General features: G+C 43.7%; 78 protein-coding genes (1 of these 78 only partly in view). 6 read left to right on the plus strand and 72 right to left on the minus strand.

What is annotated here, in order from left to right; genetic code table 11:
* Positions 1-470 precede the first annotated feature (470 nt).
* The 33 genes from CHH60_RS17540 to CHH60_RS17700 form a co-directional block, all read right to left on the minus strand.
* Positions 471-803, minus strand: a complete 333-nt coding sequence (locus tag CHH60_RS17540) for an HIT domain-containing protein (protein ID WP_095360366.1) — start codon at positions 801-803, stop codon at positions 471-473.
* Between the two features lie 17 nt (positions 804-820).
* On the minus strand, positions 821-1,276 hold the full coding sequence (locus CHH60_RS17545; protein ID WP_095360367.1) for an NUDIX hydrolase: 456 nt from the start codon (positions 1,274-1,276) through the stop codon (positions 821-823).
* 49 nt (positions 1,277-1,325) lie between these two features.
* Positions 1,326-1,916: an HD domain-containing protein gene (locus tag CHH60_RS17550; RefSeq protein ID WP_176476104.1), complete on the minus strand. Its 591-nt coding sequence runs from the start codon at positions 1,914-1,916 to the stop codon at positions 1,326-1,328.
* A gap of 31 nt (positions 1,917-1,947) precedes the next feature.
* Positions 1,948-2,802 (minus strand): GNAT family N-acetyltransferase, encoded by an 855-nt coding sequence (locus tag CHH60_RS17555; protein ID WP_095360369.1) that lies wholly within the window; start codon positions 2,800-2,802, stop codon positions 1,948-1,950.
* The gene (locus CHH60_RS17560) at positions 2,799-3,599 is read right to left on the minus strand and encodes an inositol monophosphatase family protein (protein WP_095360370.1); all 801 of its coding nucleotides are present in this window, start codon (positions 3,597-3,599) and stop codon (positions 2,799-2,801) included. Before CHH60_RS17560 ends, CHH60_RS17555 begins: the two co-directional genes overlap by 4 nt.
* A 52-nt stretch (positions 3,600-3,651) precedes the next feature.
* Positions 3,652-4,674 carry a phosphotransferase enzyme family protein gene (locus CHH60_RS17565; protein WP_176476105.1) on the minus strand — a complete coding sequence of 341 codons (1,023 nt, stop codon included), beginning with the start codon at positions 4,672-4,674 and terminating at the stop codon, positions 3,652-3,654.
* Positions 4,658-5,002, minus strand: coding sequence for a GNAT family N-acetyltransferase (locus CHH60_RS17570; RefSeq protein WP_255247978.1), 345 nt, complete (start codon positions 5,000-5,002; stop codon positions 4,658-4,660). The genes CHH60_RS17565 and CHH60_RS17570 overlap by 17 nt, the downstream gene beginning before the upstream one ends.
* A gap of 128 nt (positions 5,003-5,130) precedes the next feature.
* On the minus strand, positions 5,131-5,562 hold the full coding sequence (locus CHH60_RS17575; RefSeq protein WP_095360372.1) for a cytidine deaminase: 432 nt from the start codon (positions 5,560-5,562) through the stop codon (positions 5,131-5,133).
* A 79-nt stretch (positions 5,563-5,641) separates the two neighbouring features.
* Positions 5,642-6,403, minus strand: coding sequence for an aminoglycoside adenylyltransferase domain-containing protein (locus CHH60_RS17580; RefSeq protein ID WP_095360373.1), 762 nt, complete (start codon positions 6,401-6,403; stop codon positions 5,642-5,644).
* Between the two features lie 26 nt (positions 6,404-6,429).
* Positions 6,430-7,323 carry a PhzF family phenazine biosynthesis isomerase gene (locus CHH60_RS17585; RefSeq protein WP_095360374.1) on the minus strand — a complete coding sequence of 298 codons (894 nt, stop codon included), beginning with the start codon at positions 7,321-7,323 and terminating at the stop codon, positions 6,430-6,432.
* A gap of 2 nt (positions 7,324-7,325) precedes the next feature.
* Entirely contained in the window at positions 7,326-7,982 is a 657-nt protein-coding gene (locus CHH60_RS17590) for a Type 1 glutamine amidotransferase-like domain-containing protein (RefSeq protein WP_255247979.1), read from the minus strand.
* Positions 7,983-8,106: 124 nt separating this feature from the next.
* The gene (locus tag CHH60_RS17595; RefSeq protein WP_095360375.1) at positions 8,107-8,481 is read right to left on the minus strand and encodes a hypothetical protein; all 375 of its coding nucleotides are present in this window, start codon (positions 8,479-8,481) and stop codon (positions 8,107-8,109) included.
* Positions 8,478-8,990: a nucleoside deaminase gene (locus CHH60_RS17600; protein ID WP_095360376.1), complete on the minus strand. Its 513-nt coding sequence runs from the start codon at positions 8,988-8,990 to the stop codon at positions 8,478-8,480. The genes CHH60_RS17595 and CHH60_RS17600 overlap by 4 nt, the downstream gene beginning before the upstream one ends.
* 45 nt (positions 8,991-9,035) lie before the next feature.
* Positions 9,036-9,602 (minus strand): histidine phosphatase family protein, encoded by a 567-nt coding sequence (locus CHH60_RS17605; protein ID WP_095360377.1) that lies wholly within the window; start codon positions 9,600-9,602, stop codon positions 9,036-9,038.
* 8 nt (positions 9,603-9,610) lie between these two features.
* Positions 9,611-10,102, minus strand: coding sequence for an NUDIX hydrolase (locus CHH60_RS17610; RefSeq protein WP_095360378.1), 492 nt, complete (start codon positions 10,100-10,102; stop codon positions 9,611-9,613).
* Positions 10,099-10,284 carry a hypothetical protein gene (locus CHH60_RS17615; protein WP_095360379.1) on the minus strand — a complete coding sequence of 62 codons (186 nt, stop codon included), beginning with the start codon at positions 10,282-10,284 and terminating at the stop codon, positions 10,099-10,101. The genes CHH60_RS17610 and CHH60_RS17615 overlap by 4 nt, the downstream gene beginning before the upstream one ends.
* Positions 10,281-11,183 carry a hypothetical protein gene (locus CHH60_RS17620; RefSeq protein WP_255247980.1) on the minus strand — a complete coding sequence of 301 codons (903 nt, stop codon included), beginning with the start codon at positions 11,181-11,183 and terminating at the stop codon, positions 10,281-10,283. Before CHH60_RS17620 ends, CHH60_RS17615 begins: the two co-directional genes overlap by 4 nt.
* Before the next feature lie 2 nt (positions 11,184-11,185).
* Complete coding sequence (locus CHH60_RS17625) at positions 11,186-11,851, minus strand: HAD family hydrolase (protein ID WP_095360381.1); 666 nt, start codon at positions 11,849-11,851, stop codon at positions 11,186-11,188.
* Positions 11,852-12,028: 177 nt separating this feature from the next.
* Positions 12,029-12,532 carry a GNAT family N-acetyltransferase gene (locus CHH60_RS17630; RefSeq protein WP_095360382.1) on the minus strand — a complete coding sequence of 168 codons (504 nt, stop codon included), beginning with the start codon at positions 12,530-12,532 and terminating at the stop codon, positions 12,029-12,031.
* 59 nt (positions 12,533-12,591) lie between these two features.
* Positions 12,592-12,807 carry an immunity protein Imm33 domain-containing protein gene (locus CHH60_RS17635; protein WP_255247994.1) on the minus strand — a complete coding sequence of 72 codons (216 nt, stop codon included), beginning with the start codon at positions 12,805-12,807 and terminating at the stop codon, positions 12,592-12,594.
* Positions 12,797-13,195 carry a hypothetical protein gene (locus CHH60_RS17640; protein WP_095360383.1) on the minus strand — a complete coding sequence of 133 codons (399 nt, stop codon included), beginning with the start codon at positions 13,193-13,195 and terminating at the stop codon, positions 12,797-12,799. The genes CHH60_RS17635 and CHH60_RS17640 overlap by 11 nt, the downstream gene beginning before the upstream one ends.
* Positions 13,196-13,210: 15 nt before the next feature.
* The gene (locus CHH60_RS17645; RefSeq protein WP_095360384.1) at positions 13,211-13,621 is read right to left on the minus strand and encodes a hypothetical protein; all 411 of its coding nucleotides are present in this window, start codon (positions 13,619-13,621) and stop codon (positions 13,211-13,213) included.
* Positions 13,618-14,064 carry a LytTR family DNA-binding domain-containing protein gene (locus CHH60_RS17650; RefSeq protein ID WP_176476106.1) on the minus strand — a complete coding sequence of 149 codons (447 nt, stop codon included), beginning with the start codon at positions 14,062-14,064 and terminating at the stop codon, positions 13,618-13,620. The genes CHH60_RS17645 and CHH60_RS17650 overlap by 4 nt, the downstream gene beginning before the upstream one ends.
* 215 nt (positions 14,065-14,279) lie before the next feature.
* The gene (locus tag CHH60_RS17655) at positions 14,280-14,624 is read right to left on the minus strand and encodes a hypothetical protein (RefSeq protein WP_095360386.1); all 345 of its coding nucleotides are present in this window, start codon (positions 14,622-14,624) and stop codon (positions 14,280-14,282) included.
* A 12-nt stretch (positions 14,625-14,636) separates the two neighbouring features.
* Complete coding sequence (locus tag CHH60_RS17660) at positions 14,637-15,146, minus strand: hypothetical protein (protein ID WP_095360387.1); 510 nt, start codon at positions 15,144-15,146, stop codon at positions 14,637-14,639.
* A gap of 53 nt (positions 15,147-15,199) precedes the next feature.
* Positions 15,200-15,682, minus strand: a complete 483-nt coding sequence (locus tag CHH60_RS17665) for a GNAT family N-acetyltransferase (protein ID WP_095360388.1) — start codon at positions 15,680-15,682, stop codon at positions 15,200-15,202.
* A gap of 52 nt (positions 15,683-15,734) precedes the next feature.
* Positions 15,735-16,034 (minus strand): hypothetical protein, encoded by a 300-nt coding sequence (locus tag CHH60_RS17670; protein WP_095360389.1) that lies wholly within the window; start codon positions 16,032-16,034, stop codon positions 15,735-15,737.
* A gap of 11 nt (positions 16,035-16,045) precedes the next feature.
* A complete protein-coding gene (locus CHH60_RS17675; protein ID WP_095360390.1) occupies positions 16,046-16,687 on the minus strand; it encodes a hypothetical protein in 642 nt (213 codons plus the stop codon).
* 31 nt (positions 16,688-16,718) lie between these two features.
* Positions 16,719-17,180, minus strand: a complete 462-nt coding sequence (locus tag CHH60_RS17680) for an NUDIX domain-containing protein (RefSeq protein ID WP_095360391.1) — start codon at positions 17,178-17,180, stop codon at positions 16,719-16,721.
* Positions 17,181-17,230: 50 nt separating this feature from the next.
* The gene (locus tag CHH60_RS17685; RefSeq protein WP_095360392.1) at positions 17,231-17,926 is read right to left on the minus strand and encodes a hypothetical protein; all 696 of its coding nucleotides are present in this window, start codon (positions 17,924-17,926) and stop codon (positions 17,231-17,233) included.
* A gap of 12 nt (positions 17,927-17,938) precedes the next feature.
* Positions 17,939-18,427 carry a cysteine hydrolase family protein gene (locus CHH60_RS17690; protein ID WP_095360393.1) on the minus strand — a complete coding sequence of 163 codons (489 nt, stop codon included), beginning with the start codon at positions 18,425-18,427 and terminating at the stop codon, positions 17,939-17,941.
* Between the two features lie 120 nt (positions 18,428-18,547).
* Positions 18,548-19,030, minus strand: coding sequence for a DinB family protein (locus CHH60_RS17695; RefSeq protein ID WP_095360394.1), 483 nt, complete (start codon positions 19,028-19,030; stop codon positions 18,548-18,550).
* Between the two features lie 17 nt (positions 19,031-19,047).
* On the minus strand, positions 19,048-19,755 hold the full coding sequence (locus CHH60_RS17700) for an AAA family ATPase (protein ID WP_095360395.1): 708 nt from the start codon (positions 19,753-19,755) through the stop codon (positions 19,048-19,050).
* Between the two features lie 371 nt (positions 19,756-20,126).
* On the opposite strand from CHH60_RS17700, the gene CHH60_RS17705 reads away from it, so the two are divergent.
* From CHH60_RS17705 to CHH60_RS17715, 3 genes are read left to right on the plus strand one after another with little or no spacing between them, the layout of a single operon-like run.
* Positions 20,127-21,011 carry a PRD domain-containing protein gene (locus CHH60_RS17705; RefSeq protein ID WP_255247981.1) on the plus strand — a complete coding sequence of 295 codons (885 nt, stop codon included), beginning with the start codon at positions 20,127-20,129 and terminating at the stop codon, positions 21,009-21,011.
* On the plus strand, positions 21,008-21,514 hold the full coding sequence (locus tag CHH60_RS17710; RefSeq protein ID WP_095360396.1) for a PTS sugar transporter subunit IIA: 507 nt from the start codon (positions 21,008-21,010) through the stop codon (positions 21,512-21,514). The genes CHH60_RS17705 and CHH60_RS17710 overlap by 4 nt, the downstream gene beginning before the upstream one ends.
* A 29-nt stretch (positions 21,515-21,543) precedes the next feature.
* Positions 21,544-23,001 (plus strand): PTS transporter subunit EIIC, encoded by a 1,458-nt coding sequence (locus CHH60_RS17715; protein ID WP_095360397.1) that lies wholly within the window; start codon positions 21,544-21,546, stop codon positions 22,999-23,001.
* 151 nt (positions 23,002-23,152) lie between these two features.
* On the opposite strand, the gene CHH60_RS17720 is transcribed toward CHH60_RS17715, so the two are convergent.
* The 7 genes from CHH60_RS17720 to CHH60_RS17750 all read right to left on the minus strand — a co-directional run bounded on the left by CHH60_RS17720 (position 23,153) and on the right by CHH60_RS17750 (position 29,634).
* Complete coding sequence (locus CHH60_RS17720; protein ID WP_095360398.1) at positions 23,153-24,169, minus strand: bifunctional glycosyltransferase family 2/GtrA family protein; 1,017 nt, start codon at positions 24,167-24,169, stop codon at positions 23,153-23,155.
* A gap of 2 nt (positions 24,170-24,171) precedes the next feature.
* Positions 24,172-25,164 carry a phosphodiester glycosidase family protein gene (locus tag CHH60_RS17725; protein WP_255247982.1) on the minus strand — a complete coding sequence of 331 codons (993 nt, stop codon included), beginning with the start codon at positions 25,162-25,164 and terminating at the stop codon, positions 24,172-24,174.
* A gap of 231 nt (positions 25,165-25,395) precedes the next feature.
* A complete protein-coding gene (locus CHH60_RS17730; RefSeq protein ID WP_095360530.1) occupies positions 25,396-26,352 on the minus strand; it encodes a radical SAM protein in 957 nt (318 codons plus the stop codon).
* Positions 26,353-26,584: 232 nt separating this feature from the next.
* Complete coding sequence (locus CHH60_RS17735) at positions 26,585-27,154, minus strand: GNAT family N-acetyltransferase (protein WP_095360400.1); 570 nt, start codon at positions 27,152-27,154, stop codon at positions 26,585-26,587.
* Positions 27,155-27,232: 78 nt separating this feature from the next.
* Complete coding sequence (locus tag CHH60_RS17740) at positions 27,233-27,889, minus strand: pyridoxine/pyridoxamine 5'-phosphate oxidase (RefSeq protein WP_095360401.1); 657 nt, start codon at positions 27,887-27,889, stop codon at positions 27,233-27,235.
* 448 nt (positions 27,890-28,337) lie between these two features.
* Complete coding sequence (locus CHH60_RS17745) at positions 28,338-28,952, minus strand: histidine phosphatase family protein (protein WP_095360402.1); 615 nt, start codon at positions 28,950-28,952, stop codon at positions 28,338-28,340.
* 145 nt (positions 28,953-29,097) lie between these two features.
* Entirely contained in the window at positions 29,098-29,634 is a 537-nt protein-coding gene (locus tag CHH60_RS17750) for a DUF2569 domain-containing protein (RefSeq protein WP_176476108.1), read from the minus strand.
* Positions 29,635-29,961: 327 nt separating this feature from the next.
* Between CHH60_RS17750 and CHH60_RS17755 the strand changes: the two genes are divergently transcribed.
* Positions 29,962-30,903 carry a hypothetical protein gene (locus CHH60_RS17755; RefSeq protein ID WP_095360404.1) on the plus strand — a complete coding sequence of 314 codons (942 nt, stop codon included), beginning with the start codon at positions 29,962-29,964 and terminating at the stop codon, positions 30,901-30,903.
* Here the strand turns inward: CHH60_RS17755 and CHH60_RS17760 are convergent.
* The 8 genes from CHH60_RS17760 to CHH60_RS17795 all read right to left on the minus strand — a co-directional run bounded on the left by CHH60_RS17760 (position 30,900) and on the right by CHH60_RS17795 (position 37,553).
* Positions 30,900-31,217, minus strand: coding sequence for an RNA polymerase alpha subunit C-terminal domain-containing protein (locus CHH60_RS17760; RefSeq protein ID WP_095360405.1), 318 nt, complete (start codon positions 31,215-31,217; stop codon positions 30,900-30,902). The two genes, CHH60_RS17755 and CHH60_RS17760, sit on opposite strands and share 4 nt — an antisense overlap.
* Positions 31,218-31,272: 55 nt before the next feature.
* Positions 31,273-32,316 (minus strand): alpha/beta fold hydrolase, encoded by a 1,044-nt coding sequence (locus CHH60_RS17765; RefSeq protein ID WP_095360406.1) that lies wholly within the window; start codon positions 32,314-32,316, stop codon positions 31,273-31,275.
* A 55-nt stretch (positions 32,317-32,371) separates the two neighbouring features.
* Positions 32,372-32,884: a DUF4275 family protein gene (locus tag CHH60_RS17770; protein WP_255247983.1), complete on the minus strand. Its 513-nt coding sequence runs from the start codon at positions 32,882-32,884 to the stop codon at positions 32,372-32,374.
* 60 nt (positions 32,885-32,944) lie between these two features.
* Positions 32,945-33,484: an NUDIX hydrolase gene (locus tag CHH60_RS17775; RefSeq protein WP_255247984.1), complete on the minus strand. Its 540-nt coding sequence runs from the start codon at positions 33,482-33,484 to the stop codon at positions 32,945-32,947.
* Positions 33,485-33,638: 154 nt separating this feature from the next.
* Positions 33,639-34,316: an ABC transporter ATP-binding protein gene (locus CHH60_RS17780; RefSeq protein ID WP_095360409.1), complete on the minus strand. Its 678-nt coding sequence runs from the start codon at positions 34,314-34,316 to the stop codon at positions 33,639-33,641.
* Complete coding sequence (locus tag CHH60_RS17785) at positions 34,313-35,437, minus strand: ABC transporter permease (protein WP_095360410.1); 1,125 nt, start codon at positions 35,435-35,437, stop codon at positions 34,313-34,315. Before CHH60_RS17785 ends, CHH60_RS17780 begins: the two co-directional genes overlap by 4 nt.
* 65 nt (positions 35,438-35,502) lie before the next feature.
* Complete coding sequence (locus CHH60_RS17790; protein WP_095360411.1) at positions 35,503-36,879, minus strand: sensor histidine kinase; 1,377 nt, start codon at positions 36,877-36,879, stop codon at positions 35,503-35,505.
* Positions 36,876-37,553, minus strand: a complete 678-nt coding sequence (locus CHH60_RS17795; RefSeq protein WP_095360412.1) for a response regulator transcription factor — start codon at positions 37,551-37,553, stop codon at positions 36,876-36,878. Before CHH60_RS17795 ends, CHH60_RS17790 begins: the two co-directional genes overlap by 4 nt.
* 342 nt (positions 37,554-37,895) lie before the next feature.
* Here CHH60_RS17795 and CHH60_RS17800 point away from each other — a divergent pair, with 342 nt between their 5' ends.
* Complete coding sequence (locus tag CHH60_RS17800; protein ID WP_095360413.1) at positions 37,896-38,864, plus strand: cation diffusion facilitator family transporter; 969 nt, start codon at positions 37,896-37,898, stop codon at positions 38,862-38,864.
* Between the two features lie 132 nt (positions 38,865-38,996).
* Here the strand turns inward: CHH60_RS17800 and CHH60_RS17805 are convergent, their stop codons facing one another.
* The 24 genes from CHH60_RS17805 to CHH60_RS17925 all read right to left on the minus strand — a co-directional run bounded on the left by CHH60_RS17805 (position 38,997) and on the right by CHH60_RS17925 (position 54,645).
* On the minus strand, positions 38,997-39,284 hold the full coding sequence (locus CHH60_RS17805) for an SHOCT domain-containing protein (RefSeq protein ID WP_095360414.1): 288 nt from the start codon (positions 39,282-39,284) through the stop codon (positions 38,997-38,999).
* Positions 39,285-39,419: 135 nt separating this feature from the next.
* Positions 39,420-39,932 (minus strand): hypothetical protein, encoded by a 513-nt coding sequence (locus CHH60_RS17810; protein ID WP_369680189.1) that lies wholly within the window; start codon positions 39,930-39,932, stop codon positions 39,420-39,422.
* Between the two features lie 42 nt (positions 39,933-39,974).
* Positions 39,975-40,475: a DUF6985 domain-containing protein gene (locus CHH60_RS17815; protein WP_095360415.1), complete on the minus strand. Its 501-nt coding sequence runs from the start codon at positions 40,473-40,475 to the stop codon at positions 39,975-39,977.
* Positions 40,476-40,490: 15 nt separating this feature from the next.
* On the minus strand, positions 40,491-41,531 hold the full coding sequence (locus CHH60_RS17820) for a hypothetical protein (RefSeq protein ID WP_095360416.1): 1,041 nt from the start codon (positions 41,529-41,531) through the stop codon (positions 40,491-40,493).
* Positions 41,532-41,737: 206 nt separating this feature from the next.
* Complete coding sequence (locus CHH60_RS17825; RefSeq protein WP_255247991.1) at positions 41,738-42,442, minus strand: MBL fold metallo-hydrolase; 705 nt, start codon at positions 42,440-42,442, stop codon at positions 41,738-41,740.
* Positions 42,443-42,736: 294 nt separating this feature from the next.
* Positions 42,737-43,108 (minus strand): hypothetical protein, encoded by a 372-nt coding sequence (locus CHH60_RS17830; protein WP_255247985.1) that lies wholly within the window; start codon positions 43,106-43,108, stop codon positions 42,737-42,739.
* Positions 43,109-43,179: 71 nt separating this feature from the next.
* Positions 43,180-43,497, minus strand: a complete 318-nt coding sequence (locus CHH60_RS17835; RefSeq protein WP_217989995.1) for a hypothetical protein — start codon at positions 43,495-43,497, stop codon at positions 43,180-43,182.
* 4 nt (positions 43,498-43,501) lie between these two features.
* Entirely contained in the window at positions 43,502-43,969 is a 468-nt protein-coding gene (locus tag CHH60_RS17840) for an NUDIX domain-containing protein (protein ID WP_369680193.1), read from the minus strand.
* Positions 43,970-44,044: 75 nt separating this feature from the next.
* A complete protein-coding gene (locus tag CHH60_RS17845; RefSeq protein ID WP_095360419.1) occupies positions 44,045-44,908 on the minus strand; it encodes a DUF4085 family protein in 864 nt (287 codons plus the stop codon).
* A gap of 17 nt (positions 44,909-44,925) precedes the next feature.
* Positions 44,926-45,471, minus strand: a complete 546-nt coding sequence (locus CHH60_RS17850; RefSeq protein WP_095360420.1) for an HAD-IIIA family hydrolase — start codon at positions 45,469-45,471, stop codon at positions 44,926-44,928.
* A 357-nt stretch (positions 45,472-45,828) separates the two neighbouring features.
* Positions 45,829-46,377, minus strand: a complete 549-nt coding sequence (locus tag CHH60_RS17860; protein WP_095360422.1) for a GNAT family N-acetyltransferase — start codon at positions 46,375-46,377, stop codon at positions 45,829-45,831.
* 15 nt (positions 46,378-46,392) lie between these two features.
* Positions 46,393-47,013 carry a bis(5'-nucleosyl)-tetraphosphatase (symmetrical) YqeK gene (yqeK, locus tag CHH60_RS17865; RefSeq protein ID WP_095360423.1) on the minus strand — a complete coding sequence of 207 codons (621 nt, stop codon included), beginning with the start codon at positions 47,011-47,013 and terminating at the stop codon, positions 46,393-46,395.
* A 69-nt stretch (positions 47,014-47,082) separates the two neighbouring features.
* Positions 47,083-47,616 (minus strand): GNAT family N-acetyltransferase, encoded by a 534-nt coding sequence (locus CHH60_RS17870; RefSeq protein ID WP_095360424.1) that lies wholly within the window; start codon positions 47,614-47,616, stop codon positions 47,083-47,085.
* A gap of 283 nt (positions 47,617-47,899) precedes the next feature.
* Positions 47,900-48,385 (minus strand): GNAT family N-acetyltransferase, encoded by a 486-nt coding sequence (locus CHH60_RS17875; RefSeq protein WP_255247986.1) that lies wholly within the window; start codon positions 48,383-48,385, stop codon positions 47,900-47,902.
* A gap of 147 nt (positions 48,386-48,532) precedes the next feature.
* A complete protein-coding gene (locus CHH60_RS17880) occupies positions 48,533-48,967 on the minus strand; it encodes a GNAT family N-acetyltransferase (protein WP_255247987.1) in 435 nt (144 codons plus the stop codon).
* A 98-nt stretch (positions 48,968-49,065) separates the two neighbouring features.
* Entirely contained in the window at positions 49,066-49,806 is a 741-nt protein-coding gene (locus CHH60_RS17885; protein WP_095360425.1) for a class I SAM-dependent methyltransferase, read from the minus strand.
* Positions 49,803-50,177, minus strand: a complete 375-nt coding sequence (locus CHH60_RS17890; protein ID WP_095360426.1) for a hypothetical protein — start codon at positions 50,175-50,177, stop codon at positions 49,803-49,805. Before CHH60_RS17890 ends, CHH60_RS17885 begins: the two co-directional genes overlap by 4 nt.
* Before the next feature lie 67 nt (positions 50,178-50,244).
* The gene (locus CHH60_RS17895; RefSeq protein ID WP_095360427.1) at positions 50,245-51,243 is read right to left on the minus strand and encodes a serine hydrolase domain-containing protein; all 999 of its coding nucleotides are present in this window, start codon (positions 51,241-51,243) and stop codon (positions 50,245-50,247) included.
* 42 nt (positions 51,244-51,285) lie between these two features.
* The gene (locus tag CHH60_RS17900) at positions 51,286-51,828 is read right to left on the minus strand and encodes an AAA family ATPase (RefSeq protein ID WP_095360428.1); all 543 of its coding nucleotides are present in this window, start codon (positions 51,826-51,828) and stop codon (positions 51,286-51,288) included.
* A gap of 34 nt (positions 51,829-51,862) precedes the next feature.
* On the minus strand, positions 51,863-52,285 hold the full coding sequence (locus CHH60_RS17905) for an NUDIX hydrolase (protein ID WP_095360429.1): 423 nt from the start codon (positions 52,283-52,285) through the stop codon (positions 51,863-51,865).
* A gap of 88 nt (positions 52,286-52,373) precedes the next feature.
* Positions 52,374-52,901, minus strand: coding sequence for a hypothetical protein (locus tag CHH60_RS17910; RefSeq protein WP_095360430.1), 528 nt, complete (start codon positions 52,899-52,901; stop codon positions 52,374-52,376).
* Between the two features lie 188 nt (positions 52,902-53,089).
* On the minus strand, positions 53,090-53,671 hold the full coding sequence (locus CHH60_RS17915; RefSeq protein WP_441339402.1) for a class I SAM-dependent methyltransferase: 582 nt from the start codon (positions 53,669-53,671) through the stop codon (positions 53,090-53,092).
* Between the two features lie 98 nt (positions 53,672-53,769).
* Complete coding sequence (locus CHH60_RS17920) at positions 53,770-54,285, minus strand: hypothetical protein (RefSeq protein ID WP_095360431.1); 516 nt, start codon at positions 54,283-54,285, stop codon at positions 53,770-53,772.
* 57 nt (positions 54,286-54,342) lie between these two features.
* Positions 54,343-54,645, minus strand: coding sequence for a winged helix-turn-helix transcriptional regulator (locus CHH60_RS17925; protein ID WP_176476118.1), 303 nt, complete (start codon positions 54,643-54,645; stop codon positions 54,343-54,345).
* A 341-nt stretch (positions 54,646-54,986) separates the two neighbouring features.
* Between CHH60_RS17925 and CHH60_RS17930 the strand changes: the two genes are divergently transcribed.
* Positions 54,987-55,047, plus strand: partial view of an NAD(P)H oxidoreductase gene (locus CHH60_RS17930; RefSeq protein WP_095360433.1) — the 5' end (the start) only. 521 nt of this gene lie beyond the right edge of the window; 61 of the gene's 582 nt are visible here — the first part of the coding sequence; it begins with the start codon at positions 54,987-54,989; its stop codon lies beyond the right edge, outside the window.

The following is a 55,047-nucleotide window of genomic DNA, read 5'->3' on the forward strand; positions in this document are numbered from 1 at the left end:
ATCCAGTTTTCATACAGCCAATTGGCATGTACCAAAAACCTTCACGTCCATCCTGCAAGCAGGATGATTACTCACTCGTTGTTCAGTTTTCAAAGATCAAACTTCCTTACCGACTGTTTCAAGGCCGGAATTAGAATATATCACATTTCATTGTGACTTGTAAAGTTTTTTTTTCAAAATACTTTTTTGAATTTCCTGCGCCTCTTGCGGCCGGAAAAATAATATATCATGTTTAAGGATTGTTTGTAAAGTGTTTTTTTGAATCTTTTCGAATATCTACATCTGGAGATCGAATATAGTTCGTTGTCTACTACTCAATTTATCTTTGTAAGTCCCTTCCCACTCTGCTTTATGAAAAAACAACCGACTATTCAAGCCGGTCGTCAATATCAATTATTCTATTATAAGGCTCACTACAAACTACAATTCAAGAAAGTATAACCACACCCTACGCCCGTTGCTCACACGAGTTAAGTCACTCGTTCACCACTGATGACATGCCAATGTAGATGCTTTGAATCCTGATAACTACCGAGGTTGGTCACAATTTTGGAAGCACCCGTACGCTCCACCATATCGGCAGCGATCTTTTTAATGACCCGCATAATTCCAAGTATCAGCTCATCGTCATTCGTTTCTTCCTCTGAGATGAAGGATGGAATGTGGACCTTGGGAATAGCCACGATATGATGTTCATAAGAAGGCCGGGTATGGTGAAAGGCTAGCACGTTATCCGTCTCCATGACAATTTCCACTTCCGTCCTACCACTCAGAACTTCCTCACAATAAAAGTCTTGTGTCAAATGGAATGATCCCTTCTTTAGTTGGATTTGATATACCCTGCCTTTTTTAGTACATACTCTGTAAAGGGATTAATCTCCGGGACCGGTTGGGCCAGATCGAAGTATCGAAGTTCCAACCCTTCATCGTCCATAACCACTGGATTACCCTTGATTCCTGTAGCTTCATAAACAGCCGTCACATTGTATACTTCGTCTCCATGGGGATACTTATAATACATATCCTGACCCGAGAAAACGGTAATAAGCTTGTACGTCTCTGCCCTTAATCCCGCTTCCTCATACAATTCCCGTGCTGCCGCCTCTTCTAGCGACTCACCCGGTTCAAGCGAACCACCGAGCGTCCCCCAGTCGAGACTGTCTGTACGTCTTTGCAGCAACAGATGGCCCTCTTCGTTGAACACCAATACACAAGAACCTGCCATAATCAGCGGCCGAGAGCCAACGAGTTTTCGAAGTTCCATAATGTAGCCCATGAGTGTTCCCTCTTTTCCCTCAATGAATGTGCCCAGTCCATCCGTGTTGCTATGATTTGGTCAGGATTCCCTGTTCTATGGAGTTTTGAATTAACTGCTGCACGTACGTCCACAATGTATCCGAAGCGTCTGCCATTTCACGATTTCTATTGATGACTTGATCACTTGTAACGTTGTATTTTAGCCACGTATCTCCTTCATTCTGATAATTGTGAATCAGAGGCTGTAATCGATCGAGAGCCGAGGCAAACTGTGCCTCATTCGTTTCCTTTGCCTCAAACTCTAGCCAGAGATTATGCATTTCTTCAGCCTGTTCCTTGGGCAGCATGCCAAATAACCGATGAGCCGCCTTGATCTCACGATCGAATTTATCCGTGTACCCAGCTGTATCGTAAGCAAAGGTGTCTCCTGCATCGATTTCAACCAGATCATGAATAAGAAGCATATTAATGACTTTCAGGATGTCCACATCCTTGTTCGCGTGACTCTGTAAAACCAATGCCATCATGGCCAGATGCCATGAATGCTCCGCATCATTTTCACGTCTATCGCCATGGATAATTCTTGTTCTCCGTTCAATTGTTTTCAGTTTATCAATCTCAATTAGAAATTGAATCTGATCCTGTAGTGATTCACTCATCATATTTCCTCCTTTAAATGCGATCCCAACCCTATGTTAAAAGATCATACCAGTAAACTTTATAATTAAAATCCAGGGACAAGCCTATACTCTTTGCTAAGCGGATTGAACCTGTATTGCTTGGAGAACAATCCCAATATGGATGGACGCCTCTGCTTTTGCATTCCTCTGCGTACGCGCGCACTACCAATGCTCCATAATTCCTTCTCCTATAGACTTCGATCGTTTCAATATCAATTGCATGCATCTCATCAGCTACAAATGCCGAAAGGCAAACACTCGCTATGTCACCGTTATGCACTGTAATATAGCCAAAGCCATATTTCAAAAAGTCATCTAATGTAGTCCAAAAGTGAGATATTTTATCTTTCAAAAAAGATGATTGGTTAAGCGTCTTCTCTTCAAGCAATGCTTCCTCTATGCTGAGGACCCTAACGTTTTCATACTGAGAAGTATAAGGACTAGGACATGCTGGTTGACTTATAGTATTTATCCATCCTTTGACTGAACTAGGTATGAATACATGCTGAATATCACCGGCGATCCCCCTGCTCCCAGACATGTGATGAATGACTTCCTCCCATTCTCCATCTGACACACCAATTTCAACAGATTGCATATGTAAATTTAACAACACAGGTTCAATATTTTTCTTCATCCATCCATGCAGCTCGTTACGAAAGGGTATGCTCTTGGCATCACCGATCAGCTGAAATCCGCTCTGTCCTTGTATCCAAATGAGAGCTGCCGTAATATTTGTGGCATCATCTACGTAGATCCGGCCTGGATTCAACCCTGACACCACAGCTCGAACCTCAATATTACGACATGAGTCTGTCAGATGCTTCACCTTATCGAATTCAAGTTGATTAAGCTCACTAATCATACGCCCAATCCCTCCCGAACCACACTCAGAAAATAGTCGCGATGCTCCGGATGACAGGCAATGAGGTAAGGCTCTGAACTCATACCTTCGAATAAATTCCCATCAAAATCCATAACCATGGCTCCCGCTTCTTTTACCATCAGGATTCCTGAGTAAAGATCGTCACCCTCTGAATTGTAGAGCACAATACCATCGATATCTCCCTTGGCTAGCAAACACCACTGCAGGGTCGGAGCCCATAATCTCATCACTCTCTTAAAACGTATATCCAGATGTTGTCGCAGCCGGACGGCATTCTCTTCATGCTGCACTTGATGACCCTGTATCCAACCAATCGTTCCCTTTAGAAGATTATCTTTCTTGTTAACTGTCAGCGGATTCAAATTACAACTTGCCCCATTCCCCCGTGATGCCACAAATAAACGGTCTACCATCGGTTCATAAATAACCCCGAGAACAGGTTCTGAACGGTACATCAAAGTAATGGAAACGGAAAATACGGGAAATCCTATGGCGTAATTGTTAGTTCCATCTAACGGATCGATCATCCATAACCATTCGCTCTTTTGACCGTTATGTCCCCGTTCTTCACTATGAATCTCATGCGCGGGAAACGTATGGCTGATTGCATCACATATGATTCGCTCTGTTTCATGATCCACATCAGTTACAACATCGCCGAACTTGTCCTTTTCCACTGCACAGGTAATCTGGTCAAAATGAACTCTGGCGATCTGTCCCGCTTCACGAATGACCCTCTCTGCGATTTCTTGAGCTAAACGAATGGTCTGCTCCATAAAGGTTCCTCCGTTGGTTTAATTGATCAGTCTTTCTGGATTCCGGACAAAGTCACTTCGAATGATCTGTATTTGTCTCCATTACATACTTATGAAGCAATTGTTGAATCTGTACATCATGCTCTGCCAGCCAGCTTATATTTCTTTCAAACTGATCGATCATAAACGTAAAAGGAGATTCAATCGCTACTCCCGCATAATGCTGACCAATATAGAAATGCAACACAGCAACAAAATAGATTTGAGTTAGCAGCCGTAAATAACCAAATTCAAAAGAGGCGTGCTTGCGAACGTTTCCATATCCTTGAAGGAAGGCCTCAATCAAATCCAAGGAACCGCTAGACTCCTGAATAATATGATTCAGGCTAATCGTAAGTTCCATGAAAGCAGCATCCATCCCCATAAAATCAAAATCTAATACCCCTGTAATTTCACCCGATTCACCCAGTAGATTATAAATCAATACATCATGATGAACGAGCTGCTGCGGCAGCACTTCTAGATCAAGATGGGAATTGTCGATCTCAGTAATCATTGCTTGATAAAACGTGCATCGCTCTGCTGTTAATTCAAAAGGCAAATTTGCAAAAAAGGAATTCACCGAATCACGATTAGCTAGCGGGTGAATGTTATACATTTTATGAAAGGATATGCCCGTATACGCAGCCTTCTTCATCGGAAACTCACTCATTCGAAACGAAAATTCCCCGACCAACCTGCCGAACTTCTCGGCTTTGTCCATGTCAGACAACTGTGGAAGCTTCCCTTCCAAAAAAGTAGTCATTGCCGCAAGCGAACCATCTCTCATGACCACATAAGCCTTACCATTACAAGTATGAAGGAAGATCGGTACTTCGAATGAAGCCTTTGCTTTATGTAGAAATGCTGTTACTTGAGATTCAAGCTCCAACCCATCAATCGTTTTGATGTGGCGATTATAAATCCGTATAATAAACCTCTGTTTATTGATTTCAATAACTTTGGTTGTATTAGTCAAACCGAACGGAACGGCCTCCAAGGTGTAGTCCGCGTTTTTGAAGTAGTGGCTTATGATTTCATCAAAATTGCAGTTCATAGATTCTTGTCTCTTCATCATCCAGCAAATATCCTTTGCCAGTGTAGGTCCAATCATTTTTCTCATAATAACCTTGTAGATCCGTACACAAATAGAGTTTGTCGTATCCCTTCAACTTCACCTCATTTACAGCGTGCTTCTGTAATTGGCCGCCCAGGTTCTTGCCCCGGTATTCCGGAACGACATGAAGACATGCAAACCAGGGAAAGAGATCCTGTCGGCTGTTCAGGTCGCTTCTTAGCAGAGCATATCCTCCGATAATGCGATCTCCATCTAACATTACATAAAACCTTGGAACATCACTGTTCGTATCCACTGAACGCTCCATGCAATCCCGGTAAAAATGATAACTTGTTTCCGTACCCCACTGCTTCCAAAAGTATTAAACAGCTGCCTCATGTCTGGCTTTTGCCGGATATCCAAAATCTCAAACATCTTCGCACCTTCCTTCTTTCCTTATGACCTTGAATATTTCTGTGGCAGAAGCTGACCAATTGTTGTTTTGGTGTATCCTTCTTCTCCCTGCAAAATGACCTGCGTGCTCTGCCCATAATCACCGATCAATTCTCGGCAGATACCACATGGGGAAACCACGTCCAATTGTGAATCAGCATTTTCCGCGGGATTATCCGGATTGATTTCCGGATGCCGTACAGCAACAATAGTCGTAAATTCGTGTTCCCCTTCCGAAATGGCTTTGCCAATCGCAATGGCTTCCGCACACACCGAGACACGACCAATGTAGGCTTCCAAATGTACAGCGGTATATATCTTTCCAGATTGAGTACGCACTGCGGCTCCAATGTGATGTTTGCCTTCGCAGTATAGATGCTTGATGATGTTCTTGGCTTCCTGGATTAATTCCAAATCTTCTGTCGTGATTGTCATGATGTCTCTCCTTTAAAAAATCTATTGATACTTGAAATGTTCAAATCAGTAATTGCAATTCGTAGAATTATTGAATCGTTTATTTCTTATAGCTGTGGATCTCTCTCAACATATAATCTGCATATTCCAACAGCAACGACTCACTGAGGTTCAGGCTCTCCAGCTCTCCCTTATATTTTGCAAGGCATTGCGAGATAACGTTCTTGTACTTCGTAGGCAGCCCATCCAAAGCCCACTCTCCTGCTTCTCGCTTGGAATAGATCACTGAATCTCTCACATATAACAAAACACGCGACAGGTTCAATACATAGTAGACAGGGTTATCCACGATTTCTTCCGAAGCTGCACCGGCGTCTGACGTAATGGAGGCGAGCATATACTCACGTTTCACAGGATGGAAGAGTTCCTTAATAGGTGTGCCATGCAAAACAATTCCCCTGTCATAGATGACCGCCATGTGTGCGACAAGATCCGGATCATCGTACCCTCCGCAGAGATAGTGCTCATCTGTTCGATATCTTTCCCGGTGATATGCGGAGTAATGGAATTCAAACGGAGTTGGATATGCCAGGTTCGCGATTGTGGATTCCAGTACAATACTGAGCTTAAAGCCTTTCGTGATGCGCATCTCGTCTTCGATATCCATTAGCTCCCGTGCAATTCTTCGATATAGATCAGCAGATCGTTTATCCCGGCAGACCACCAAGATATCGATATCGCTCTGGTTCGGATGGAAGCACCCCATGGCCATGGAACCGTGCAAATAGATGCCAACGAGCGAATCCGATAATTCTTCTTTTAAAATACGAGTAACGTCTTGCAAAACAATTCGTTCATCCAAAGAAAAACACCCTTTCAGTTACGTTGTTACATATCCAATTCAATGTTCATTTCACGCACAAAAACAGCTGTCCCTTTAATTCTGACATCCATGCCGTCCCCTTCCCGGGTCACGCTCACTTCAACTTTTCCATCTCTTCCGATCTCATGCCCCTGCTCCACGACGAACTTGACCTGATCTGCTCCACGTTTCACATAGGTTAAGTAGTAGGCACCCATCACCCCGGAGGCCGTTCCAGTTACAGGATCTTCCGTAGTACCTGAGTAAGGGGAAGAAAAATGTCTGGCATGCATCATCGACTCGGAATCACGAGTTTCGAAGCTAAACGGATGCAAGGAAGCCTTGGGGTTTTCAAGCAAAATCTCAGGAAACTCAGCAGATTCCGATTTCATTTTAGAAAAAGAGTTCAGTTTACGAATGGGGATCAACAACGTCCAGGTTCCTGTGCTCCCATACACGATAGGCATGGATAGATCCAGATCATCCGAGGTTAGATTTATACTGTTTGCAAGCTTACCAATATCACCTCTGAACGGCACAAACTGCGGTTGATCCTGCTTCATCTCCATGTTGATTGTGTCGCCATCCTGCTCAAACCGTATTGGTAATAGGCCTACATTGGTCTCGATCGTGATTGACTTCTGGTCCCCTAGCAGTCCACGTTTCTTCAAACCATACAGCGATGCCATCGTCGCATGACCGCACAGATTAATTTCATGGCCCGGCGTAAAATAACGCAATCTCACATCGGCTGTCCTGGAGTTAAGCACAAACACCGTTTCATTAAAACCAACCTTATACGCAATCTGCTGCATGTCCATCTCACTTAGATCATCAGCATCAAAGACGACTCCTGCCGGATTACCTTTGCCCGGAACTGCTGAAAATGCATCATAATGGTAGACCTTAACTTCAGCCATGTTTAACCCCCCCTTCTCCTAGGATCAATAAGACGCACATCCCCATATAGCTCTATGACTTTTCCATCAATTACGATCCCGTCGCCGTCTTGGCAGGCATAGACTTTCGCACCGACTGTATCTGCATAACCTCTGAGCGAAACGAGACTGTCTTCCTCTCCGTCCCAATGGGGTGCAAAATCGAAATCAACGAGTCCAAGAGCACGTTTGTCCTGAAGACCCACATGATTCTCGTCTGCATCCTTGCCATATCCAGCTATTTCAATGGTTGGTGTGGTCAGAATACTGCCTGCGCTGACTCCGATCAGCATACCGCCTTCCTGCACATAGGAACGCAATAAGTCCTGTACGTTTCTTCTCTGTAATAAATGTAGAAAATAAAATGTATTTCCTCCGGATAAATGAATCGCATCAGCTGCCAAAATCTGCTCAAACATGCTAGGATCATATTCCAGGTCCAGATCATAATAATGAATGTTCTCTATACCCCGTTGATTATAGTAACGTACGGTATGCTCAAAATATTTCCGCTCCGGGTCGGAACAAGAAGGAATATAACCAATCGAAGGCTTGTCGTGACCAAGCAATTCCAATATCCTTTGATTCAATTCTTCATTTGGTTGAAAGGGTAGATCACTTAATAAAACCAACTTCGTCATGCTCTTCCTCCTTTGCATATAAAGTTGAGATCCCGTTCTGCAACTGATATTAGGCAAACCTTACTTCCTATCAATTCCACGTCAATTTATGCTCCTCATGACTACAGTTGCAATACCAACACAGCTATTGTAACTGACCGTTAACATACCTTCTATGGTAGAGAGAGGCATCCTGGGCCCACAGCAGCAATTCGATCCTACTAATAAAGAATTCATCCTGAACCTTAATAAAGGGGAACATTGTTCCGTTAAAGGAACCTGCTGCCGCAAAACTTCTTTGTTCAGCATGAATAATGCTCATCACCTGTTCTTCAGTCATACTTAGATACTCCGCTGTTTCCTGAATCGTCACTAACACCTTATCCTTAGCAACTTCCTCCTGTGCTACTTGAGTTGGCTCGTTTACGCTCTCTTGATTCGATAGGAAGAAGCAGCCAATTATAAATGAAATGCCTAAGATGACACTAGCAAGCAGAATCGAGACTGGAATGGATTTCATTGCTTAGCTGTCTCCCACTCTGTATTAAGTAATCCTCTACTAATATTCCATTCGGCGAGCATCGCCCTCTGTCTATTTTCCAGGTCAAGATATGGCGCGGCAACACAGGAAAGTGTGTCAAACATATGGATGAAATGGGGACCCTCCTTGAAACGCCGAAGACCCCCATACTCTTCATCGTCCGCTGCCCATACAATTCTTTTGATTCCCGACATTAATATGGTGCAAGAACACATGGGACAAGGTTCACAAGTCGTGTACAGTGTCAGGTTGTTTTTCGTGAATTTCTTCCGGTCTAAATCCAGCAAATGCTTCCCCGCTCGGCGAATGGCGTCCACCTCAGCATGTGCGGTAGGATCGCATTCGGAGAAAACTCGGTTCCTCCCTTTACTCAGGACATCCCCATCCTCATCCACGATTACTGCGCCGATCGGATATGTCCCTTCAATAAACGCCTGATCTGCCTCTTCCAGCGCCAAAACTAAATACTCATAATCGGATAACCTCATCTGGAATTCCTCCTTAAATTGGTTGTCTTATGAATTTGTTTACCGTTAAAAGTTCTTGATCGTGTACTTTCCCGCCTCACCAAGAAAATCTCTTCTTGATAGTCCTTTTTCTCCAAGCAAAATCCTGTAGTTGGTTATCGTGCCATCATGTGAAATGATATAGATGTTGCTATCCTGTTCCCTGCACCATTGGAGAAGCCCCTTAGCAAGTACTTCAAATTGATGTCCATCCATCCGGTTAACACCTTCATCCCAACACTCTAATCCAAAATCCAGTACGCTTAACCCGGGGAACTGAGTATCAAGCTCCTCCTTGGAATAGATCTGATCACAGATGAAGGGAGCGTACTCCGGATCCTGAGGAAACATTCTTGGACCAACAAACGGACATATCGTAAGATGTTCTGCTGTGGTTAGAAGAAGTGCTGTTTCAATGGTACGTCTCGTTGGACTCACCAAGATAACGTCATGAGGATCAAGCTTCAACTGTTTACACAGCGTTGTCACCTGACTCTCTCCCAGTTCGGTGAGACCAGGGTGAAGCTCATTTAACCGATTCGGGTAATCTATCAAATGTTCACCATGACCATGACGAATAAATGTAATGTCCATATATCCCTCTATTTCTGAATGAAATGTTGGATGCTCTTCACATCATGCAGAGTATGCAGTTCCTTTTTCAAAAATACCGGGTAGACCTCCATGTGCTCAAGCTCATCCAAGGAAAACCAACGGAACGTTAACTTTCCGTTATCCTCCAGCCCCTTAACTTCTATTTCACTATACAGCTTATGAGCTTCCGGTAAGGCGATGACGTAATAGAATCCAATCTCGTGGAACTTCTGGCCTTCGTAATCGAAAAAATCTTCACTAACAAACGCAAGCCTCTGCACTTCAACGTGGATACCCAATTCCTCCATCATTTCTCTCACGATAGTCGCTTCTGTCGCCTCATTCATTTCGACCCGTCCCCCGGGCAGGTTCCAGAAATCGTCCTGTTCCGTCTTATGCAGCAGAACTCGTCCCACATCCATCACAATGCCTGCCACCCGGAAGTTAAATTTACTGTTATTTCGCTCATAAGATATGTTATTGTTATTGGGATTTGTCATCTTGCTGACCACCCATCGGAGAATCCATCCACGAATCCGTTAATGAACGAAGGAATAATGAGGATAATCAATGCTATGAAACTGACGATCCCCCATCTGAGTACTGATTTGCGTTTGCCCCTCACACCTAAAATCATTAACAAGATGGTTATGGAGATTAGTGCTACCTCAGCAATTGTCATGAAACCAAACCTCCATTCAGAATGTTCTCCAGTTCGTTCGGACAAGCAGACAGGTCATACTCCGAATTATCCAGCCAATATTTGTCCATCTTCAGTATCTGAAAAATCTCGGTTTCGAGTTCCTTTCTTGCCTGAAGCACCTTCACGGTGCCTGGAACCCCATGATATCCTCTCGAAGCTCCCCACCCCTGGTTCGTGTAATAATGAATAAATCCTTCAGACCATTCCTTGGGTCTTTCCTTAACTGCTTTATCAAAGGTATGCGCAATATCCTTCTGATCAATATAGATTAATAGCGGATTCAGTGCTTGAACCATACGTTCCAGCTCCAGCACATAGTTAACATTATCTTCTCGGGATTGATTGCATTTCACAAGACCCATCGTTAATGGGTTCTGGATAAAACAACATTCAAAGATAATGACGGTATCCTCATTAGCCGCTAACACGCTTTCGGTGAAGCTTCGCCATTTAGAAGTGATCAGATCTTTATTTTGTTCAAAAGGCAATTCGTAAATATCGCGGCTGAAAATCTCCTGCACCGTATGGTCAGGAAATGCCTCTCCCAGTTCCTCTTTTATTTTGCGATAAGGAATCAGATAACCATTACGATAAGCTATGGCTCTGCTCTCTAATATATCTCTGCATGCTTGATGAGCATCCAATAAATCTCCAAACTCATCCACAGTGAAAAAGGCTACACCTTCATAATCAGCTGGGTGATTCAGATCCCCTTCCTGGAAGAGTTGTATCCGCAATCCGCGCTGAATGAGGATGTTTGATATCATCTGGGCAATCGTGGACTTTCCTGAACCGGGTAACCCTTCAACCAGAATTAATTGTCTCGCCATAATTACATCACCATAGACTTTCGGTATCGTGACCCTATTCTTGGTCATCCTCACAACAATTTCAGAACTTCTGTCAGATCTCTGCACATAAACTCCGGATGGATATGCCGGGGCTTGGTTTTGCCTTTGCGGTTTAACCAGACAGCCTGGATGCCAGCGTTTTGGGCTCCCTGTACATCACTTGTCAACGAATCGCCGATATGAATGACGTCATGCCGGGACAGATCATATCTGGCTAATGCTTCATTAAACATCTCTGGTCTTGGTTTGTAAGAACGGACATCTTCACTGGTAATTACACCTGCCGCCTCAATGCCATGCTTCTCCATTGCAGCTTTTACATCCTCTGTATCGATATTCGAGAGGATATACACGGGGATGTCTACTGATTGCAAAAAGGGAATGGAGTCCTCAAATATCCCGGGATCACGCCAGTGAGCCAATTGCTCCTGATTAAGCAGCTCCGCGATACCATCTGCTTGAAAATGAAGGAGTGTTGCTGTCAGGGACTGTACATTGAGTACTCGTTGGGTCTTAAACTGACTGCCGTGGCTGGCATAGAACATTTCGGTAAATGCCTTCCACCAATAATCACCTATTTCGGCTGTTGTACATTCAACACGCGCCGCAGCTTGTACTCGTTCGTAAATCACTGGAAGTATATCGTCGTCTTCATGTACAACCGTCCCATAGAAATCAAGAAAAATGGCCTCCATCTGTTTCCTCCCCAATGTGTCAAAGGTTCCAAACCGTCCGGATCAAACTTCCTATGTATGTTACAATTTCTCTTTGATACATCATAACCCATAATGTGGAATTTGCGAACGATTCAAATTTGCTATCTTTCATTCTTTCTATTGAATAAAAAAACACGCCGCTCTGCATGACTTGCCTCATGCAAAGGGCGTGGTATGGTGATAAAACTTGCTATCTACTTTCATCACCGGAAAAGCAGCCGGTAATTCCTCGCGTGTAATCGAAACGAATCCATTTTTCTCGTAAAATCGATGTGCTGCCACAAACTGATGTGTCGTTCCAAGGTAAATATCATGCACAGCCTTCTCCTTGGCCCACTGAAATGCCTGATACAGCAGACGACTCGAAACTTGAAGTTCCTTGCCTCTGTAATTTTTGGCTACAAACATCTTCCTGAGCGCAGCTTGCTCCTCTCCAATATCCAGCAGAGCGATCGTACCCACCACTTCTTCATCGGCAAGTGCGATCCAGAAGTTCCCGCTTCCTTTCTGATAAAAGGTTTCGATCTCAAGCAAATCCGGCTGATCCTCTCCGGTGATGGAAATCTGGTATTCCTGCTGCTGTATCTGCAAAATCAAATGGACCACCTTGGATTGATACTTGGCAGAGTACTCTTGTATCTCAATAGTAGGGTTATTCATGTTGTATTCTCCTTGGACGATGTCTTTGACTTCATTGATCTTCTGTGGTTATTCATGATCTAGTAACTGTTCGTCAAACCACACATCCTCAAGTCTTCTGCAATTAAAAATCGCCAACCTGGCGCGAGTCCCAGGTACTTCTTGATTTTGGGATCCCATTCATCCACGTGTGCTGTATGTAATGGTACGAAAAAGTCATCTGCATCCGAATATTCCCCCGCCCAGATGTACCATCCGGTTGTATCTCCGACAGGGACCTTCCCTCTATAACCCATAATATTGCTTGTACCGGGCGATCCATTCCTCTCTGGAAAAGTCCACAAAGTCATATGGCTCACACTGTCTGAGATATTGTAACTGCTCTTCTGCTAGCTGTCCTCCCAATTGCTCCAGATACGTTATCGTGTCCTCGAACCCGGCACCACACAGCAGTTGTACATCCACATAACTTCCCGTATCCTGATTCTTTCTTTTGGCCTGCCAGATGAGCTGAGTGTCCTCTACATGACCGATTGCAAACAACAAGACACATAAGATTCTGAGATAATCATTGTCCATCACATTTGGATTGTCGATTTCTAGTTGCAGCAGTGTACGAATGCGCTCCCTGTCCCGGGAGCCCGGCTCCAAGCCGAACTCCTGAAGAGCCTTTTCTTCATTCATATGCTTTCCCCTTGTCTACTTCAAGATCTTGTTTAATTCTTCCGCTTTTTTCCTGCTATCCATTCTAGCATAAAAATAAAAGGCAATGGTGTGCAGCACAATCGACAGAAGCCACATTCCAGGGAACCACGGAGCAATAAAGTGGAACATCTCCTCTGAGAACAACCATACACCCGCCGTTCCTCCGAGGATGTTAATGGTGGACGAGATCACAATATTCCAGATCGGTTTCAACGTAAAGTAGTTCCACAGCGCATCGTACATGACTCCAAATACCACGGCAGCGATGAACGCAATTCCGGCGAGGTTCCATAGATACCCCATCTGGATCGTCTGATCTTTGAAGAACAAGGTTATCAGCAGCGTGACCCATAGCGAAGTTAATGTAAATACCTGAAAAAACGAGTTTTTGAGATTTGCGATCATAATAATTTCCCCCTGAAATTTTTGATATAGTACCGACTGACGTAGTAGCTGGATCCATCCTTAAGCTCAACCTGGATTCTGGCATGATCTGTGGCGGCGAACGTCTGGATGTGTTTAACATTGATCATCGTTGAGTTGTTAATCTTCAGAAATTGGGACGAATACATGTCTTCTTCCACATATTTAAGACGTTTGCCAAGCAGATAGCTTTCACCCGAAATCACACGTACATTACACATTCGGTCCTCGGACTCAATGGCAAGAATTGAGCTTGGCTGGATCTGGACATTGCGGTTATTCTTCGGATTGATGACGACCATCTGTTTTTCCAAGTGGCTAATCGCATTATCAATCTCCTCCCAACGCTGTTGTTCGGCAGGGTTGGTCACTACCTTGGCTAGCCTTCGTTCCATGGATGCATCTGTTTCAAATGTCACTTTCACGTGTTGCCCTCCTCTCATCACTCATATTACAGGCAAAACAAAAACCGGCATACCAAATTGCGTTTTGTTGCAAGAAGTTGCAGGTTTGTTGCACAATAGCTGACTAATGTATGTAAATTGAATAAATAGCTCTTCTCATTTGCCACTAAACAACGTTGTTATATGAATTAATATCGATTGTATATGTACCCTAAAGAATGCTGTATGGGGAATGCTCAGTATTCCCCATTGTATTCCACATAACTTGTTGGCTTGAATCGAGACACGTGATACGGCATATATACACTTTGGGAATGTGGTGATAAGCGTTCAACATAATCAATTGCAGCTTCTATCATCTCATCCGATGCAAAAACCGACTCATTCAGAAATCCACTTAATAACGCCGCATCTCCTTTATACTTCAGCATAAGGTAGCCATAACCCGGATCTGCGATTACCATATTAACTATTTCCTCTTCGGCAGGTTCTCTTGATCCATCATAAAACCTAACGATCATGTCCAGATCTCTATGAAACACATCCACATTGCACGAAAATTTCAGATATTCGAATTTCAATTCCCAGTCTCCTTACCCCTCATCCTCGATTTCAAAATACATCTCCTGATGTTGCAGAATCTCCATATTTATACTCGCGATCACTTCCTCAGCTTGAGCGCGATATTGAATAAACAGATCCTCAATTAATTGATACAGGTTGGGGTCTTGCTCCAGATCTGTTGGCGTAACCTCACGCCAGTGATCTCCGATTCTATTTTTATCTATGATTACATGCTCGATGTTGTCCAGCAGAGCTACCATCTCAGTCTGATTAAAAAAACGTATTCCATTTCGGATGCCGCTCCAGCTCTTCATCTCCATGATATTGTAAGCCGAGAACCAGTAAAACTCCGCCAGACTTTTCGTATGGTTATGGTAGGAGTAAAACAGGAATAGTGCTTGTTGGCCTTCATTTAACTGACGGTATAACTCTGTTTTGGCTGCAACATCTTTACCTCGAACTGAAATGAGCATCGGCTGGACACAGAACCAGCTAAGCTGCGATGAACCCAAGTCTGCGTGTTTGATTTTGGCTCGCATACCATTCTCCTCTCTTTTCCTCCATGGATTCAAATACTTTCTCATTGCTCTGGTTAATCCATTCTTTTATGAAAAACGAACTGGAGACCATGTGCTCCAATCCTGCGAATGCCCGTGTCACGAAAACCTACCTTCAAATACAGACTCTGTGCTGCAACATTCTGTTCATTTACAGCGAGGATGACTTCCTTCGTCCCTGGCTCAATCTGCTGAAGCAATGGACCAATTGCCTGCATGGCAGCCCGGGCATACCCTCTCCCCTGATGTTCCAACGTAATGGATAATGCTCTTATTAAGATTGCATTCGAATATTTCTTTCCTTCGGCGTATTCTGATTTTTTATGTAAAATAAAGAAGCCTACCGGTGTCTCCTCTTTTAAAATCACAATGGGAACCTTATCCGGGTTGGAGATGGCCTCCTCGATCACTTCTGCAGGTAATACAGTAAACGAGAACTGCTCTCCGGTCAGTGAAAAATTGGCCAATGCTGCATCATATCTCTCGTGATATTCGGTAAGGCGAATTAATTGGTGCATATGCAGTCACCTCAATTTTTATATAGAGCAACACTTTCCTGATGTATCTACTCTACTCTGACATCAATACTCTTATGATACTTGTCGCGTTGTCGAATTTCATTTGATTATTTTTCTGATGGAAGTCCCATCCTTGGTTTATCGCATATTGAACGAGTTTGGAAATCAGCTTGGGCTCATAGAACAAAATATCCCATGTCTCTCTCCAAAGGACCACAAACTCTACGAAGGTAGATTTAAATGCATTCGAATATATACGGATAATTATATCGTAGGCTTGCTCATCCACAACGTAGAGAAATAAAACCTCATTGACCGTTATTTTACGGACTTCTTTCTTATATACCTTCAATAAACCACTTCCTAGCTTGAGGTTTTGGTGTGTAAATCTTCAAACACGTTCCATTCCGTATACATTTGTTGTAGTCTTACAGCGGTTGTATGAATGAAATGTTCTAGAACGTTCAAGGATAAAATGCTCAAATCTTCCGCGGGCTCATGCGCAGGATTATTCAAGAAGTCCACTTTCACTTTCCTGTACTGAACCACCTCTTGTTCCAGCAAACCGCCCAAATCATAGGCCTTTCCCGCATTCAGTTTATTTAGCAGCTCATGAGACCCGGAACGATTCCGCAAAATCATAAATTCCAGCTTCGTTACCTCCTGCGTATAGCGTTTTCTGCCGTCAGGATGTTCTTCATATGCAGGGTAGATATCAAAGGTCCACACACGGTCCGTATAAATATGGGCGATGTATCCGCACAAATACTGCCAGAATGCTGGATCTAGTTCCGCCTGCTGCCTATGGGACTCCCAAAATGCCCGAAGCTCTCCATCTGTTGCGAATCTGCCTTCTTCTATCATAAGATGTGTTTTGGCTTTCTCATTGCGCACATCACTTCTTACGTGAATTGAATCAGGAGCGAGACTTCCCAGCAAGAATTCCGGGGATGGATTAGAACTGATTTCGGATGCAACCGCAAAATGTACCATGGGCCAAGGCATGAGTATCACTCCATTTTGTTATTAGTTTTCCTTAACGCAGAATCCCCTGCTTCTCTTGAATCAAATCTATAATAGCCGGCTTCTGCACCTTATTAATCGTATCGATCTCGATTTCATCCAAACTTGTAAACGTTAATTGCAACGATTCGTTATTCTCGTCTTCAAAACATAGTGTTCGCCCATCCTCAGCTAGTTTTCCGTCTAAATTAACTCTGACGTTAAACAGAAACATGACAAATACAACCTCATTGCCATCCGGATAGGTATACTTCATTCTCTCACCCGTGTAGATGTAAGCCAGTTCATACGATACCACATCCAGACCAGTCTCTTCCTTCACTTCTCTAATCATGGTTTCTTCGATACGCTCTCCGGGCTCCATACCGCCACCTGGCAATCCCCAGTCTCCATAATCGGATCTTTGCTGCAGCAGAATTCTCCCACGATCATCTCTGATAATGGCCCCGCCTGTAACCACAATTCGACTTGTCATCTCCGTTGCTCCTTCTCTCGTCAAATGAAAAAGAGATGAACCCTCTAATCCTATATTCCAAAATGCACAATACACTTTCCATGTTCAGCAGCATGTACTGCCATACTGGTAAGCTTTTTTAATTCAGTTATCAAGTCAGATTTGTTATACACTAATTTCTCGTAGTAACCTTTTCTATCCCCATCATCAACACAGAAATTCCCTCTGAGTTTGATTGAATCAGGTGCTGAACCAAATAGATCTATCCATGCATTCAAGATCTGATAAAGCCTCTGCAATGCTTGTTGATCTTCAATCACTGTAATGCCGTAATTGTTCAGTCCCATTGCCTTCTCACCGGTGGATGGATTCGTGGTCTCTAACCATTGGAGTGAATCATGTATATATGAAATGAAGTTGTCGTCCAGGTGCGCCTGGTTGTCTCGCGTGAGTCCGTTTTTATGTATTTTTCCGTTTCTATCCCATGAATAAGAAGTATAAACATCCTCATTTACATCCGATTTATTCTCAATAACAAAGTTATGAATCATCGGCATATATGTATCTCCCAACCTCTTCAATTTCATCTCTTGGCTTCCTATCCACCCATCATAACCCATGTTTTGGAAAATGCGAAGATCCATATGTCTGTAAACTTCTAACCCTTTCCCAGATGTAATATGAAATATCGATCCAATCAAAAGCCCCATCCTGTCTGACGGATCAGCCAGATATAGCAAAAATGGATACGACCTCGTCGCATCCATGGATATTCTCATTTATTTGATTAGATAGTCTACTACAGGATATGAAATTACATTCCGATCTCTGTAGGTAGAAGTCACTGCTTCCTGATGTGTGCTGAGAATCCCATTTTGCAGCATAACGGGTCTGAATCCTCGCTCCATCGCTCCGTTATAGGTAAATAGGACACATTCCTCTGCGGCAAAACCGGAAATGATCACGAACTCAATGCCATGACTCTTCAATATTGGTTCCAGCTCTGTCTGCCAGAATGCATTCGAGCTTTCTTTGGTAACGATGAGGTCCTTCTCATTGACATTCACCTCGGAAATAATCCGATATTCCTCCGGAGAAGATTCTTCCATACCTTCGACGTCTTGCACATGGACCACCACATGATCACTTGAACGAAGCACATCTGCAACGTGGTTGATATATTCACAAGCGTGGTCTATACCTTTTTGTTCGACTCGACCTCGTACAATACTCTCTTGCATATCCACAATCAGAAAACCTATTTTCATCCGAACACTCCTTGAAATTTTGATTTACTGCCTTATTGGTGCATCTAAATGAAGAATACTCCCAATATACGTATTCGATTATTACAGGCGGGACTCCTCTAAATCTCCTGCAGCTTATGGTTATGCTGAGGCTATGACTTTCTTTTTCAGCATCATGATCTGCCCAATATGATACGCATTGTGAATGCACACATTAGATATGACGTTCCACCACGGAGCATTGAAATAAGAAGGGATGGTCAGTGCCAGTTTTGCATCATCACTTTCTTGTACGGCCTGAATCCATTGAAGAAAAGTAGATCCGACTCTTTCAATACTCTTCTGCCATTCCTCTTCGCTAACGCGTGAAGGGTCCACATAGAACGTTTCATCATTATCTATATCATGATCCATTCTTACTTCACCTTGGATAAAACGATCCAACCATCGCTCATTCCAGAATATCAGATGATGCACCAGCCTCCAGATGGATTGACCTTCATCATTCGTCCATGCAGCATGAGCAGCGGTTACATCACGTAACATTTCATCCAGCGGGATAAACCAGCTCTTATCATGATGACAGGCAGCCAGTTGGTCCAGCAATATCAATTTAAAACTCATGATTAACTCCTCCTCTATTAATCCTTGAACAGCTCATCCAGCATGCGATGGCGATTCTCCAAAAAGCTTCGCGTGATCTGATAATGCTCCGTATCTTCATAAGCCATCTTCTGAATGCAGCTATCATCAAAATTCAATATGTCAGCATCGGGATAACCCAGCAAAATGGGGGAATGGGTTGCAATAATGAATTGGGATGTCCCGGAAAGGTCATGAAGAATGCGCAGCAAGGATAGCTGTCTGGCAGGAGACAACGCGGCTTCGGGCTCATCAAGCAGGTAGATGCCTTTCGAGCTGAAGCGGTTCACAAACAGATTAAGAAAGGACTCTCCATGAGATTGCTCATGCAGTGAACGCCCGCCATAGTATTCAAGAGAGCCTACCTCATCAACATGGGATGCAAATTGATAGAAGGATTCCGATCGCATAAAGAAACCATTCGAAATTTTGGGCAGCCAGGCCAGCCGCAGATAATCCCCTAACGATGATTCCGAAGCATGCATCTCAAAGACGTTATTCCTCCCGCCTCCGGCTGTATTGAATCCACATTGATGAGCGATTCCCTCCAGCAGGGTGGACTTGCCCGATCCATTTTCGCCGACAAAAAAAGTAATGTTATTTCTGAATTCCAACCGTTTCAAGGATTCTATGGCTGGTATATCAAACGGATACTTATTGCGATTCTCGACCTTATCCATCATGAGCTCCACACTTCTAAGATACATATGCATCCTCCTATTCTTGTAAGATTTGACTCCATCTACCTGGACATGATCAATAACGGATTAGGCTCATTGCACCTTAAAAGGTGATCATGGCTCCTTTTTTATCCAATACGGCAGGGTCCTTTTTGTTTACACATTCCCTATATTAAACGACGAACAAATGGATGACAAAAATTATGGTTGACGGTGGCAGATCAGGTTCTATATTATGTACGAAGAACGTTCTGCAAAAATTATAAAATGAATTGGCGTGTTACCACCCCAGAGGGCATGAGCCAAGAAGCGAACTTGAGACTATATTCGCTCCTTGGCTCTTTTTGCGTTCCGGAGGTCTGAAAGCGTTAACTTTAGAAACGAGGAGGCGGTGAACCGTGAGTAAAGAAATGATGCTGCAGGTAGAGCGGGTCGTCGGCAGCAATATTGTTCTGGCCCGGTCGCACCAGAATACCAAGGAGTATGTACTGATCGGTAAAGGGTTGGGATTTGCATTCAAGGCGGAAAGCACCGTCCAGGCCGATGATCCGCGGATTGAGAAAAGGTTCCGGCTGGAAGACCGGGAGGAATGGGGGCAGGCGCAGGAGCTGATGAAGGACTTGGACCCCAATGTCATCGACATCTCTGACCGGATTATCCGTCTCATCGCTGATCAGTTTCCCGGCAAGCTGAATGACAAGATCTACCTTGCTCTTCCGAGTCATATTCAGTTCACCTTATATCGTATCCGCAACGGGATGGAGATTCTGAATCCTTTCCTTACGGAGACAAAGCTCAGTTTTCCGAAAGAATTCGAACTCGCCTCGGAAGCAGCGGCCATGATCGGAGAGGCCTTTGGCGTAGAGGTACCGGAGGATGAAGCCGGGTTCCTGACATACCATGTGTACTCCTCCGTAAATCACGTCCCTGTCGGACAGCTGGTTAAGGTATCCAATGTGATCAGCAAGCTTCAGTCCATTATTGGAGAGGAAGGTGGCGTTCGATTTGACCAGGGCAGCCTTAGCCAGGCAAGACTCATGATACACCTGCGCTTCTCCATGGAACGCCTGTATCAGCAGCCGATGACGGCACCCACCTTCGCACAATATGTGAAAAATGAATATCCGACCGAATACCAGCTGGCCAGAAAACTGAGCGCTGTAATGGCCGAGGATTTGGGGACAGAGGTACCTGAAGAAGAAACGGCTTTTCTCGCCATGCATTTATATCGGCTTTTTCAAAGCCATTCCAAAACCAACAACAGAAAGGACAACACACAATGATCTGGAAATGGAAAAACAACAAATCTGCCAAAATATCTGAAACGATATCCGTCGCCTCCCCGCTCACCGGAACCTGTGTCCGTTTGGAAGAAGTGCCTGACGAAGCGTTCGCGCAAGGACTTATGGGACCGGGAGTTGCAGTGATTCCCCAGGAGGGCAGGCTGGTCGCCCCTATCGACGGAACTGTGGTACACCTGATCAAATCGCACCATGCCGTAATGATTGAGCACGCTTCCGGGCTGCAGCTCCTACTGCATATCGGTATGAATACTGTCAGCCTGAAAGGACAGGGCTTCACTCCCCGAGTGCAGACCGGGGATCAGGTCGCTGTCGGTCAGACCTTGATTGAATTTGACCTGAATGCGATCGCTTCGGCCGATTATCCGGTCATCACCCCTGTCATCGTTGCGAATGCGACTGAACAGCCGTGGGAGTCGCACCCGGAGTATGGCGGCGTAGAAGCAGGCATGGGAACTATCATGAAGATCAGCTTGTCCAAATAACCTAATTCAAAAAAGAAAGGAAGAACAATATGCTCAAAGCACTGCAAAAGCTGGGAAGATCCCTGATGCTTCCTGTAGCAACCCTGCCTGCGGCAGGAATTCTTCAAGGCCTCGGTCTTCTTGATTATGAAAAGGACATTCCGCTCGGTCCCGTGATCGGGGGATTTCTTAATCAGTATGTAGTTCCATTCCTGAATGAGGGAGCGGGGGCGATCTTCGGCAACCTTGCGCTCATCTTCGCCATTGGGGTGGCAATCGGACTGGCGGGGGATGCGGTCGCCGCGCTTTCCGCCCTGATCGCTTATATGGTGCTGACGCGGATTCTGGGAGCCGTTCCAGGTGTATTCGGCTATATTCCTGACGATGTTAAGCTGGATATGGGCGTATTGGGCGGGATATTTGCCGGACTGCTTGCAGCCTATATGTATAAAAAATACCATAATATCAAGCTTCCTGACTGGCTCGGCTTCTTCTCCGGCAAACGCTTTGTGCCGATGGTCACCGCCGGCTCCATGCTGGTGTTGGCCATCCTGTTCGGCATGATCTGGAGCCCGATTCAGAATGCCATCGGCGCTTTCGGCGCCTGGATTGTAGACTTTGGCGGCGTTGGCTCCATGGTGTTCATGATCGCCAACCGCCTGCTTATCCCGCTTGGTCTGCATCATGTCCTCAACTCCATTGCCTGGTTCCAGATCGGAGATTATACCAATGCAGCCGGGGAAGTCGTGCACGGCGACCTGACCCGCTTCTTCAACGGAGACCCTACGGCAGGCATGTTCATGTCTGGCTTCTTCCCGATTATGATGTTCGCTCTTCCGGCGGCGGCGCTTGCCTTGATTCATACAGCCCGGCCTGAAAAGCGTAAAATGGTCGCTTCAATCTTTATCGGCGCAGCGGTGGCTTCGTTCTTAACGGGTATTACCGAGCCGCTCGAGTTCTCCTTCATGTTTGCGGCGCCTCTGCTGTACGTTGTACATGCTATTCTTACCGGTGCAGCAGCCCTGATCATGTACCTGCTGGATGTTAAGCTTGGCTTCGCCTTCTCAGCAGGTCTGATTGATTACCTCGTGAACATGAAGCTGTCGACCAATCCGCTGCTCATGATCCCGGTCGGTCTCGCATTTGCGGTCGTCTATTATTTCCTTTTCCGGTTCATGATTGTCAAGTTTAACCTGAAAACGCCGGGACGCGAGGATGACGCTAATGATGCCGATGCCCCCACTAATGCTTCCGCCGTGGCAGCGGCGTCTGCCGACACCAAGGCTGGCAAAGTGCTCGCGGAGATCGGTGGCGCAGACAATATCGAGAGCATCGACGCCTGCATCACTCGCCTCCGGCTAGTTGTTAGGGATGACAAAGCGGTCAACGACCAGGCGCTCAAACAGCTTGGCGCTTCCGGCGTCATGAGGCTCGGTGGCGGAGCTGTGCAGGTCATCTTCGGCACCCAGTCCGAAATCCTGAAGGATGAGATTAAAAGGCTGATGTAACGCTCGTTCTCCTTTGAGTTTAAAAGGTCGAGAACAAGGGTATGTTCCCCTGTTCTCGACCTTTTTTTGTTAACCAAGAAGCACTAGGATATTCTTTTGAAACGGTTTTGATTGAAAAAAGAGAGCAAGCTATACGCTCACTCTCTCTGTGTCAATAGACAAATTTGCGCTGTGCCCAATAACTGAACAAAAAGATGGAGACCTCTGTCAATAGCTTGGCCGCGATCAGCGGGATAATCAGTTTTTCGTTATAGAAGTATAGCAGTCCGTAATTTAATAGCAGTACCAGGATGACTAAAGAGAAGTATTTGGGCAAAGACTGACGTACCTTCGATGTTCTTCCCCCGGCTGAAAATACATACTTCCGGTTGATCGTGTAGTTAAAAATCGAACTGCATAACCTTGCCGTGACAACTGACAGAAATAGATTATGCGTGAAATACTGGATGACAAACAGTAGTCCAAAATCGATCAGCGCGGACAGTACCGATGATGTACTGAACATGAGAATCGGCATATAAATGCGGAACGAGTCTACCAGCGGGCGAAAATGAGAAGATTTGTTATGATCCAGATATACGGTATCAATAAACTCCTCGGTGATTTCGTATCCCTCTTTGCGTGCGGTTAATAACATGTTCATCTCATACTCAAAACGATCCCCCGGGATCTGGCATAACCAGTCCAGCATCGAATAGGGAAAACCACGCAGACCAGTCTGTGTATCATATACTTTGGCCCCCGTCGTGAGAGAGAAGACCGCTCGTGTGACGGTATTACCAAAACGACTGCGTGCAGGAATCGTGCCGCTGAAGCGGCGGCTTCCGAGTACAATGCCTGGTGTGGTTTGCTCCAGCAGCACATCGAAGATACGCCGGATATCATGCGGCAGATGCTGACCATCACTGTCGGCACATACGACGCCACCTTGTGGTCCGAATTCCTTGATGTACTGGAAGCCTGTCTTCAGTGCTCGTCCCTTGCCGAGATTCTCTGGATGAGTCAGCACGGTGCATCCATACGCCTCGGCTGTCTCGAAAATCCCTCGGAATTCCTGGCCGCTGCCATCATCCACAATCACAATAGGCCCCAGTTGGAACGTCTGTAATTGCAAAATTAGATTTAATAAACGTACGTCCGGTTCGTAGGATGGAATTAATATGGTCATAATCATTGTCCCTCCTTGAGGTAAAGGATGTCACTTACGCCGCGTTCCTGATTTCTACCCAGCGGATTATTCACGACTCTGCCCATGAAATACATCGTGGATGAACCACCGCCGTCCAGGTTATAGGCCTCGGTTGCTCCTAGGCCCTTCATTACATCCGCGAGCTCTGCCAGCGTCATCCCCCGGCTGTCATCCTGCCGTCCGTCCACGACAACAAATACATAATGATTCGGGGCAATCATGCCGATGGCCGTTCTCGGATTCGCATCCTGAATGGAACGATTACCGAAGTTGTTATCGATTTTCACACTGCTAAAATCACTTACGATCTCCCCGTCCTGAATCAGAATGGGTCCAAACGACAGCGTATTGGTTGCACCTTCGGCCAGCAGCTCCGAAGAGGAAACTTCCGTTTCGTTATATGTCTCCATCGTCCCGTCAGCGAACAGTGCCATCGCATCACGAACCGGATCATCCCGATATACCGTACTGTTGCGAATAATTACGCCATCACTACGAAAACCGTAGTAATCACCATTAATGGCAAATATCGCGTTGTTCGCTGCAGCAATCTCTGAGGTGTTTTCCGTAATATTCGTGCCGAAGCTGTTATCCGCCAAAGCCGAGCGCAGACTGCTTGCGTCCGTCATCTGTACATCTGCGACGTAATACGTAATCTGGTCCGCACCCGAGCCGGTCTGCACCTTCTCGATGCTCACCTGCATATCGTCACTGGAATAGTTCCAGTCATCTGAGGTTGCATTGGCCTCTGCTGCTGCGTTTGACGCATCATTTGTACTGCTGCTAGTGGCCGACGCGTTATCATCCGCCACAACCACTTCCACATGCCGGATCAGGTAACGGTCAGCCAGACTGTAGACAATTCCGCCGATTCCAAGGATAACGACAAGCGTGGCAATCAACCATTTACGCCTTTTATTCGGGATTGCTTTTCTATGTGGATCTTTTGGATTGGGTTTATCATACATTCTCATCATTGAAGCCACCTCTTCATCATCTAAGTTCTTAAAGCCATGATAGGCGGGATAGCTTAAATGAATCTGAAACCTGTCGAAGGCAAAAAAAGGTTACCTGTTCCTCTCGGGAATCAGGTAACCTTCTAACCATTTCATGATAAATCGGTTGTACACGATAAGAACTCGTAATGGCATAAATGGACAATGTGTTAAAAATTAATTTCAATCATGGAGACTCGATATGGTTCACTACTCTCCTGCAAATAGTGCATCGTACGCAGGACATGGCCGCTTCTCCAGAAAATCCGCTAATGCGCGCGGCTGCTTGTCGTAAATTTCGTTCAATGGTGTTCCATGGTAGATGTTGCCAATGACGACCGGATGGCACAGCTCACAGATAAGAATGTCTCCGTTACCATGTAAATGCAGCTGTTTCGTCCCATCCACACAATTGGAAAAATACACCCCTGGCTGTTCGTGTAGCCCCAACAAATCAGCAAAGCGATCCATGCAGGTAAAATAGAGGGTTGTGTCTTCCTTCTTGTGTTCAATCAGCTCATTTACGGATCGAATAAGCGATTCCTTGGAAACGATATTGCTCCAATCGCTATGCGGCATCACAATACTGTTCTGAATCTCGTGAATGCGTACACCCAGATCATAGACCTTTTTGCTAATAGCCAACATATTCGATTGTGTTCCCTCAAACAGCAGGGTTTCCAGTACCGTCTCCAGTCCTGCTTCCGTACACAAACGGATATTGCGTTCCAGTCTCTCGTACATGCGTGGGTGAACACGATAGTATGCGGAATAAGCATCTGCATCAGTGTAGTTGAACGAAATATGAATATTGGACAACCCTGCATCACGCAACGCATGAATTCGCTCTTCCGTCAGTAAACTGGCATTTGTATTCAATTGCGTATCAATTCCATGAGCGGCACAATACGTTACAATATCCAGACAATCCTGAAACTTGAGGGTCACTTCTCCCCCGGACAAGCGCACGCGTTTCAACCTTGGTAGCTCACCGATGATCCGAATAACTTCCTGTGCATCAATACATTGTCCATCGTCCCGATTATAGGCACAGCAATAGTCACACTTGAAATTGCAATTGGAAGTCACCCCGACTTCCAGTCCCTCCAGCTCGTATACACCTGGTGTTTCCAGCTCGAGTGATTTGTATCTGTTTTTTGCGGTCACTTCCATATACCTCCTGGTTCCCTCATCGCATGTGATTACAACCTGGAGATTATAGCGGAAGCTTACAGGGTTCGGATATGACATTATGTACGCTGAGTACGATGAAAAATAAAATAAAACCCATCTCTCCGATCAGCGGGAATGGGTACGATTGTTCTAGCATTTAGATTATATAATTTAAAATTTGATGCCTTGCCCTTGGGAAGCTGCCTCTCTCAAACACACTCATGTACTATATCGAATGGAAATCTTCTTTTAGAATGGCGTACATCTTCAAGTCCCGAAGCACATTTTTTACCTTCATATAATTTCGCAAAACACCCTCGAACTGCATGCCTACCTTCTCCATCACCTTAGCCGAACCTGTATTATCCACCATAAACCTGGCTTGAATTCGCTCCAATCCTACTTCCTCGAATCCAAATTGGATGATCTTGCTTACGATTTCTGTCATAATGCCCTGATTCCAATACTGGTCGGACAACACATAGCCCAATTCTACTCTCATACTATTGCTGTCACAGCCCAAATAATTGCAGCTGCCAATCAGCCTTTTGGTCTGTTTATCCTCAATCCCCCAGGGCCCGAGCTTGTCCGCCTCATAACGGTTCATGACAAAATCGATAAAACCTTTGGTATCCTCCTTACTCTGATGAGCTTCCCACGTGGTGAATTCGGCAACGGCAGGAACCGAGCAATAGCTGTACATATCGTCCAGATCATCGTAGGTGAGAGGGCGAAGCAAGGTTCGTTCGGTTTCCAATACGGGAAATGGGTCAAAATAACTTTCAATCGTATTCATACATGTCCCTCCCTAGAATATTAGAATAAAGAAACATACTAAACTCGTTTATAAAATGTACGTTCTTTTAATGTAAAATCATGGCCATAATCTGTGCTGCTTCCACTTCCCGTCTTGCAGCTCATACCGAATTCGTGTATGCTTCCGCCCCGTATCCCCCTGCCAAAACTCCACTTCTCGAGCATTCACAGCATATAACCGCCAATGGGGCGTAACAACATCCGGGTCACGTTGAATCCGTTCCTTCTGAGCTTCAATGGAGCTATCCAATACTTCCTCGCTCTCCAATTCCTGACTCTGGCACCCTGTCATGGCAACCGCTCTGGCTCCAGCCGAGCGCTTCCGGAAGTCATCTGCTCCTGCTTCATTTCCCATATCCGCGGCTGTACCCCTTATACGAATCTGTCTCCCGAGCGCAGGCCAAAAAAATGTCAGTGCCACGTGCGGGTTATCCTCCAACTGCCTTCCTTTCCGACTCTCGGAACTGGATGCAAAGTAAAACGCCTCATCAATGACATTTTTCAAAATCAATACGCGTGCATCCGGATAACCATCTTGATCCACCGTTGAGATTGTCATGGCATGAGGTTCCTTCACATTGGCCTTGATTGCCCCTTGCAACCAGTCCAAAAATAATTCCCCAGGACGATCTGGCAAATGATGGATGTCCCAAGGAGGGAAAGGCCCAGACAATGCATGCAAGCTCCGCAACAACTCATTCGATTCACCGCTCATACGATCACTCCCGCCTTCCAATTCATTCCATTGTAGCGCGATTGTAACGTACTGGAAATAGAGAGTTTTAGAATAATACAATAAAATATCGTCATAACTAAGAGGGCAGATGTGCTCAACTTATAAATACGTTCTGTTAATACTTTAGCTTAATTGACCTTCCGGTTAACTAGATAATATCTATTTCTTACTCTTAATATTCACCCTAATAAATGCAGCAATCGCCATAATCCCAGCTGATACAGATGACCTAATTTTCAATTGTGCAATATCCGAAAAATCTGTTGGCGGATTAAACAGCATGCTACATAAATAATATAAATACACGACTATAGAGATAACCAAGACTACATTTGCAATTCTTTTTTTCAACAAAATTGATCCCTTTCTACTATGACTTCAACTATCATTTATCTCCACCTATGAATTCTCCTCCTCTGAGCCAAACTCAATCCAAGTGGCTCACCATATTCATGCTGCTCAATCTCCAACCGTTCACACTCTTCTCAATCGTGTGCATACTGGTATGATCAATAGGATGAAAGCTGGATTTATTGCTCCACTCCCGCTTATCGAGCAGATAATAGAGGATATTAATCACTCCGCCGTGCGTAATCAACAGAACATTGGACTTTATCTTTTTCTCCTCCATGTCTCTGCAGAGTGTATCGAAAGATGCACAGATTCTGTTATAAAAATTCCGTGGACTTTCTCCTCCTGGAAAAGGAGAATCCATCTCAAGAGCATTGAAATAAACTCCGGGGTAATTCTTTTCAGCCTCCTCATGAAGCATTCCCGCCAAATATCCATTATTCATCTCTCGCCAATCTTTCACAAAGCTGCCCGAAATATTTAATTTCTGCTCAATCTCCCTTGCCGTCTGTACTGCACGAGGAAGATCACTACTTATAATCGTATGGATATCATACTGCTCAGCATGATGTTGTAGATAATCGCCGAGTTTTTCGGATTGAATGATCCCTTGTTCCGTAAGCCCTCGCTGGCTCCATCCACCTCGATACCCTTCATCATCCGCGCCATGTCTTACTAGAAAGATTTTCAAGGCTATTCCTCCTTAACCTGTGGATGTATTTTTCGAATTGAAATTCATACTTAAGGTAATTCTCCTTTATGTCTATCAAATTTGCTAAACAAACCCCGACCTCAGATGGTTTTTATCCAAGATCGGGGCCTTTGGTTCTTACAATTTAATTTACAAAAGTATTACGAACTCGGACTGATTTGATAAAATATGGAATCCAGATTGCGCAAGTGAGAACTGACTTCGCAATTTCTCTCATCGAGCTTCCATCCTCAAGATCTCTCGCCATCGGAATCTGAAGTAACAACAGATAATCCATGATGCCCACGACCAAACTGACACTATAGAAGATAATCATAAGACGTGGCAAAATAGCCTTTTTACTATAAAATGCAAAGACCGTATACAAACTAAACAATAGAAATAACACGTTATATACCAGTTCAAAAATGAGTACAGGTCCCCATAACGGATGATAATAATCTGATTGTTTGGAAGTTAGCAGCTCCCATGTTTCTGTCGTAAATATGGGCACGATTTGTTGAATCAATTGCACTGCGAGCAGAACAATCGTAAGAAGGAGACCAATTTGGATGAGGATCAGCCATCCTCCTAATCCCGACACGCCCAGTGGTCGATAGTCTCTCTTCTGCTCTTCAATAGGTGGTTCCACGGATAACACGTCCTTATACTGTTTTGTCATTCTGAGATGAATCATTTCTCATCATTTTCAAACCTACAATTGCCCCTACCTTTCCTTACTTCTCGTACGTTCTATGTACTAACTCCTTCATTACAAATACGTTCCTCACCTTCCTCGATTATAAAAATTTACACAGCTTCCTTATTATACTACAAGCTAAAATAAACTAATATAGCATATCAACCATCCATTAATTCCACAATGTAGAGGCAAAAGAAGACCTCTTCGCTATACTTATGCCATGTTCAGCCCTTCATTTGTACGTCATAATTTACTTCATCAAGTGCAGATGAGACTCTGCATAACGGAATGAAGGAGGACAAGGATATGTCCAAACAAAACATAAAACTAATGCCTTTTGCTGACCTCTCAGCATATATGGGTGGTTTCAAGATCGTTTCCACGCAGTGGGGTGCAGATGGGAAGGTGTACATTCTGTTAATAAATCAAGTGCCGGAGAGAGAACGGAACATGTTCGTTAAGACCCGTTTAAATCAAACCTACACCTACAAAGTTCTAATAGTATCTGAGAAACATGTTGTAGAAGATGTCGTGATCTGGGGACAAACCTACAATTATCATTATGTACAGCCGCTGCATGATCATCTTTTGCTTGTCGGTGCGCGCTGTACCTACTACGGTAATGATCAGTATGACCTGAATGCCAGAGTGTGTGATATGAATGGAAAGCCAATTCGGGATTTTCTGTTAGGGGACGGGATTCAGAGTGTCCAGGTGACAGGGAATGGAACGATCTGGACCAGTTACTTTGATGAAGGTATATTCGGCAATTACGGAGGGAGCGATCCGATTGGTTCCTGCGGTCTGCTGGCCTGGGATGAGCAAGGTAACAAACTCTATGAAAACCGCGAAGCTGATATCGCCGATTGCTATGCACTTAATGTCGTGAATGAGGATGAGGTATGGTTTTATTATTATACTGATTTCGAACTTGGTTGTGTCTCAGGGAGTACCGTGGATTCCAAGGTCACGTTTGTGAAACCGAACATATCCGGCTCTTCCGGATTCAGTACGGATGGTTATCACTTTTTGTTCGATGCTGGATACGGTAAACACGGGACGTTTGTTCTCAAAAAAATGGATAAGCCAGGACGACTGACGAAGGGGCAAAAGATTGAATTGGTTAACGAAGCCAATACACCATTGAAACAGGCACGGCAGGATTTTCGTGAGCAGCGACTGCTCCTTAGCGAAGGGAATTTACTGTACCAGCTGACAATCGAAGAGCTGATTTCTAGTCTGGATTAATGGTCATGGAGCGGAGAGGGTAATCTCGCAAAGGACAAACCCTCTTCCTCCAGTGCTTGTCTAAGTTTCGGGATCGCAGACGGCCCTATGCCATGAAGCTTCAGGATCTCTTTCTCGGTATACTTCGAAAGTTCAGCCAACGTTGTAATCCCTTCATTTTCTAAGGCACGTCTGGCAGGTGCAGACAATAAGGCCAGAAATCCTTCTTTCGGTTTACGTTTAGATTCGCAGATCGGACAAGTTGGGCAGTCACTTTTTTTGTAATACGAATGTCCATGTTCACATGTTCTTCGTGTTCCTTTGTCGTTTGTCATATGAGATCTCTCCTTCTGACTTTAGTAGATTACCAGTAAGTATATTCAACACCGACTAATCCAAAATAGACTTATACAACTCCATCAACCATGCAGCGAACTGCTCCTTTTCCTCAAACTGAGGATAGTGCGCCGAATGTTCAAACACTTTGAACTCTTTGACTGGAGCCTCCAGCTCATCGAAATACTTCCGTGCCGCATTCACGGATGTCATATAATCGTATTTTCCCATGACAAAGTAAGTCGGAATCTCCAGCTCTTTTACAAGGTCGGGTAAGTGATCGCCTGATTCCTCTTTCAAAAGCAGTTCCTGGGTAGCCTGAATGCCCATGAAGTATCGAATGACATCCAGTGCATTGTATTCAGGACCGAACAGGAAGCCGAGTATATAATCCCTATTTTCATCGATATGTCTGGCTGCACCGCCGTATTTGCGCACCATGTTCCTAGGCGTATACTTCTCCCCTCGCTCAATTGAACCTCGTAGACGTTCCAGACTTGCCACGTCCTCTGCATGACCAGACTGCTTCGCCTGAGCAAGGGTATAATTCAGACTGTCCAGCTCACTCTGCACGTGATCAGCAACTTGCCCAATACCGATGTAAGCATGGAATTTGTCTGATGCCTTGGCGGCAGCTTTCGTTCCTATGTATGTACCAAATGAATGACCGACCAAACTAACCTTATCCTGTCCAAGCTCAGCGGTCACATAATCGGTTAATGCCAATAAATCCTCTACAAGCACATCCGTCGTCAACCCCGAATAATCCTCCAAAAAGTGATAAGACTTTCCGCTCCCGCGTTGATCATAATGGACAATGGTAAAATGCTGTTCGAGCGCCTCCTGATACTTTCTGACATAAGGGATTTCGGAGCATCCCGGACCACCGTGTACAAAGATAAGTATAGGATTGTCCCGATCCATTCCCCGAATCATAACCTCGTGGCCTGTGCCGTTAATCTCAACCTGCCCCAACGTGCTAATACTGTTCTCTCCCCTGATTCCTGGTGTCCATGTTGGAAATATAAGCGAAAGTATGACCATAAGCAAAATGAGAATCAGAAAGCGTTTGGATATTTTAACGAGCTTCTTACGCATGGGGATATCTCCTTTTGCACAATGATTCGTTGAAATGGAATTCTGCTGAGTACTGTTACTTTAATGGACTAATTTTATAAAAATAAGGCCCACACATGTCTTCGTGCGTATGTACGTAGGTCCAGGTAAACTCCTGGTCAAAGATATAGATATCTTGTTCAGAATCAAAGTCCGCTGCAACGACTGCCTTCGCATTCTCATAGACCTGGATCAACGGCGTATGTTGATACATGATATATAAATCATTTTTGAGCTCGGCATCAAACGCATCTCGTGCTGAATCGCCCGTTAAACACGCTTGTTTCTGATAACTAAACATATGCCATTTATATTCGCTGTAGTAGATCGCTTCTTTTGCCTCGTCATCCAGATTGCCGGCAAATACCTCATCCCACTGCCGAGTAATGCTCTCCGATTCCTCACACAGTTCCGTCACCTGAACGCCCTTATTCTCCAGATTTTGTTCAAACATATATCTACGATATACAAGCTCGATCCGCGAGTACGCCACATTCAGTTCACTTTCAGGTAAAACGTCTAACATCTTGTTAATTTGTTCTCGAATCACGTTGACCTCCGTTTGAAATGAAATTAGGTGTGTCTTCGACCTGAGCCACATCCCTGTTTCTTACCGTCTAGCTTCTTCTCGCAATACATAAGCCAATTGGTACATCTCCGCAATATCATGTCTATTCTGCTCTTGGAATCTTCGAATAGCTTCAGTAATCTCTACAAGCTCTACGGCAATAACCTGCTCTCCATCCACCGGATTCAGCGGATCACCTACAAGTTCAACATCTCCATATCCAATCACTCTCACAAAATGAGGATGCGGAATATGTGGTCTATACGGTTCAGAGGCACCAGATGTGCAATAGAACTGACCGAATATCCGATACAACTGCAGCTCCGCACCCAGCTCTTCCATCACTTCGCGCTTCAATGCATCCGGATATCTCTCTCCAAGTTCCAAGGTTCCTCCTGGCAACTCCCATTTGCCATTATCGAGTTGAAACACAACGCACTTCTTCCCGACGAACGGGATAATGCTCACGTTGCTCACCAGCGATTCATCCACGATATCGTTCAACCTGAACTCCGCTGTCACCGTCCCCCAATGAATAGAGGCACTCAGTGCCGGAAAATGTTCAATATTTAAGCTTTGCATCCGCATCAGCCCCTCTCTAGATAAAGTAAAATCTTCCACTTCATTCTTTCTTCAATTATAGATGAAAGGATAGAAAAAAGGCCACCTTCCCTCTGGGGATCAGTGACCTTCTAATCATAGATTCAGATAACAATACGATCTCATGGCATGCGCCTTATTTGTGCACCAGTTTCCCGTTTTCCAAAAAGAGAACCCGATTACACAGCGGAAGAACCCGCTCATCATGCGTAACCATTACCGCACTCTTGCCCTGCTCTGCAACCAGCTTCGCAATCATGCCAACAATATCAAGCCCTCGTTCTGCATCCAGGCTGGCTGTCGGTTCGTCCGCCAGCAGCACAGCCGGATCATTCATCAACGCCCGCGCAATGGCAACCCGCTGACGTTCCCCGCCAGACAGCTTCTCGGCATATGCCTTACGGCGGTGAGATAAACCTACCGTATGAAGCAGCTCATCCACTCGCTTCGAAGCCTTGTTCTTATCCGTTCCGGCAAGCTTCGCAACGACCATCAGCTGCTCTTCCACTTTCAGATAAGGAATGAGGTTGGCGCTCTGAAAAATAAAACCGAGCTGCTGAAGCCGCACATCGGAAATGTCCTGCTTATTTTTGCCCATGATGGATACACCATCAAGCAGAACCTGCCCCTCTGTTGGTTCAAGGAGTGCACCTGCAATGGACAGAAATGTACTTTTGCCTGACCCGGAAGGACCCATGACTGCGACGAGTTCCCCCTCGGCAACTTCAAGATCCAGCTGATCCAAAATCGTACGTTTGACCCCGCCATCCTCAAAGGTCTGTGTAATTCCCTGTAATACCAATCGGTTTCTCATGCTGCTGTCCTCCCAATCGCATCAAGCGCATCAATTTTGGCAACCTTCCACACCGAGAATAACGAACCTGCCACAGACATGATTACAAATAAAATGCAGGTCAGTGCCAAGGTGGACAAGCCTAATTGAAACGGCATCGAAGCTGGCAGGATGGACTCAAACAGTCGGACCAGCAGAACACTGATCACCAAACTGCCGACGGATAAAAGTAATACTTGTAATGACACACTGCCAGCCAGATACGCATTGCGCGTTCCGATGGCCTTCAAAATGCCAAATTGACTCGTTTTCTGAATGGTGATGACGTAGAAAAATACCGCGAGTACAAACGCCGAGATAACAAACAAAAAGGCGATCATCATGAGCAGCGACCCCTGCTCTTCCTTATAGCCAGGAATGGCCGATACCGCATCGGACTTCGTAATCACTTCCGCATTTGGCAGTGCAGTACTCAGGCTGTCAACCTTCTCACCAGCATCCTTAATGGCAATGGCATTGTATGACGAAGCATTATTGCCCGCTGTATCTGGACTGGTACGCGAACTTCCTTGCAATGCAAGCCATTCCTGTTCATTCAGGAACACGACCGGCGAGTGGCTGAAGGACTCATTTTGCACAAATCCACCGACTGTCCACTCCCTCCCCGACGCTTGATCGACCAGAACGGTCCCAATGGTCACGCCGGACTCTGACAGCTTTTGATCCACTACAACTTGTCCGTCCTTCTGATCCGCAATCGAAACTCCTTCAGTGACGGTTGGTGCTAGCCAGCCTTCTGGGTTCACCATAAACAGAGTGACATCTATTTTCTTGGTGTCGTCAGCCGGGCTAACGGTTGTCATTTTCACACCCAGCGGCTCTGCGTTATCTTGTCCTACCACCGAGCGCGACTGTTCAAGCTGATCCTGATTCACCTGCGATCGGGTAAAACGATGATTAGAATCCTGTTCGAGAACGAAATGGGTTGCTGCCATATTTTTGATCGACGCGGCGTTGTCATACGCCAGCCCCTGCGCAAGACCTGTAACAAACAGTACCAAAAATGAAACCAGTACCATAATGGTAGCAATTAACACATACCGCCCTTTGGCAAACCTCATCTCTCTAATAGCCAAGTACATATCTCTGACCTCCTCTTGATAAACCAAGTATAGGAGGTGAAAATGAACGGCAAATGAATAACAGATTACATCTGCGGAAGAGTCACAGTGAAGGTTGTACCTTCGGACGAACTGGAGACTTCAATTGTACCGTCATGAATCCGGACAATTTTCTGCACAATCGCAAGCCCAAGCCCGGTTCGACCGGAAGAACGCTCCCGTGCGCGGTCCACCCTATAGAAACGATCGAACAGGAATGGCAAATGCTCTGCCGCAATCCCGTCCCCTGTATCCCGAATTTGGATTACACAGTGAGTATCGGTCTGCTCTGCTCGGATCTCGATACTTCTTCCTTGCGGAAGATGATTCACTGCATTGCCCAGCAGATTCATCCATACTTGCATGAGCAGTACTTCATTACCAACCAGCTGGATGGATTCGGGTACCGATATGCGGAGCAGCAGCTCCTTTTCTTCCAGCTGCCAATGCAGCACCTGAACGGCTTGACGAAATTGATCGCGCAGCGAGAATCCTTCTTTCGTCAAATCCTCTTGTCCTTGTTCGAGAGATGACAGCAGAAGCAGCTGTTTGCTGAGCAATGAGAGATGACGGCTCTCTTCCTCAATAATGGATGCATAGTGCTCCCTCTCCTGTTCAGGAAGATCCCGATCTGAGAGCAGTTGAGCAAATCCCTGGATCGAGGTCAGTGGCGATTGAATCTCATGAGAGACGTTGGATACAAACTGTTGACGCGCCTGATCTACCCGCTCCAGCTCACGACTCATGGTCATAAAGTGCTGAGCCAGCTGTCCAATCTCATCCCGCCTCTTCGTGGGCAATTTCAGATTAAAGTTCCCCTGTACAATTCGCTTGGTCGCCTCCGACAGACGTTCAATTGGATTGACCAAGTAGCGCGTACTGATGAGAAAGATCAAGATGCTAATCCCTACTGTAAGTGCTCCAATCAGTGCAAAAAAGATACGCAGTTCGCCAAATTGCAAAATGACGTCCGGACGCATAAACAGTCCATAGCTTGTATTTCCGATCTGTAGTTGAACACCAACGGTATTGCTTAGCTGATTGTCAAAGAAACCCGTAATGAAGGGTTTACTTGGAAACTGGGCAACACCATGGTAGACCTCACCGTCAAGCACCATATCTACTGCTCCCTTGTCCAGATCCTTCCCGCGGAACTCGCTACCGTAGAATTTATCAGTCCCTTTGCCATCTGTCACATAAATCTCGTAACCGAGAGCTGCGGCATTGTCCAGATACGGCTGCATCATGTCTGGCTCCCGCTCCACAAACTGCTTCATTTGCATGGCGATGCCTACCAGTTTCTCATCATTGAAGGACTTAAGCTTCGCATGATAATAGATATTGGATAAAAGAAAACCCAGCATGCCGCTGACCACAATGACAGCGATCGTAATGAGGAAGACTCGAACATACAAAGTCCTCACCGGGTTTTCACCTCCATCTTGTAACCGATCCCCCGTACGGTATGAATGACAAAGTCATCTGTATAATCAGCAAACCGATCGCGTAACCGCTTGATGTGCACATCCACCGTACGGTCATCTCCTTCGTAATCTGCGCCCCAGACAAGTCTAATTAATTCATCCCGCGAGAATAAACGACCTGGATATTGTGCCAGCTGGGAGAGCAGCTCGAACTCCTTCATGGGCAAAAACAGAATGGATTGACCATCAGATACTTCCACGTTATTCCGGTCAATCACTATGCGATTCATGCGAATGATATCACTTGACGTGCGGTGATAACGGCGAAACAGGGCCTTGACCCTGTAAATCAACTCTTCGGGTTCAAACGGCTTCGTCACGTATTCATCCGTGCCTTTCAGATAGCCCTCCCTCTTGTCGGATAGCTGGTCCCTTGCCGTTAGCAGCACAATCGGTATGTCATACTGCTGCCGGATGAAATCACATAGCTCCAGTCCGTCCATGCCTGGCATCATCACGTCCAGGATCGCCAGATCAATCGGTGTTTCTTTGATTAGCTTGACCGCTTCTATCCCATCCTGCGCTTCATGCACCTGATACCCCTCTTTGGTCATGACATGCCGAAGGAGTGCTCTAATGTTGGCGTCATCGTCCGCCAGAAGCAGGTGTTTCATATCTTTGTCCGCCCCTCTGTTTCTAAGTTGAATGTATAATGATCATATCCATTGGTTCGAATTTTTGTAACAAGTACTTCCGCACATGGATCCTGCACAGATGGTAGCACAAAAGCAAAGGCGTTCGCCAGCATACACTACTGGAAGCAATGCTCTCGTGTTTATATTTTGTTGTATCTGGTTGACACTATTATTAGGCACATCTATAATAAAACCACAACATATGAACGATCGCTCATATATTCATTCGAGTAATTAGATTCATGCAAGGGTTATCCTAAGCCACAATAACAATCATCATTATTACATAACGGAGCCATGCTCCAAAGGAGAGGATCTCGTATGTCCGGACATCACCACAATCACGACCATGGACACCATCATGCTCATCCCAATAACAAGAAAGTGCTACTGTTTTCCTTCATTATCATTACGCTGTATATGATCGTAGAAGCTGTAGGCGGCTTTGTGACCAACAGTCTGGCCCTCATCTCCGATGCAGGACATATGCTGTCAGACGCAGTCGCTCTGGGAATTGCCTTACTGGCGTTTACCTTTGGGGAAAAGGCAGTGAATACGGGTAAAACCTATGGATATAGACGATTTGAGATTTTGGCTGCTACCTTAAACGGAATTACCTTAATTGCCATTTCCCTATACATCTTTTACGAAGCGATCGGCCGCTTCATCCATCCACCAGAAGTAGCCACGGTCGGCATGCTGATCATCAGCATCGTTGGATTGCTCGTCAACATTCTCGTTGCCTGGATTATGATGCGCGGCAGCGACACGGAGAATAACCTCAATATGCGAGGTGCTTACCTGCATGTCATCAGCGATATGCTGGGATCCATCGGAGCCATTGTGGCAGCACTGCTGATGATGTTCTTCGGTTGGGGCTGGGCAGATCCACTCGCAAGTGTAATTGTGGCCGTATTGGTGCTGCGAAGCGGGTTCTTCGTAACCAAATCTTCCCTGCATATTTTGATGGAAGGCACCCCGGCGAATGTGGATGTCAATGACCTCGTGCAAACGATTAAAAAAGTAGACGGTGTCCATGGCGTTCACGATGTGCATGTATGGTCCATCACTAGTAACCTGAATGCACTGACCGCTCATATTGTAGTCGATGGAACATTGACCATCTATGAAGCTGAAACGCTTGTGCAGAAAATTGAACATATGCTGGAGCACAAAGATATCAAGCATGTCACCTTGCAGGTAGAGTCTGAGAAGCACCTTCACGACAGTTCAGTATTATGTACCGTTAAGGGCGACGCACCCGATGCGCACGCACATCATCACCATTGAGTATGGTGCAACATATAGCATTAAATTAAAAACAGGGCTGATTCCCTCAAGGGAATGCCCTGTTTTTGATTTGTGTAAATCTTCCTTCTGTTATTAGGTTGGCCCAAGCTCTAACCTACCAAAACCTCTGGATTACTTGTACTTAGAGAGTAGCTTCTGTTTCTTTTGATCAAATTCAAAATCAGTAATGATGTTTTTTTCCTTCAACTCACCTAACTGCAAAAGTTGTTCATGAACATTAACGGGCGGCTTCTTCAATTTATTTGCTCTTACCAAAACAACAATTGAAAAAGGGATTGCATACAACATGGTTAACAGCCCAAATATTGCTGCTCCATCTGGATCAATTGGCCCTAAACTGAATATCGCAAAAAACGTTAATGTGAACAACACGATCCCAATGGTCGACAATACTTTCAAAACAAATTCCTCCCAAACATTATGTACTTTCTAATTGACGAGATAACTGATGTTAATTGCGAAGCTTGTTTTGAATCTCTTAGCCTGTTCTTTATATTCTTCTTCGTTACTCATTCTTCCACTGGCAGAAGGTCTCTAACTTCCATTATTACATAAAACGCAGCCATGGCAAGACAAGTATACTTCATGTTTTACGCATATCGGATATCCTGGCGGGATCGTCGGTCTATCATCATCCTCATCAATCTCGGACCACTCCAGATAATTGTCCAGATTAACGTCGTCTCTATTGAACGCATGAATCATGGTCTGAAATTGCTCCAAGCAGGGTATGAGCGACTCTTTTCGCGGTTTATAACTCAACCTCTCCCACCCCGCTCCAGCAATAGCATGTATAATCATACGGAGCATAAAATCCTTTTCCTCTTCAAAGGTATCTATGGACCAAGGCATCTCATCGATGTCGAAGCCAACCGTTCCGAAGCCTACGACGGACTGATCCCTCTGGGCCAACCAGATGGTCATTTCCCTCTCACGGTTCGTCCTAGCGAGCATCGAGCCACTTATGGAGAGCACTTCTATAAACACTGATGTTAACCCATTGGACATTCCGATGGATTCGATCACTGGTACAGCATGTTCAGGCATTGAAATGGTATTTCCGATTGTGCTCACCCCTAATAACCATTACTACTCATCCGGTTCAGTCCAGATGGCAAATTCGCCATACCCCAAATACTCACGTACTTCAAGCACCTGATGACCAAGCATCACAATCTCCATGCCATTCTCCGTGTCCCAATCTGTGCTGCCACCTAGTATGGCTCCCAGGATCTTATCCTTCGGATCAGCCGGATTCCGATAAAGTTCAACTTCGCCAAACGCCATGAACGCAAGAATCCCCCTGCCCTCCACTTCGGCCAAGCCTGCAGGGTAGTCTGCCGTATCACTTGACATTTTCTCTGCTTTCCATTCATATGCCTGGTTGCATATGTCGTTAACCGTGTCATCCGGCAAACGATTCAGCACATTTTGGATATACCACTCTGCTTCTTCTAAACGGATGTCTTCCGTATTAAATCGATACTCCACCTCGCATTGGAACAACTCAAGCAGCCCGTATCCAGACACCTGATTCTCATCTGCTGGGTCTTCTATGTCAACACGTTCCAAATGAAATCTTTCCGTCATACGATCCCTCCTTCACTAATCTCCGCCTCCGCCACAAGATGAGCAGCTGGATGAACTGCAGGAAGAGTCAGAAGAGGAGCTACTGCACGATGAACCAGAATTTCCCGAGGAACCGCTGCTGTCGTTACAATGATCGGCATAACAGCTTGAACTGCTTGAACAACTGCTGCTTGACGAAGCTCCTTGGGCTGCCTTTTCCGGTGGGATAAGTTCCTGTTCCAGACGACCCATGTGCACTCCGTACGTTGCCTCATGATACATGGAGTGATATACCATGGCACTCGCCATGATGAGAGCCACATCGACCGAACCTGAGGATTCGAGGGATAGCTCTTTTTCGTTTAGACTTGCCGATCTCTGCAGCCTATCAAGCAGATAAGAAATGACCTGTGCAGCTTCAGGATCTTCCTGCATGCGTCTCGTGTGGAAAAATTGATTTACCAATTCAGTTCGATCTCCCTGAGCGATCAGCTTCTGCAGTTCACCGGATATCGGGTAGCTGAAGAACTCCCCCCAGATTGCGGAGCTATATGGAGTGAACTCGAATAATTGACAGTACACCCAGTCAAACCATGCACGTGCACCTGGATTCTCGCGGCGGGTAACTGCCGGCTCATGATGTACCGTGGAACCCATAAATTCTGCACAAAAATCAGCGTAGGATTTGGTAAACATCAGCATTTCGTGCCATAATTCGTCTACCTCATCGCTAAACATCGGGACCTGTTTCAGCAGAGAAGCCATAACGAAGTATCTTTTAAGCTCGAGCAGCTTCCATCGATACTCCAACTTTTTCATGTGAGGATATTCCTGCTCCATACGGAGCTTTAGTTTATTCGAAAAATGTTTATTAAAGCTCTTCTCCAATTGTTGAACGGTTTTATAATAGGAAATGTCATCACGCAGTCCCAGATTCAAAGGTAATTTTTTGCGTCTATACGTAACTCTCGTGTGTCTTCTGCGTCTTCCTTTTGAACGAAAAATCCTGATCCTGCGCCGAATCATCAAGGCTGCAACCACCAGTAATCCTGCTGCAATGTAGTAGTAGATAGGCATAATAGCGCCTCTCCTCTCCGTAGTTCTTTTCTCTGTATGGGTGAAACTACCATTAGTATAAATGACGATTCAAAACTATTAAAGAGCCCTTAGGCATACAAACTAGGGCTCTTTAATAACATTGATCCTTCGATGTCGATGGACTTTCGGTAATCTGAATCGCACTCCACACGACATTAATGCCGCATTCGTACGTTTAAAACTTTCTACATATGTTGTAACTGTAATCGTTGATCGTTAACAAATGCTTGTAAAAAGAACATCTCGTTTTCATTGGGAGTCCGCTCATGTTCTTTCTCGAAGTTTGTTATTGCGCTATCTAATGATGTAGATGTCACTGCTCTATTACAGGAAGTCAGCTCTCTCCAAAACACATCCATCTCATCCAGGTCGCATATAGACTCATGCCCGAGTAGGAAATGATCCGCATCATACTTTTGAATATCCTCTATCATCGGTAACAACATAGCTTGCTTGTAATGAAACAATGAATTAGTTGTTGTTCCATAAGGGCTGTCTCCAAGGAAAATAGTCTTTTCATCCGGAATGTATACGATTGTTGAATCATCTGTATGTGTGCTCCGAATGGTTTCAATCCTACAGACCTTATTGCCCAAATCAAGTTCGAGAGAACCTTCAAAACTGATATCAGAATCATTTAATTGAAACGAGTTTCTCATCGGTATTTCATTCTTGATAATCTCCATACAGTGAGAACTCATCTTGTTTGCCTTTACATATTCATGGAGTGAATGGTCATCAAAAGAAAAGTTTCTCCAGATGTTCATCATTTGTTGGGTTAAACGATTAACAATAATCGTCGCATTGAATTCATTGATTCCTAAAAAATGATCCCAATGCGCATGCGTGATAACCAGATATTTAGTTGGGGGTACATCTAAACGGCTTATTTCCTACAAAAATTCTTGGGCATGCTGAACCGAATTCCCACCATCGATCACTAGGCTGTATTGATCTCCACATACTAATCCTAAAGTCGGTCTATCTTTATCATTCTGGTTAGATAAGTAATAGATCGATTCACTTAATTTATTTAACATGTCAATTCTCCTCTAATTGTATTGTTGGAGTAAGAGAAAAACCGCATGTTAATGGATATTAACTATGGATCTTTCTCGTTTTATCGATTTACCAATGGAATCACCCCGATTTCGTTTTTAGGTAGGTACGTATGTAAATGCTTTTTAAGATAATGCAATAATCAAGCTGGTAATAAGGAGCAGTAGCGTTACCGGAGCCCAGATTCTTCGTTCCCACACGCTGCGTGTTATCAGATTTAGGATTGTTCCCAGCACCAGATACCCAACAATAAACCAAATTGCTGTATCTGCAAATGAAGACCACTCAGGCAATAACACACCCGCTCTACTCAGTACAACTAAACCAATGAATACGAGAATAGTGATCTGCAGTAAACAGGAAAAGCGCATTGGTGTCGGATATTTCCCGGGAAACTTCCCACCCATCGCCGCCTCTCCCCACGGCATACCTGCAGCGAGTGCCACTTGAAAGAGAATGACAATCAGAATTAGGACAGTAAACAATATCGAAGACACCAATATCACCAATTCACATCCCCACATCTAAATGTAGTTTCTTTTCCTTATACTTTATTGACGTAAATCGGTCAGTATTCTTCAAACCACAATCGATAAAATTCTTCTGAAAACCAGAACCATATGAAACCCAGAATCAACATGATGCACCCTAATCCTTTTAATATTACTTCAATCGTCTTAGGGAGTTCCATGCTCGGCAAGTTTTCTTCAAATTCGCTATTCGGTTTTATGCCTCGATATCTCATCAGAACAAATAGTTTATAAAGAATATCGGGAAAGAAATAAACCACTATACCTGTCACAAATACCGGAATGGATAAGTAACCAAACGTACTGGCCGTCCATTCAATTTCAATTCCATTCATTTTCTTAGCAAATAAGTTCATTGGATTATCTATCAAAATGCGCTCGTTCTTCTTGATTGGAACTGAAAATGTAATCCGGGTAATGATTGGCTAAAGGTGGACGTTCATGCTCACGGAAAAATTGCAAATCCTTCATCTCTTCATTATTTGATGTTAATTGCCCGGATTGGATTCTGCATTCAAATACAATGGTTAAATATTCAACTTGATGACCGTTATGATATGTAAAACGTTGACCTTCTCCGCCGTAGACACCAATGATCTTCTCGGGCTCAATGACAAGACCTGTTTCCTCCAATGCTTCTCTGACCATCGCTTGTGCCGGTGTTTCACCAATCTCAATCGCTCCAGCAATTAACCCCCATGTTGATTCATTGTGTTTACGTCCAAATAAGATCTCTCCATGTTCATTTCGAATAATACCAGCAACACCTGGCATAAATATGAGCTCATTCCCAATCTTAGCTCTAAGGTTTTTATAGTAATCCGACATACTCAATTTCAGTCCCCCCCTTTAGACACAGTTTATAAAATGCTACAACTGACATCATTCACACTTCGTTCTGTGTTACTCTTCTTCTACAACAATATCTTGGCACTGGATAATCAATTCAGACATTTCTTCACCATCAAAAAGCATATGTAGTTCATATCCATTTTCGATACAATACAGTTCTTGATATAGCCAGTACCTACCGACGATGTCCCCTTCTTGCTTAATGATCTCAGGTGCAATAAACGTAATCTTATTTAAATTCGTAAACCCTCCTCGGGTATCGAATCGTATGACCAAGTCCGAATCCGAGACCAATTCCGTCACGGTGCAATCATGAAAATGGACCTGGTTACGAATATGTTCAGGAATAGGTTCAGCTAGCTGCGCCTCCCTGTATTCCTTCGAAATCAGCTGCATTTGAGCTTCATTAATTTTGCTCTGTTTTTTCAACTGTTGCATTACCTCTTTAGTGCAATAACCCAGGGCAAACACACGGATATCTGCAATTAAGTCATTGATCTCTTTCGGTAATTGTACAAACTTGTTTTGGCAACTCCATTCCAGATTACTTTTAAATTCTTGTTTGCTGCCTAACTCGTCAAAAGGTGGCCTCGAATCGTAATCTGCAATTAACTTCTCTATATGCTCTCTTTCTTCAGCCGGCATATGATAAACCATCGTATCCTCTTCCGATACCTCATCCCCACTAATAAATTTCTCAGCACGCACAAGAACTGCACCATCTTGCTCTAACATAAAACGGGGGTCAACATTGTAAACATCTCGTTGAAACTTTACATGCTCTTTTTCTTTTCTTTTATATAACCGAAGATAAAGCTCTTCATCCATTTGTTGAGCTCCGCTGTGTACTCGCATACCAAAGTGAAGATGTGTTTGTTGGCAAAGTTCATACCACTCTTTTGTAAGATGTTTCATGCGTATTCTCTCCTATTTCAATTCTTCAATTTGGCTTGGATGATCCAATGAACTGCATCTAAAATATCTTCTGCTATGTACTCAGGTTCCGTTTCCATCCATTTGTTTCTATACGTTGTTAATGACGATTCTCCCCAGCCTGTTCTTACAAGAACCTTCATGGCTCCTACTGCGTGAGCTGCAAGCATATCCGTATCGCCTACATCACCAATAACGATACATCTTGATAAATCTAAATGGTGCTGCTGTGAAGCCTCCACCAACATGCCCGGTTTTGGTTTTCGGCAGCTGCATTCTTGTTCATGTGGGCAAATATAGGATTGATCGAATCCGTATTCATCAAATTGTTCTTCAAACTCTTGGATCGTTGCCGCTCCACGCGATATCCGATACTGATTCGTTATAGCAAATACCTTGATTCCATTTCTCTTCAGAAGCGTTATAGCTTCTTGTGCATTAGGGTATAACTCAAAATCTCTAGGATGAATAAAGTGTCCTGTGCCACCTATGGTTCCATCTCTGTCCACAAAAACAGCTTGTATGTCCAAATTTGGTTTGATCATGGTTTATTCCTTTCTCCGTTAACTACCGGAATAAAATCATGTTAATTTTATAATAAATGTTATAAAATGTATTTAAAAATGAATAGGGGTGATTGTATGAACTTATCGTTTTTAGCTCTATTTTTTGTTGGGATTATAACCATTTATGCTATCGCATTTACTTTGCTAATTAAGCTGCTTGGAAGGAAATTTAAAGACAAATCCAACATGTATTTTCTTTATGCCTCAGTTATTCTAGTTATTCAATCTTATCTTCTAATCAAGGATTTTTCTGAAAATCAGTCTATACGCTCGGTCAATATCTTATTTTTCTTAATGGCGTTCATGCTGATTTTCCAAGGAATACAACGGAAGAAGTCAAGGATGTAGAAACTCCTTTTTCAATAGAGCATAGATAACCGTATCCACAAACTGATTCTTCCAATAATAATGTTCCTTTAAAATTCCTTCCTCTCTGAATCCAATGTTCTCAAGCAACTTTTTGGATCCCGTATTCTTTGGCTCTACATAGGCTTCAATTCGGTTTAATGCAAGATAGCTAAATCCAAATTCAATGATCCGTTGGATCGCCTCGGTCATATAACCTTGTTCCCAATACTCAGGTGCTAATTCATAGCCTATGTGAGCTTTGTAATGATTTTTCGCCCAACCATGAAATCCACATGTTCCAATCACCTTGTTTTCCGATTTCAAAGTAATTCCCCAGCGAATGGCCTGTTCTTGATTAAACCGATCGTTCCATCTATGAATGAGTTCTCCCGCTTGTTCAACACTCGTAAAACTCTCTACATCATAAAACTTCGTCACTTCATCCGAAGAAAAATACTGAAATATATCTCTTGAATCTTCTTGTTTAATCTCTCTTAATACGAACCGAGCTGTCTCTAACACGGGAAATTGAGGCATATTCTTCTCCTTTCATTATCGATTCATTTCTATCAATTCTTCTCTCGCTGCTATAAGCCAGGGATGTACTAATTTAAGCTTGGAACGTTGTTCCCATACTTGGTTCAGATAGATGAGTATTCCATCATTGAGTTTGGATTCATTTACTTTATCTCGTATCTCTTGCAGGTAACTATGCTCTCCTGGTAATTTCCAAGATATCTTGTCTGAAATGAAAAGTACTTTATCCAGTAAACTTGATTGTGGTTTAAACGTGGTGTGACATTCGATTGCACTTAGTATTTCAGGATCGTTGATATGGAATATTTCTTTTGCCATAGCTTTAGATAACTTCTGGTGAATGATTCTATCATATTTATATTCTTCATCCATGATTTCGATCGATAATGCCTTGGCCAGATTTAACATTTCACTAATTGGAACCACATTACTAATATCATGTAATAACCCCGCTTGTTCTGCCTTTTCAGGGTCGGCTCCAAATAATTCGGCGACTCGCTTTGCTTCTGCGGCAACGTCTAATGTGTGTTTCAGGGTTTCTGGATCATTATGCGCTTCGAAGAAAGAATGAATATTTTGACTTAGATCACTGGATAATTCCACATTCAATACATATGGCTTAAGAATTGGATTCATGTTTTGACCACCTATACGTTAATTTAGCTAACAGTCCCATCCCTACACGATTAGTGACATTTACCGATTTCAATCACTCGATAACATACTATATGTAACAATATTTTCATAATGATCATGAAGCCATTGTGCTTCTCTAGAAATCCCTTCATTGATGAAACCAATCCGTTCTGGTATTGATCTGCTTTTAAGGTTAGTTTCTGCACATTGTATAACTACACGGTTTAATTTCATTTCATTGAATAAGACATCAAGTAGCCTTGTGATGCTTTTTGTGATAATCCCTTTACCTTCCGCTGACGCAGCTAAAAAATATCCAATACTAGTTACTTTATTTTTCCAATCAATATAATGTAATGCAATCATTCCAACCAGTTTACCATCGAACCACAAGCCAGCATCAAAGCCGTTCTGATCTTCATAATTTTGTTTCCACATCTCTATTACTGGATCTAAGTCTTCTGGGGATTGTCGCTTATCCACCCATAGCAACCATTCTCGAAGATGCATTCTGTTCTCATCAATTAATGTGTACAATTCATCTCTTTCTTGCGGTTGAATTAAATTGATTACTATCGATTCATTCACTTGAAACGGAAACAAATTAATCCCTCCATCAACATCAATCTAGGGTCTGCCTTTAAGTTTCTCGATACCAGCTCCGTATGTATTTTGTTCTGTGTTTCCCCGCATGTAAACAAAAATACACCTCAACCTGAGACTTCTCTTAATCTTAGGTTAGGCGTTTGTGGTTCAAACTTTATTTTATTCCATTTTTATACATACATCAACCAAGAACTTGAACTTCTAAATACGACTAAATTGTAGCTGTTTAGATCCACCCAATCATTTTCAACGTGCCACAATACGTTGCGAATATGTCCATTCAAATCTCTAGCTTCATCTGTATAGTTATTATCCTTTTTCCATCTTCTAATTTCGTTATTCTCATATCAATGGGTTTAAATCCATGCTTGTGATAGAATGCGAGCCCTCTTGAATTTGTGCTATGACATGATAATAATAAATTCTTTACTCTATAAATCGATTTAGCCTTCATTACCATCGTCTCTAATAAATACGAAGAAGCACCTTGTCCTCTAAAACGCTTGGATACAATAACGTTGCCTAGCCAACACACATCGTCTTTATAATTATACAAATTGGCATAGGCTATAACTTGATCTGACTCTTTATGAACTATAACGGTAGGTTCGTATCGATTCTCAAGAAGTTTCACTATCTGATCTGGTGTTAGCGGATATTTAAATTGTGGACTAACATAGAACAATTCTTCATCTGACTGAGGAAAACAGCTTATATCTTTTAAATCGTCATTTATTAAAGACCTATAGGAATAGATGAATCCCATCTCCTTTCTCGTTTTGAACAATTCCTGCTCTTCATATTGCTCATAATATGTGTTTCTTCCACAAAACCAGTCCGTTCATACATCAAGATAACGTAACACTTTTCAACCCGCCTTCCTTTAGAAATATTTAAATACAATTCTGAAAATTCACTTCAATTCCTTAGCAAATACGAATTCATCCTCCGGGTCATAACCTGCTTTTTCATATGTTTTTATCGCCTTAGCATTCTTATTTCCTGTCAAAATTTTGATGTGTTTCACTCCTGAATGATTAAAAATCCCTTCCAGTCGTTCAATCATCATTCCGGCCAATCCATTCCTGCGTGCAGATTCTTGTATGTACATTTCAGTGATCTCGGCCTGATGCTCTGCATAGCAAAACGATTTATAGATCTGTCCGCTTGCAAATCCAACGACTCGCTCTTCCATTACAGCTACTACAATAACTTCTCTTCCATTAAAAAGGTCCGTTTCTACCTCTTCCCGGCTTCGGCGAACTCCATTAAATTGATCATTCAATTCTATCAAAAATGGTACATCTTCTTTCACAGCTTCACGAACGAGCAAACTAGGAATGGACAATGAAATACCTCCTTCATGTTATAGAACTGGGACTATCATTCATCACTAATAAGATTGGTCATTTGGGCTTATGTCCATTAAGTTGATCCTGACCAAGATCACAAGGAACATTCAAACACATGAAAATAGGTGCCTTCCCCATATCCATCCTTCACTTCATGCAAATGAATATGTTGAAAACCATTTGTCCTAAGGATATCTTCAAACTCCTTCATTTCATACAATCGAAGAGGGAAGTTCATCACCTCGGTCTTTTGGATTTTGTCGTCTTTGACTAACTCATATTTCAGCTCCGTTACGAGCATGGATTGCTCTTTGCGATACTGGACTTTTTTGGATAAAACAATTAATTCATGGTTTACAACCTTCCGATCCGTTTCTCTCCATTCTGGAATCTCTTCCACGTCGTTCCCTTTTAACATAATCGTCAATAGAAGTTTCCCTTCAGCCTTAAGCGCAGATTGCAGATTGGCCAGGCTTTGGTTCACTAATTCACTGGGAAGCAGCGAGAACGATCCAAATGGGATCATAATCAAATCGAACTGGTCGGAGCTTACGAAATCTTCAATCTTTTGATAATATACATGAGGCTTCAGATTTAATCGCTCACCTTTTTCTTTACATACCTTAAGCATATCTTCGGATATATCGAATCCCTCTATTTGTATTTCACGCTGCATAAAAGGGATCAGCATTCTACCATTTCCACACATGGGTTCAAGCACACGCATATCTGTTCTGTCAACAAACGAAAGGTAAAAATCAAGCTCTCTGCCTTCCGCTAACGATTTGTCGCTTTCATATATCTTCGTACAAAGTTCTCCATAATAACTGTTCACTGGTGTTCCTCCTTCATTAGATCATCCATCGCCTGAACAGCCAGTTCCAATGCTTGTATTCTCCTTATTAGAAGAGTTCTCTGAGGACTGCCTTCCTTAGCCTTAGCAAGTGAGTTGTCAATAGATGGCATTAAACCCGTAAGAACACTGCGAGCTTCAGTCAGATCTCTCCGAGTATATGGATGAGGTTTGTGTTGCCACACATGTTCAAGCATGGATAAACCAATACGAAGAGCCTTAAGTCTCTTTTCTATTAAAGTTGTATTTGCCCCTTTCTGAGTCATCTGCGTCAAGGCATTTTCGGATTTCCGGATGGTTGATTGTATGGATTGTATGGATTGCGATTGAATTCGTTCTGATACGTTTTCCATTATAGGACTGTCCGCCTCTCGCCATTGTCTATATGCTCCTATGATTCTGTAGATCAACTTTCAGGGATTATAGATCTCGGGCGTATTTGTTAACCAGATTTCCAAATGTTTTGATATCCTCTAGATAATCATATCCTGCTGGATTGGGCCCGGTTTGATTGTACATTCTCACCGCTACCGTTCTATACTTCGGTATGACAAGGCAGGCACAGCCGGTGATGCCCAAGGATTGAAAAGAACCGGATGGAAGCTCATTCCCGAGTTCCGTCATAGCACGCGGCTCATCCTGCACAAACCAAAAGAAACCGTTTCTCGGTAATTGGTGTTCGAGATCTGGAGGACTAATGATTGTCGTCGCTTGCTCAAAAACTTCTCTCGGCAGTATTTGCTGCCCATGCATGGCGCCCCTCTTCAAATGCAAATAACCCCAGTAGGCCAATTCCTTGGTACTCACAAATAAGTTGGCTTCATCGCCTTGATTATCGTTATATTGTTCATTGAGGAGCCAAACTAACTTTTCATTCGGTTCCTTTCTCCAACCGGTATGACTAAAACTCATGGGCGTAAATACACGTTCTTCAAGTAGTTGAGATAGTGGCATATGATATAATTTTTGAATGATCTTAATGAGCAAATTGACTCCAACATTATTGTATTTCCAGTCCGTCCCTGGCAAAAACAATCGATGATGCAGATCACCTAAACCATGGGTGTGTGTTAGCAGATGTCTTATCGTTGTGTTTCCCACTGCCACTGTATCCACATCATCCAAATAGTCGGCAACATCATCATCTATGCTGCAAATCTTTCCTTCATATAAGGCAAGACTAATGGCAAGTCCTAAATATGTCTTTCGAACCGATGCCACATGAAATTGAGATTCCTCATTTACTAATCGACTGCCTGTGGATTCGGTATGTACTCCTGAGTACCATTCATTCACGATTCGGTCATGATGAATAATGCAGGTTGCAGCTGCTGTAGCAGATAGCTCGTTTTTAACCCGTAAAACATAATCATTCAGTTCATTGAATGTTGTATTCTCCGTTTTCTGTATGTTGAGCAAGGAGACTCACACCACCATTCTTCACTTTTATCTATCAGTTAACTAGGTATGATTATGATCTTGGTCTATCTTCCTCCATATGATATCTACAACCTCACTAGTCTCAAGATGATCCGTTATCAGGTGTATTCCAAACTTATCATCCTTCAGAGCATGCACAACCTTCGGCGCTTGTTGATACTGCCAGCCTCCAAATTCATCTCCGCGTTTAGCTAACCGCTTGTATATCGTTTCTTCAGTAGCCACTAGCGAAAAATGATATAACTCTTCGTCAATGGCTTTGAATCCGTTATAGATGTGGTTAAAGTTCTCTTCTTTATAAATAGTCATGGGAACGATTAGGTGTTTGTTATATTTCCGCCTTACTTCTACAGCCGTCTTCACAGTTAGAACTCTCCATAGTTCGATATCCTGAAAATCATCCGTACGCTCATTCTCTTCCCGGCATTCCTCCGGAATGAGTTTTCTGATCATATACCCTATTTCTTCAGGGTCGTATATCATACTATTGTTGATCAAGGGCTGGAGCATCTTTGCTGCCGACGTTTTGCCCGAACCGAACGCTCCATTAATCATAACGATCATAGGATCACTCCTTTTCTAGAAGAGTTTAACTGCATTACTTTCTCCCTTGGTCATAATGAGGAATTTCGGTTCCTTGGACTAGACTCCGTATGCCATCCTTATAATAGGGCATTAGCTCATCAGCCTTGTCCACATCCATCCAGGCAATTTCAGATATTTCATGAGGCCTGATAAGCTCTAACCTTCCTCCAATAACCTCAGATCTAAACGTGAAGAAGATGGCATGTTCCTGCTTTTTCTCAAATATACATTCATTGATGGCAATGACCCCTTGGACTTTTACATCAAGTCCTGTTTCTTCTTTGGCTTCTCTGATGGCTGCTTGATCCAACGTTTCCTCCTTTTCCACCGCTCCACCAGGCAGCGACCAACTTGAATTGCCTTTATTCTTGACCATTAGAATCTTGGAGGAGGTATCATCCAGGATTAATGCATAGGCTACGTCAACTCGTCTCATTAAGTTATCTCCTTCCGAGAGGGTTTAGATCTTTATTCAATTCGCAGTAGCTGGTCTAGTATGACTGCTTCTGCTTCTTCATAAACACTTAATAACGCTCTTCAAATCTCTTAACCCACCAATCCCTGTTCAATAAATAATCAATTTTAACTGGCATGATCATAAATTGTTCATTCACTTCAATGGGTTCTCTTAAACCTGTATACACCAAATCAATATCTAACTTAAAAGGTTTGATTTTTCTTCCAACCTGACTTTCGAATTCCTGTACAAAAGACAAAAGATTCGGCGCACCTTCCCAGTAGTGCATCGCCGCTTGGCCGCCTGCAGGCATGTTCCACCATTTAATAAAAGAAGGCCACATATGGATTAGAACAGCCCTCACATCCTTATCTACCATTGAAAACTCAGGAGGATCCAAAATCAAACTTCTCTGGACTCCACTTTTAATCAGTCCTTTATTATAGACACATTGTTTCCATAGCTCATTCCACTGCCCTTTGAACTTTTCATTACTTCGTCCATCATTAGAATATTGACTCCCAGGCCACGTTCCTTCTCCGAATTCTTCCGTCAACAGTCCATGAGCACTTGCCACAAACATAAGAAAATTCAAGTCATAATCTCCTGATATGCAAATGGTCCACGTATTGTTCACTCTGGTTATTTCCTCTCTGTCATAGAAATTGTAGTGACCACGCTTACAAATTCTTCGTGCTACTAATTTCTCCTATTAACCAAAATCCCTGTGCTGGAAGTGAGCCGTCGTCTGAAGTAGAAAACTAGTTTAGAGCATCTCTTTCATCAGACACCCTCCACTTTTTTAGCATCAACAATTAAGGATACAAATCCCAAATTCCCATTCTGATTCCGATGGTCAAATCTCTTAGATCTGTAGATAAATCCATTTTCAGGGTTCCAATTTGTAAAATAAAACTTCCCATCTTCATCACAATATTCTAACAACTCTACTTCAAAGCCTGCCTCCTCGAACAAATTAGTTATCGTGTTATAATTATGTACTATCTTATGACTTGCAGCCGGGTGATCTAGGGGGCCAGGCCCTCCAATCTTGACAATGTTCTGATACTCTTTATTCTGAAAATATCCATCAGGAACTGCACAACGGATATAACCGTTCGTTTTTAAATATTTATAACAAATCTTCGCAGCTTGAACTCCCTCCTCATAAGTCAAATGCTCCCATACATGTTCTGATAAAATTGCTTCAATCCTTCGTTCCTTAAAACTATCTTCCCAGTCTACTAATCGTAGCAAATCCAATTCTTCCTTTTGTGTCTGCATCCATCCTTGATATTTCTGTGATGAAGCACCTATGATGATCTTAATTGTTTCTGTCGGCGCTAGATGGGAAATATCTATCATTATGTATGGCCTCCTTTAAATTATCCAAATTAACACATAGCTTATATCGCATTGGAGTCATTAAATATCTTCTCACTAACAGAGGACGGCAACTGGATTTAGTTTTTAATTGAAGCGTAAACTTTTTTAATTTGGGATGAGAATTTAGCTGCACCTGGAATTCGTGTGCGTTTGAAATATCCGGTTAACAGTTGGGGATGATTTTTGACTAGATCATATTCAATAACGGTGTCAGCGATGACTGATCTCGTAAAACCCAAAATCTCGACTACTTCAGATTTATCCCCCTCATCAAGCTCTTCCTCCTCACGGAATTCCCCATCCGGGTCATCGTCCAGCTGCTCACTGAATGTTAGACGAGCAACAACATAAGACATGATATGTTCCTTGTCCTGGGCCAATTGCTCCGTGATCCACTGAACGCATTCCTCCTCTGCTGGAGACGAAATGCCGAAGCCATACAGTGTATACATCCGTTCTCTAAAGGAATCCATTAAGAACTCTGCTTCATAACTGGCATGTTCAACAAACTTGGTATCCGGTTTAAGCTGAACAAGTTCAGCCGTAACATTTTTGTACCAATCACTTGTTAGGAATTCTTCTATTGTTTTCATTACTTCATTCTCCTTCCTGTCCCCGGCTTGTACTTAACTCTTCAACACACCGGAGATTCAAAAATCCTCCAACACTTTGGACTTATCCCCGTACACCTTATCCAGATGCTCTTCCCCCCAGTAACACAAATGGTCCAGAGCCGGTTTCAATCCCCAACCGTAGTCTGTTAACTCATATTCCACTCTAGGGGGAACCTCCGAATAGACTTTTCTTTGCACAATTTCGTCTTTTTCCAAGCCTCTTAGCTGCGTCGTCAGCATCTTTTGCGTAATTTCAGGTATCAGCTTCCTAAGCTCGGATGAACGTTTCCTTCCTGTCATCAAGTGGTAAATAATCAGAGGCTTCCATTTTCCGCCCATCACTTCCAAGGCAGCCTCGACACCTACTTTATACTTTTTGGGAGCGCCAGCTTCACGATCTTCTGTCAACTTATATCTCTCCTTCATCAGACTATATCCAAATACTACAACCAAGGTAAAAACATAGCTATTTCCTTCATTTTTGTCTATTATTCCAGCCCAAAATAAGGCTCAATTTCAGGGTACAATTTAGGGTACTTTCATGTTCCTATAGCACTTCAATCTTCCTATAGAACTTCAAAGTGCGTTCTTCCAGAATATATCCATCTCTGTTTATAATAGCATCAGCCATGAAGTGTGGCTACCAAACAAGCGCTGTAGAAAGGTCGTGAAATATAATCATGAACGTATTAGTTGTTGTGTCTCATCCAAGAAAGGATTCCCTTACATTTCAGGCCGCCG

The sequence above is a fragment of the Paenibacillus sp. 7523-1 genome (genome assembly GCF_002276415.1).
Lineage (GTDB): Bacteria > Bacillota > Bacilli > Paenibacillales > Paenibacillaceae > Paenibacillus > Paenibacillus illinoisensis_A.

Excerpts from the sequence above, each read along its gene's own strand:
- CHH60_RS17765 (WP_095360406.1), bottom strand. The coding sequence starts at position 32,316 with ATGCGTAAGAAGCTCGTTAAAATATCCAAACGCTTTCTGATTCTCATT.
- CHH60_RS17810 (WP_369680189.1), bottom strand. The coding sequence starts at position 39,932 with ATGCCTGAACATGCTGTACCAGTGATCGAATCCATCGGAATGTCCAAT.
- CHH60_RS17685 (WP_095360392.1), bottom strand. The coding sequence starts at position 17,926 with ATGGATGCGACGAGGTCGTATCCATTTTTGCTATATCTGGCTGATCCG.
- yqeK (WP_095360423.1), bottom strand. The coding sequence starts at position 47,013 with ATGAATCCAATTCTTAAGCCATATGTATTGAATGTGGAATTATCCAGT.
- CHH60_RS17750 (WP_176476108.1), bottom strand. The coding sequence starts at position 29,634 with ATGACAAAACAGTATAAGGACGTGTTATCCGTGGAACCACCTATTGAA.
- CHH60_RS17640 (WP_095360383.1), bottom strand. The coding sequence starts at position 13,195 with ATGAATGAAGAAAAGGCTCTTCAGGAGTTCGGCTTGGAGCCGGGCTCC.
- CHH60_RS17800 (WP_095360413.1), top strand. The coding sequence starts at position 37,896 with ATGTCCGGACATCACCACAATCACGACCATGGACACCATCATGCTCAT.
- CHH60_RS17635 (WP_255247994.1), bottom strand. The coding sequence starts at position 12,807 with ATGGGTTATAGAGGGAAGGTCCCTGTCGGAGATACAACCGGATGGTAC.
- CHH60_RS17615 (WP_095360379.1), bottom strand. The coding sequence starts at position 10,284 with ATGACAATTGCTGAGGTAGCACTAATCTCCATAACCATCTTGTTAATG.
- CHH60_RS17680 (WP_095360391.1), bottom strand. The coding sequence starts at position 17,180 with ATGACAAGTCGAATTGTGGTTACAGGCGGGGCCATTATCAGAGATGAT.
- CHH60_RS17565 (WP_176476105.1), bottom strand. The coding sequence starts at position 4,674 with ATGAACTGCAATTTTGATGAAATCATAAGCCACTACTTCAAAAACGCG.
- CHH60_RS17555 (WP_095360369.1), bottom strand. The coding sequence starts at position 2,802 with ATGATTAGTGAGCTTAATCAACTTGAATTCGATAAGGTGAAGCATCTG.
- CHH60_RS17720 (WP_095360398.1), bottom strand. The coding sequence starts at position 24,169 with ATGACCATATTAATTCCATCCTACGAACCGGACGTACGTTTATTAAAT.
- CHH60_RS17820 (WP_095360416.1), bottom strand. The coding sequence starts at position 41,531 with ATGCCTATCTACTACTACATTGCAGCAGGATTACTGGTGGTTGCAGCC.
- CHH60_RS17905 (WP_095360429.1), bottom strand. The coding sequence starts at position 52,285 with ATGAGACGAGTTGACGTAGCCTATGCATTAATCCTGGATGATACCTCC.
- CHH60_RS17860 (WP_095360422.1), bottom strand. The coding sequence starts at position 46,377 with ATGCCTCAATTTCCCGTGTTAGAGACAGCTCGGTTCGTATTAAGAGAG.
- CHH60_RS17550 (WP_176476104.1), bottom strand. The coding sequence starts at position 1,916 with ATGAGTGAATCACTACAGGATCAGATTCAATTTCTAATTGAGATTGAT.
- CHH60_RS17625 (WP_095360381.1), bottom strand. The coding sequence starts at position 11,851 with ATGGAGGCCATTTTTCTTGATTTCTATGGGACGGTTGTACATGAAGAC.
- CHH60_RS17920 (WP_095360431.1), bottom strand. The coding sequence starts at position 54,285 with ATGAAAACAATAGAAGAATTCCTAACAAGTGATTGGTACAAAAATGTT.
- CHH60_RS17840 (WP_369680193.1), bottom strand. The coding sequence starts at position 43,969 with ATGTCGGATTACTATAAAAACCTTAGAGCTAAGATTGGGAATGAGCTC.
- CHH60_RS17585 (WP_095360374.1), bottom strand. The coding sequence starts at position 7,323 with ATGGCTGAAGTTAAGGTCTACCATTATGATGCATTTTCAGCAGTTCCG.
- CHH60_RS17710 (WP_095360396.1), top strand. The coding sequence starts at position 21,008 with ATGATCTGGAAATGGAAAAACAACAAATCTGCCAAAATATCTGAAACG.
- CHH60_RS17560 (WP_095360370.1), bottom strand. The coding sequence starts at position 3,599 with ATGGAGCAGACCATTCGTTTAGCTCAAGAAATCGCAGAGAGGGTCATT.
- CHH60_RS17630 (WP_095360382.1), bottom strand. The coding sequence starts at position 12,532 with ATGAATAACCCTACTATTGAGATACAAGAGTACTCTGCCAAGTATCAA.
- CHH60_RS17690 (WP_095360393.1), bottom strand. The coding sequence starts at position 18,427 with ATGAAAATAGGTTTTCTGATTGTGGATATGCAAGAGAGTATTGTACGA.
- CHH60_RS17735 (WP_095360400.1), bottom strand. The coding sequence starts at position 27,154 with ATGAATACGATTGAAAGTTATTTTGACCCATTTCCCGTATTGGAAACC.
- CHH60_RS17595 (WP_095360375.1), bottom strand. The coding sequence starts at position 8,481 with ATGAAATCCATTCCAGTCTCGATTCTGCTTGCTAGTGTCATCTTAGGC.
- CHH60_RS17610 (WP_095360378.1), bottom strand. The coding sequence starts at position 10,102 with ATGACAAATCCCAATAACAATAACATATCTTATGAGCGAAATAACAGT.
- CHH60_RS17925 (WP_176476118.1), bottom strand. The coding sequence starts at position 54,645 with ATGGGCGGAAAATGGAAGCCTCTGATTATTTACCACTTGATGACAGGA.
- CHH60_RS17835 (WP_217989995.1), bottom strand. The coding sequence starts at position 43,497 with ATGAACTTATTTGCTAAGAAAATGAATGGAATTGAAATTGAATGGACG.
- CHH60_RS17660 (WP_095360387.1), bottom strand. The coding sequence starts at position 15,146 with ATGCGAGCCAAAATCAAACACGCAGACTTGGGTTCATCGCAGCTTAGC.
- CHH60_RS17845 (WP_095360419.1), bottom strand. The coding sequence starts at position 44,908 with ATGAAACATCTTACAAAAGAGTGGTATGAACTTTGCCAACAAACACAT.
- CHH60_RS17850 (WP_095360420.1), bottom strand. The coding sequence starts at position 45,471 with ATGATCAAACCAAATTTGGACATACAAGCTGTTTTTGTGGACAGAGAT.
- CHH60_RS17620 (WP_255247980.1), bottom strand. The coding sequence starts at position 11,183 with ATGACCAAGAATAGGGTCACGATACCGAAAGTCTATGGTGATGTAATT.
- CHH60_RS17795 (WP_095360412.1), bottom strand. The coding sequence starts at position 37,553 with ATGAAACACCTGCTTCTGGCGGACGATGACGCCAACATTAGAGCACTC.
- CHH60_RS17695 (WP_095360394.1), bottom strand. The coding sequence starts at position 19,030 with ATGAGTTTTAAATTGATATTGCTGGACCAACTGGCTGCCTGTCATCAT.
- CHH60_RS17740 (WP_095360401.1), bottom strand. The coding sequence starts at position 27,889 with ATGAGCGGTGAATCGAATGAGTTGTTGCGGAGCTTGCATGCATTGTCT.
- CHH60_RS17575 (WP_095360372.1), bottom strand. The coding sequence starts at position 5,562 with ATGACAATCACGACAGAAGATTTGGAATTAATCCAGGAAGCCAAGAAC.
- CHH60_RS17725 (WP_255247982.1), bottom strand. The coding sequence starts at position 25,164 with ATGAGAATGTATGATAAACCCAATCCAAAAGATCCACATAGAAAAGCA.
- CHH60_RS17890 (WP_095360426.1), bottom strand. The coding sequence starts at position 50,177 with ATGGAAAACGTATCAGAACGAATTCAATCGCAATCCATACAATCCATA.
- CHH60_RS17600 (WP_095360376.1), bottom strand. The coding sequence starts at position 8,990 with ATGAGGTTATCCGATTATGAGTATTTAGTTTTGGCGCTGGAAGAGGCA.
- CHH60_RS17645 (WP_095360384.1), bottom strand. The coding sequence starts at position 13,621 with ATGATCGCAAATCTCAAAAACTCGTTTTTTCAGGTATTTACATTAACT.
- CHH60_RS17755 (WP_095360404.1), top strand. The coding sequence starts at position 29,962 with ATGTCCAAACAAAACATAAAACTAATGCCTTTTGCTGACCTCTCAGCA.
- CHH60_RS17785 (WP_095360410.1), bottom strand. The coding sequence starts at position 35,437 with ATGTACTTGGCTATTAGAGAGATGAGGTTTGCCAAAGGGCGGTATGTG.
- CHH60_RS17760 (WP_095360405.1), bottom strand. The coding sequence starts at position 31,217 with ATGACAAACGACAAAGGAACACGAAGAACATGTGAACATGGACATTCG.
- CHH60_RS17915 (WP_441339402.1), bottom strand. The coding sequence starts at position 53,671 with ATGATAGATATTTCCCATCTAGCGCCGACAGAAACAATTAAGATCATC.
- CHH60_RS17545 (WP_095360367.1), bottom strand. The coding sequence starts at position 1,276 with ATGGGCTACATTATGGAACTTCGAAAACTCGTTGGCTCTCGGCCGCTG.
- CHH60_RS17775 (WP_255247984.1), bottom strand. The coding sequence starts at position 33,484 with ATGCAAAGCTTAAATATTGAACATTTTCCGGCACTGAGTGCCTCTATT.
- CHH60_RS17665 (WP_095360388.1), bottom strand. The coding sequence starts at position 15,682 with ATGCACCAATTAATTCGCCTTACCGAATATCACGAGAGATATGATGCA.
- CHH60_RS17900 (WP_095360428.1), bottom strand. The coding sequence starts at position 51,828 with ATGATCGTTATGATTAATGGAGCGTTCGGTTCGGGCAAAACGTCGGCA.
- CHH60_RS17715 (WP_095360397.1), top strand. The coding sequence starts at position 21,544 with ATGCTCAAAGCACTGCAAAAGCTGGGAAGATCCCTGATGCTTCCTGTA.
- CHH60_RS17875 (WP_255247986.1), bottom strand. The coding sequence starts at position 48,385 with ATGGGATTCATCTATTCCTATAGGTCTTTAATAAATGACGATTTAAAA.
- CHH60_RS17605 (WP_095360377.1), bottom strand. The coding sequence starts at position 9,602 with ATGGACATTACATTTATTCGTCATGGTCATGGTGAACATTTGATAGAT.
- CHH60_RS17815 (WP_095360415.1), bottom strand. The coding sequence starts at position 40,475 with ATGACGGAAAGATTTCATTTGGAACGTGTTGACATAGAAGACCCAGCA.
- CHH60_RS17700 (WP_095360395.1), bottom strand. The coding sequence starts at position 19,755 with ATGTATCTTAGAAGTGTGGAGCTCATGATGGATAAGGTCGAGAATCGC.
- CHH60_RS17570 (WP_255247978.1), bottom strand. The coding sequence starts at position 5,002 with ATGGAGCGTTCAGTGGATACGAACAGTGATGTTCCAAGGTTTTATGTA.
- CHH60_RS17780 (WP_095360409.1), bottom strand. The coding sequence starts at position 34,316 with ATGAGAAACCGATTGGTATTACAGGGAATTACACAGACCTTTGAGGAT.
- CHH60_RS17590 (WP_255247979.1), bottom strand. The coding sequence starts at position 7,982 with ATGACGAAGTTGGTTTTATTAAGTGATCTACCCTTTCAACCAAATGAA.
- CHH60_RS17675 (WP_095360390.1), bottom strand. The coding sequence starts at position 16,687 with ATGCCTTGGCCCATGGTACATTTTGCGGTTGCATCCGAAATCAGTTCT.